Raw genomic sequence first — 56,747 nt, 5'->3', positions numbered from 1 at the left:
GCCTCGGTGAAAGGGACAGACCGAGTCGTCTGTATCGCAGGCAAGCCAGCTCCCACATTGGATCTTCACATCACCTACTTTCGGGGTTTGATCCGGGCGGTGGGTTCGGCCACCAAGGGGTCATCCGGCCAGTAATGCTTGGGGTATCTTCCTTTCAAATCCTTCTTCACTTCGGCATAGGTACTGCGCCAGAAGTTCGCCAGGTCCTGCGTCACCTGCACCGGCCGACGTGCCGGGGACAGCAGGTGCAGCTTGACCACTTGGCGCCCACCGGCAATGCGCGGCGTGTCCGCCAGCCCGAACAATTCCTGCAGGCGCACCGCCAGAATCGGCGGCTGTTCGCTGTAGTCCAAGCGCACCGACGAACCCGATGGCACTTTCACATGCTGTGGCGCCAGCTCGTCCAGGCGTTGGGGCAGCGGCCAGGGCAGCAGGTTGTGCAGGAAGCTGGAAATATCCAAATTAGAAAAATGGCTCAGGCGCGAGACTTTGCCCAGGTAAGGCATCAGCCAATGTTCCAAATCGGCCAGCAAGGCTTTGTCGCTGATATCCGGCCATTCGCTGGTTTTACCCGCATCCAGCTGGCGCAGCAGCATGACGCGCGCCTGCCACTGGCGCAGTTCGGGCGTCCACGGCAGCAGCTCCAGGCCTTTGCGGCGCACTAGGTTCACCAACGCCTGGCTGCGCGCGGACTCATCCAGGCCGGTCAGCGGTTCACGGCTTAGTACCAACTCACCGACTTTGCGCTGGCGTTCGGCCCGCAATACGCCTTCGCGTTCATCCCAGTCCAGTTGGTCGACGTTGCGCACTTGCTCGGCCAGCACGCTGTCGAACAGCGCCGGGTCAAAATCCGCCGCGAGGTAGATGCGCTCTTCGCGCTGGCCCTGGCGGCTGCCAAGGTCGGCGATCACCAGCCAAGGTTGTTTCATCAGGCTGTCGGCCTCGGCGAACAGCGCGGCGCGGCCATTGGCCAGGCGATATTCGGCGCCACCGGGGCGGCGTTGCTGAGCGACGCGGTCCGGATAAGCCAACGCCAACAAGACGCCGAGCCAACGCGGGTGGTCAGGGTCGGCCACAGCTTGAGTCGGCTGGCCGCGCAAGTAGCCCCGGTACTGACGGGCCAGTTGCTTGGCCCGCTGCACGCCGCCCTGGGTGCCACGCGCGCGTTCTTCGCCCGACATCAATGCCAGGCGGCTGTGCAAATCCGCGCCGCCGCCGCGCAAGATATCGCGCTCCCCCAATAAGGCCGCCACATCACAAGCGGTCGCGGCCAGCCCCAGGTCCTGGCCGCGCAGCAACAAGTGGGCGATGCGCGGGTGAGCGGGCAACTCCGCCATTTTCTGGCCATGGGCAGTGAGTGTGTCGTCGTTTAACGCGCCGAGGCGCACCAGCAAATCCTGGGCCTGGGCATATGCGGCGGTCGGCGGCACATCCAGCCACACCAGTTGCGTGGGCGTCACGCCCCAGCGCGCCAGTTGCAAGGCGAGGCCCGCCAGGTCGGCGGCGAGAATTTCCGCGCTGCCATAGGCGGCCAAACCTTCGTGCTGATCTTCAGACCACAGGCGATAACACACGCCCGGCTCCAGGCGCCCTGCCCGGCCGGCACGCTGGGTGGCACTGGCGCGGGAGATGCGTTGGGTGTCGAGGCGGGTCATGCCGCTGCCGGGGTCGAAACGCGGCACCCGCGCCAGCCCGGCGTCGATCACCACGCGCACGCCATTGATGGTCAGGCTGGTCTCGGCAATGTTGGTGGCCAGCACCACTTTGCGCTTGCCGACCGGCGCCGGGTCGATGGCGGCGCGCTGGGCGTTGAGGTCGAGTTCGCCATGCAGCGGGCACAACAGCACATCAGGGCGATCACCCAAGGCGTCGGCCAGCTGTTGATTGACCCGGCGAATCTCGGCCTGCCCCGGCAGAAACACCAGAATACTGCCCGTTTGGTCCTGCACCGCGTCGAGGACGGTCTGCACCACGCGCGGCTCGATAAATTCACCGGCCTGGTACGGCCGCCCCCAGCGCATCTGCACCGGGAACATGCGCCCTTCGCTGCGCAGGATCGGCGCATCGTTCAGCAAGCCGGCCAGGCGCTCGCCTTCGAGGGTGGCGGACATCAGCAGGATTTTCAGCGGTTGCTCGTCGCGAAACAGCTCGCGGCCGTTGAGGCTCAGGGCCAGTGCCAGGTCGGCGTCGAGGCTGCGTTCGTGGAACTCGTCAAAAATCAGCAAACCCACGCCGTCCAGTGCCGGATCGTCCTGCAGCCGGCGCGTGAGAATGCCTTCGGTGACCACTTCGATGCGGGTGTTGGGGCCGACTTTGCTGTCCAAGCGGATGCGGTAGCCGACGGTCTCACCGACTTTTTCACCCAGCTCACTGGCCAGGCGTTCGGCTGCCGCACGCGCGGCGAGGCGCCGAGGTTCGAGCATCAGGATGGTTTGCCCGGCCAGCCAAGGCTCATTCAATAAAGCCAACGGTACGCGGGTGGTTTTACCGGCACCGGGCGGCGCTTCCAGCACGGCCTCATGGCGATTCGCCAAGGCGTCACGCAGGGCGGGTAAAACATCATCAATCGGCAACGAATTCATACTGGCTCCAAAGCAGAGCGGCGAGTATAACGGCGAACGTTCGTCCTTAATTGGAATGCAGGCAAATGTGAGAGCTGGCTTGCCAGCTCCCACATTAGAGCGGCGTGGCTCGACAGAATTGTCATATAGTTTCGTATCAACCGTGTTCAGGAGCATTTTATGCGTATCGCTTCCCGTGTTATCGGCGGTGTCCTCGCCGTCACCCTGCTGAGCCAACTGACGGCCTGCGGCTCGATTTTCTACCCGGACCGGCGTGGCCAGATCGACGGCAAGATCGACCCGGCCATTGCCGTGCTCGACGCCGTAGGCCTGCTGTTTTATGTAATCCCGGGCCTGATCGCCTTTGGCGTGGACTTCGCCACCGGCGCCATCTACTTCGAACCGGGCAAGACCGCCCAAGTCGCACCCGAGAAGCTGCATGAAGCCATTGGCGCCGACGGCAAAGTCGACAACGCCAAGCTGCAATCCATCATTGAAAAAGAAACCGGCCGCAAGCTACCGCTGGACGATCCGCGCATGATCCAGTTCAAGGGCAGCGTGCAACAGCTCGCGTCCCTGGGCCTGCAACCTGCCGCTTAAGGATTCGTATGACCAGCAGCCCCGAACACGCCAGGCTCCTGCGCCTGGCCACCCGCGCCTCGGTGGGCGTGGCCTGTGCGCTGATTATCACCAAGGCCATCGCCTGGTGGTTCAGTGGCTCGGTGAGCATGCTCGCCGGGTTGACCGACTCGCTGCTCGATGGCATTACGTCGCTGCTGAACTTGCTGGCGGTGCATTACGCACTGCGCCCGGCCGATGACGATCACCGTTATGGGCATGGCAAGGCCGAATCGCTGTCGGGCATGGCCCAGGCGTTGTTTATCGCCGGCAGTGCAGTGTTGATTGCATTCCAGGCGTACCAGCGCTTGCTGCACCCGGAGCCGGTCGGTGCGCCGTGGCTGAGCATTGGCGTCATCGTTTTTTCGCTGGTGATGACCGTGGCGCTGCTGATGCTGCAACACCGGGTGATCCGCGAAACCGGCTCCAATGCCGTGCGCGCCGACTCACTGCACTATCGCTCCGACTTGATGCTCAACGGCAGCATTCTGGTGGCACTGGTGTTGGCAGGGTTCGGCTTTCATCAGGTGGATGCGTGGTTCGGCCTCGGCATTGCCGCGTATATCCTGTGGAGCGCGATCCAGATCGCCCGCGAGAGCTTTGCCGTGTTGATGGATGAAGAACTGCCGCCGGATGTCAGCCAGCACATGCTGGAATTGGCGCGCAGTGTGCCGGGCGTGCTGGGCGCGCATGATTTGCGCACGCGCATTTCCGGCAGCCACTGGTTTGTGCAGTTGCACCTGGAGTTGCCGGGGGAATTGACCCTGTCAGTGGCCCACGGCATCAGCGACCAGGCCGCCGATGCCATTCACAAGGCTTACCCACGCGCCGAAGTGCTGGTGCACGCCGACCCGCGGGAAGTGGTCACGGGTAACAAGGCCTAGTACTGCACCTGATAGCCGCGACTGGTCAGGCAGTTGCCCTGGGCCTGGCGGTAGGTTTGCACCACCGCCGGGTCCGGGGCATAAGTGACGGTGCGTGGGTCGAAACCGCTTTGCTGCACTGCCCAGCGATAACAGTCGTAGCCGTCCTGCTGTACCTGGGCCGGTGACTGGCCGTTGGCCGGGTAGGCCACCACGTCATAACCGTTGCCCTGCGGCGCGGGTTGCGGCGCCGGTACTTCGGTAGGCGGCTGCACCACGACGTATTGCTGGGTAGCGTTTTCATAGGTGTAGTAGGAACCCGCCGCGAGGAAGAACAGCGCGCTGCCCACCCACACTTCACGGGCGTAGTCCGGCAGGTATTGCACACGGATCCCGTAGGGCGGCGTCACCACCACATAGCGCGGGCCTTGCGGGCGATACCAGTAGCCGCCGGAGAAGAAGTAATCCTGGCCACGGTAAGGCACACGGTAATTGCGGTCCGGGAAGCGGTCGACGGTGTAACCGGGACGATATTGCGGGCCTGGCCCCCAGCCGTTGCCATGCCCATTGGGGCGACCCGGCCAGCGGTTGTCGTTCGGGTGACCATTATTGAAGCCGCCGCCCGGACGCGGGCCTGGGCCATTGCCGGTCTGCCAGTGCTGGTTGCCATCGTTACGGCGCGGGATGTCCTGATAGTAGCCCTGGCGGGGTTCCTGGGTTTGGCGCACGGTGTCCGGGCGGCCCTGGATCGGCAGGTTGTTCGCAGGCTGCGGTGCCGGCCGCGGTTGCTCGGCATTTTGCGGGCGGCCTTGCCACTGCCCACCGCCGTGCTGCTGTTGCTCGGCGCGATCAACATGCGGGTTCTGTGGGCGCGGCTGGTTGTTTTCCGGACGCGGTTGAGTGTTCTGTGGGCGCGGTTGAGTGTTCTGTGGGCGCGGTTGATTATTTTGTGGTCGCGCCTGTTCATTGCCGCGCCCGCCTTCCGGGCCTCTTTCATGCTGACCACCGCCTTCATAGCGCGGGTCATCGGCCATTACTTGTGTGCCGACGCTCACCATCAGCAAACCTACACCTGCCATACGCCAGATGCGCTTCATGCTATTCCTCACTGCGGATTAGGGCCTGGAATGTCCGGCCTTACTGCATGAGACTGGAAAAGCCTCACCCGGTTCTGAGACAGGTTATCAGTCACGAGAAGTATTTTTTGAGCTAAAAGCGCAGACAAAGAAAAAGGGGCGACCCGTCGGCCGCCCCTTGAGAATTTCGTCCTGGCTCAACGCTTTTGACGTTGGCTCACCTCACGCCGTCTTGTGGACAGTGTGCAGCCTGGAGGCCGGCTCAACCCTGCTGGGGCGGCGGCCGCAGCAGGCCTGATTGGGCCAACTGCAGTGGACTGTTGTCCAGGCGGTGATTCTGTTGATAAAGATACAGGCCAACGTCCGACAGATGATTGCGAAGATTGCGTCAATAAACAGTGCTTGCGCAATTTTTAACCCTTCATAGATAATTCACCGCAATAGTTACGACAAAGGCCAACCCAATGAGCAAGCTTGACCGATACGACCTGAGTATTTTGGCTGAATTGCAGCGCGACGCGAGGATCTCCAACCAGGAGTTGGCCGAACGCATCGGCCTGTCGCCGTCGCCGTGCTCACGCCGGGTCAAGCAGTTGGAAGACGACGGCTACATCTCACGCCAGGTTGCACTGCTCGACCGCAAGATGCTGGGCCTGAGCCTTACAGCCTATGTGCTGATCGGCATGGACCGTCACACGCCGGAGCGTTTCGAGAATTTCGAAGCAGCGATCCGCACCCTGCCGCAAGTGCTGGAATGCAGTTTAGTCACCGGGATGGATGCGGACTATCAGTTGAAAGTGGTGGTGCCGGACATGGACCACTACCAGAAATTGCTGCTGGGGCATTTGACCCGGATTGAAGGCGTAACCAGCGTAAGGTCGAGCTTTGTGCTCAACCAGGTGCTCAACAGCACCGAGCTGCCGTTGACGCACCTGCGTACCTGACCTCAAGCACACTGGTGATCCCCTGTGGGAGCTGGCTTGCCTGCGATAGCGGTGTGTCAGCTAAGGATATGCCACTGATCTACCGCTATCGCAGGCAAGCCAGCTCCCACATCGACCGCGTTACGACGCAGGTCAATGTTGTGCCTGAAGCCCTGCTTTATACTTCCCGCCTGCCCTGTCGGAAAAAATCCCCATGAACAACATCGACCCCGCCCTCTTTGAAGAATGGATGATGACCGGCCTGGTCACCATCCTGATCATCTTCATGGGCTTTATCGTCTGGGACCTGGCGAAAAAATCCAAGGCCGGACGCTTTGGGTCGTTCATCCTGTTTTTTGTGCTGGGCCTGGGCGTGGCCGCGTTCATCATCAAGAGCGTGGTGATCGGCCTGATCGAGTCCGGCGCTTTATAAACGCGCCGGCACTGCCTTCCATTGGCCCTGGTCCAGGCCATCAATCGACCAGTCACCAATACGCACGCGCACCAGGCGCAAGGTGGGCAAGCCCACCGCAGCGGTCATGCGCCGGACCTGGCGGTTACGCCCCTCACGAATGACCAGCTCCAGCCAGTGCGTCGGCACGCTTTTGCGAAAGCGCACCGGCGGGTTGCGCGGCCACAGTTCGGGCTCGTCCAACTGCCGCGCTTCGGCGGGCAAGGTCATGCCGTCATTAAGCTCCACACCGTCACGCAGGCGCTGCAGCTGCTCTTCGGTGGGCTCACCCTCAACTTGCACCCAGTAGGTTTTCGCCAGCTTGTGCTTGGGGTCGGCAATGCGCGCCTGTAACTGGCCATCGTTGGTCAGCAGCAACAGCCCCTCACTGTCACGGTCCAGGCGACCGGCCGGGTAGATGCCGGGGATATCGATAAAATCCTTGAGGGTCGCGCGCCCACCTTCGTCGCTGAACTGGGTCAGCACATCGAAGGGCTTGTTGAACAGGATCAACTTCGGCTCGGCCGGTGGCGCCTTGGCGACACGCCGCGTTGCGGAGTACGGGGGTTTCACGCCAGGGCGGCGCGAATCGGGGCGGGCAGGACGGGACATGGCAAAGGAACATCTAACGGTCAGGACCGACAATGCTAGTGGCCTGACCGCTAAATGACCATCCCAACCGCTTAGCGGAACGGCGGCTCGTCGAAACTGCGCAGTTTGCGCGAGTGCAGCGAGTTGAGTTCGGTGCGCAACAAATCCACCGCCTCGATGCCGATTTTCAAGTGCTGGCTGACCGCACGCTCATAAAACGCGTTGGCCGAACCCGGCAGCTTGATCTCGCTGTGCAGCGGCTTGTCCGACACGCACAGCAAAGTGCCGTACGGAACCCGCAAACGGTAGCCTTGGGCCGCGATGGTGCCGCTTTCCATGTCCACCGCCACAGCGCGGGACAGGTTGATCAGTGGGCGCTCTTGCGCCCAGCGCAGTTCCCAGTTGCGGTCGTCGTAGGTCAGCACGGTGCCGGTGCGCAGGCGCTTTTTCAGCTCTTCGCCTTTCTCGCCGGTGACATTGGCAGCGGCTTGCTGCAAGGCCATCTGCACTTCGGCCAGCGCCGGGATCGGGATATTCGGCGGCACGACGCGGTCGAGAATCCCGTCGCGGCGCATATAGGCGTGAGCCAATACGTAGTCGCCGATGGTCTGGGATTGGCGCAGGCCACCGCAGTGGCCGATCATCAGCCAGCAATGCGGGCGCAGCACGGCCAGGTGGTCGGTGATGTTTTTGGCGTTGGACGGGCCAACGCCGATGTTCACCAGCGTCACACCGTGGCCGTCGGCGGCCTGCAAGTGATAGGCCGGCATCTGGTAGCGATGCCAGACCACGCCTGCGGCAATGGCCGACGCTTCACCGTGGTCCATGCTCTTGTCGATGATCACGTTACCCGGCAGCACCATGCGAATAAACCGCGGGTCGCTGCGCAGTTGCTCCAGGCCATGCAGGATGAACTGGTCAACATAGCGGTGGTAGTTGGTCAGCAGGATCCATGGCTGCACATGGCGCCAGTCGCTGCCGGTGTAGTGCACCAGCCGGCGCAGGGAAAAGTCCACGCGCGCCGCATCGAACAACGCCAGCGGCAGCGGGTCGGTGTTTTCCCAGTCGTAGAGGCCATCGGCAATGCCGTCGGTGGCGGCAGACAAGTCGGTGCTGGGGAATACACGGGCGAGGGTCGCGGCAGTAACGCCGGAGCCAGCCAGTTCATCACCCTGCTCCACCACATACGGGTAGGGAATATTCTGCTGGCTGACGCCGACTTCCACCGTCACGGTGAAGTCGTGCATCAATGGCACCAGTTGCTCCAGCAGGTACTTACGGAACGCCGCCGGATGGGTGACGGTGACACTGTAGGTTCCCGGCAATTGCACCTTGGCGTATGCGCGGGTGGTCTGTGGGACTTCGCCGTGGCAGTGGTAGGTCAGGCGCAGTTCCGGGTAGCGGAACTGCGCACGTTGTTCGGCGTCAGGCTCGACGCGGTCCTTGAGGTATTGCTTGAGGGCTTGGTTAAGCGCGCCAGTGGCACGCTCATGCAGAGCCGCCAGCCGGTCCACGGCTTCTTCAGCGGTTTGAACGACAACAAAAGCTTCGGTCACGGTAAGCATCCTGTGTTCTGACTTGCAGGCCTTTATCTTGCCTGTATCCCGGCCTCACTGAAACACCGGGTTTGGAATGCTTTGAAAGGTGGGAGCTGGCTTGCCTGCGATGGCGGTGTACCAGCCAGCAAATGCAGGACTGACACACCGCCATCGCAGGCAAGCCAGCTCCCACAGTTTGACCCTGTGTTGTCAGGGGGTTGGAGTCGAGCGGGTAACGATCGCCGCCACGTCCACCCCGCGCGGCAAGGTGCCGTACACGCGGCCGGACGACGCCCCCAGGCGGCTGGCGATAAACCCGTCACTGACCAGCGCATTCCCGGCCTCCAGCAACAGCTTGGCCTGCAACGCCACGGCAATGTCCTCGGTCAACTGCCGCGCGCGGTACTGGATGTCCTGAGTGTCCATAAACGCCGACTTCAGTTGCTCGATATGCCGCGCCAGTTGCTTATCGCCATGCCCATCGCCCAGTTCGACAAACAATGCCTCCAGCACGCCCGGTTCTTTGGACAATGCCCGCAGCACGTCCAAGCACTGCACATTGCCGGAACCTTCCCACGTCGAATTCACCGGCGCCTCACGGTAAAGACGCGGCAGGATACTGTCCTCGACATAACCGGCGCCGCCCATGCATTCGGCGGCCTCATTGATCATGGCCGGTGCGCGCTTGCAGATCCAATACTTGCCCACCGCCGTCACCAGCCGGGCGAATTTGGCTTCCTGTTCGTTATCCAGATGGTCCAGCGCCCGCCCCATGCGCATGCTCAAGGCCAGGGAGGCTTCGCTCTCCAGCGCCAGGTCGGCCAGCACGTTTTGCATCAACGGTTGTTCACTGAGCACGCGGCCGCCGACTGAGCGATGGGCGCAATGGTGGCTGGCCTGGGTCAACGCCTGGCGCATCAAGGCGCTGGAGCCGACCATGCAGTCGAAACGGGTCATGGCGACCATTTCGATAATGGTCGGCACGCCCCGGCCTTCTTCGCCAACCATCCAGGCCAGGGCGCCACGAAACTCCACTTCGCTGGAGGCGTTGGAGCAATTGCCGAGTTTGTTTTTCAGGCGCTGGATGTAGAACTGGTTGCGGGTGTCATCCGGGCGATGCCTTGGCAGCAGGAAACACGTCAGGCCTTTGTCAGTCTGCGCCAAGGTGAGGAACGCATCGCACATTGGCGCCGAGCAGAACCACTTGTGCCCTACCAGCTCATAGGCTTGGCCGGGGCCGCCGGCGCCCACGGGATAGGCACGGGTGGTGTTGGCGCGCACGTCGGTGCCGCCTTGCTTTTCGGTCATGGCCATGCCGATGGTGGCGCCGGCTTTGTGGGCGATGCCGACGTTGCGTGGGTCGTATTCGGTGTTGAGGATTTTCGGCAACCAGGTCTTCGCCAGGTCCGGTTGCAGGCGCAGGGCCGGGACGCAGGCGAAGGTCATGGTCAACGGGCAACCGCTGCCGGCTTCGGCCTGGCTGTGCAGGTAGGTCATGGCGGCGCGGGCCACATGGGCACCGGGCTGCGGATGCGCCCACGGCAGCGATGGCAGGCCATGCTCGACGGCGGTGCGCATCAGTTCATGATAGGCCGGATGAAATTCCACCAGGTCGATGCGATGGCCGTAGCGGTCATGGCTGTTGAACACCGGCTTGTTCTGATTCGCCAGGAACCCGGCCGCCATCAGCGGCCCACCGGCCAGCGCGCCGTACGCATCAATACGCGCCTGCGCCCAGCCGGCGCCAAAGCGGCGCGACCATTCTTGCAGGGGCAGGTCGATACGATAAAGGTTGGTGCCGTCCAGGGACGGCGGCTGGTTGGTGACGTCGTGGGTTTCGGCAAATTGATGCAGGTTCATGACGGGCCTCCTGGAAAATAGGCCACGTGCGGTTGAGGCCTGAATTTCAGTTAAGCACCGTCATCGGGCTTAAAAAAGTGGCATACCCGCCTATTGTTCGGCGCTTTCGCCCTCTAACGGGCACAACAGGTGCCGCTCCAGCACCGTTTGCAACGCCTCGAAACGTACGGGTTTGCTGAGGCGTTCGGTGATGCCGACCCCATGACAACGCTCTCGATCCGGGGCGTGCAGCGAGGTGCTCAGGGCAATTACCGGCAGCTCGCCGCAGCCGGGTAGCGCACGAATCTGACAGCACAACGAGAAGCCGCCCTCGGGTATATCCAGCAGCACCGCATCAAAGGTTTGGTCCTGAAAAAGCGCCAAGGCGGCCGGGCCGTTATCCACGGTTTTCACCCGATAACCCAGCTTGAGCAACATGCCGCGTACCGCCAATTGGCCGACACTGTTGTCGTCCACCAACAGCACCGTACATTCCTGGGGCGCTCGTTGAGCGTGGGGTTTGTGCGTTGCCGGCTTTGGCTCGGGCGGCACCGGGTTGACGCTCATGTCCAACTGGAAGCGGCTGCCCTTGCGGGGCTCGGAATGATGGGTCAGGCGCCCGCCGAGCAGTTCGATCAACTGCCGACAAATCGCCAGGCCGATGCCCAGGCCGCCGTATTCGCGCGTCATCGAACCGTCGACCTGGAAGAAGCGCTGATACAGCGTGGCCTCATCGAGGAAAGCGAAGCCGATGCCGCTGTCGGTCACAATGAAGCTCAGGCGCAGTTCGCCGTCACTGTGCGGCACACCCACCACGCGCAAGCGCACCGCACCTTCGTGGGTGAACTTGAAGGCATTGTCGAGCAGGCAATCCAGGCATTGAGTGAGTTTGCCGGCATCGCCAATCACCCGGTCCGGCAGTTCATCGGCCACGTCGATAGAAAACTCCAGGCCTTTGCTGTGCGCGCTGGCGGTGAATTGCTGGCGCAAGGTGTCGAGCGTGCCCCGCAGGCTGAAGACCTGGGGATGGGCGGTGAGGCGCCCGGCCTGCAATTCGGTAAGGGTGAGAATGCCGTTGACCATGCGCATCATGTCCCGCGCAGAACCGGCGGCGGTTTGCTGGTACTGGGTAAGGTCGTCATCCAGCGGCACGGTCTGCATCAGCTCCAACGAGCCGATCACGCCATTCATTGGGGTACGAAGTTCGTGGGTCAGCGTGGCGAGGAATTCATCTTTGAGGCGGTTACTGCGCGCCAATTGCTGGTTGAGCACTTCAAGCTTCTGGCTGGCGTCGAACAGGATCTGCGCCTGCTGCTCACGCATGCCGTTGATGCGGTCCGCCAGGGCCAGGGACAACAGCGCCACTTCGATGGCCGAGCCGAGCTGGCTGGCGTACATGGTGAGGAACATATTGGGCAGGTAGCCCAACACCATCAGGGTGTTGACCACCCCGCCCAGCAGGAACGCCGACCAGGCGATGATGAAGTAACGCGCCATGCGCTGGCCGCAATACCAGGCCTTGATGGCGGCCACAAAGATGGTCACGGTAAACACCAGCGCCAAACCTGTGGCCAAACGCAGGGCCACGGCGTAGCTGGTCAGCAGCGCCAGCACCATGACCAACGCGCCAGCCGCTGCCAATGCCAGCAAAACCCGGTCAAGCCAGCGGCTGTGCTGCGCGGTGTGCAGGAAACTGCGCGCGAACAAGCTCCCGAACAACGCCGCCGAACCGATCAGGAAAGGTACCGCCGCATTCGCCCACCACGGATTGTTCGGCCAGAAATATTCCACCGCCACGCCGTTGACCGAGAGCTGGTAGAGGCCGAACGAAGCGATATAGAGGATGTAAAAGAGGTAACTGGTGTCGCGCACGCTCAAGTAGATGAACAGGTTGTAGACCAGCATCCCCAGTAACACGCCGTAGATCGCCCCCAATACATACAGGCGCAGCGGCTGTTGCTCCAGGTAGGCGGTGGCAGACCATAGCGTCAGCGGTGCCTGGATCGAGCCTTGGCTTTGCAGGCGCAGGTACACGGTTTGCTGCTGGTCAGGCACGAAATTGAGCTTGAACAGGTAGTTGGCCTGGCGCACTTCACGGCTGGAAAACGCCAGGGTGCTGCCCGTGCGGGTAGTCAGGCGGTAATTGCCGGTGCTGTCGCGCTGGTACAGGTCGAGTTGGTTAAGCGGCGGGTACGCCAACTCCAGAAACCAGGTGCGCGGGGCGCGAGGATCAGTGGCGGTGTAATGCAGGTCGACCTTGAGCCAGAACACCGAGCGTGAATAGCCGGCGTTGAGGGTGGCTTTGTCATGGGGTTTGAACTGGGCGGCGAAGGCGGGAGTGCTGACATCGGCGATGGTGAGGGCGTCGGTTGGGTCTTCGAACACTTGCATGACGCGGCCCAGCGGCAGGCTTCGAGTATCCGGGTTGAACTCGATGGCGCTGGCGAGCATCGGCAGCCCGCACAATAAAAAGATCAGCAAATAGCGCATAGAGCCCCAGCGTGGCCTGTCCGGTTATGTCAAAAGTCCCCCATTCCTTTTGAGTAGACGTATACCGGCGATACATTAAGTTGTTTGGATCCACTCTAGCATAGCCGCTAGAGGCCATTGGACACCATTGAAATAATTTTTTGAAAGGCTCTAGAACGGGCATCTCAAGCGCTTTCCGAATAAAAAACCAGCCAAGCCAAACCATAAACATAAGCGGGAAATTCGCCTCTCGCCCAACAGCCACGCCAAAAGCGTTTGGTGGTAAGCTCGCGCACCATGAATATCTACAGCTCTCGCCCCGTTGTCCTCTGTCTCTCCGGCCACGACCCCAGTGGTGGCGCCGGCTTGCAGGCAGATATCGAAGCCCTGCTTGCACAAGGCTGTCATGCGGCCCCGGCCGTCACTGCCTTGACCGTGCAGAACACTGTCAATGTCAGCGATTTTCGCGTGCTCGACCGCGAGTGGGTACTGGCCCAGGCCAATGCCGTGCTGAGCGACTCCGAAGTGGCGGCGGTGAAGCTCGGTATGCTCGGTTCCACCGCGATGGTCGACACCGTGGTCGAACTGCTGCAGGCGCACCCGCACCTGCCGGTGGTCTGCGACCCGGTGCTGCGCGCCGGTGGCGGCGGCAGCCTGGGCAAGGACGAAGTCGGTTATGCCATGCGTGAGCGGCTGTTGCCACTGTCGCTGATCGCTACGCCGAACTTGCCCGAAGCGCGCATCCTCGCCGAATTGCCCGAGGGCACGGCGGACGAATGCGCCGAGAAGCTGCTGCCGTTTGTAAAGCATCTGCTGATCACCGGCGGCCACGGCGACGAGCATGAAGTGCACAACCGCCTGTACAGCCGCGACGGCACGCGCCAGACCTTTACCTGCCAGCGCCTGCCCGGCAGCTATCACGGCTCGGGGTGCACGCTTGCCAGCGCCTTGGCCGGCCGGATCGCACAGGGCGAAGGCTTGGCCAGCGCGGTGCAATCGGCGCTCAACTACACTTGGCGCACCCTGCGTGACGCCGAACAACTCGGCCAGGGCCAGTTTGTGCCGCGCCGTCTGCCGCTGGATTTCTGCTCTTAACCGCACAAGAGGCCTGCTCGATGAAACTACGTGGCCTTTACGCCATTACCGACAGCCAACTGTTGGCCGGCAAATTCCTCGCCTACGTCGAAGCAGCACTGGACGGTGGCGTAACCCTGTTGCAGTACCGCGACAAAAGCAGCGACGAAGCCCGGCGCCTGCGTGAAGCCGAGAAACTGCGCGAGCTGTGCTCACGCTACAAGACCCAGTTGATCATCAACGATGACGCCGAATTGGCCGCGCGCCTGGGCGTCGGCGTACACCTGGGCCAAACCGACGGCCCACTGACCCCGGCCCGCGCACTGCTCGGCTCCAAAGCCATCATCGGCGCCACCTGCCACAGCCAGATCGAACTGGCCGAGCAGGCCGCCAAGGAAGGCGCGAGCTACGTCGCCTTCGGCCGCTTTTTCAATTCCAACACCAAGCCCGGCGCGCCGGCCGCCACGCTCGACATGCTGGCCCAGGCCCGCACGCGTCTGCAGTTGCCGATCTGCGTGATCGGTGGCGTCACCCTGGAGAACGCCGCCCCCCTGGTGGCCCACGGTGCCGACCTGCTCGCCGTGGTACACGGCCTGTTCGGTGCCGACAGCACCCAGGAAGTCACGCGCCGCGCCCGCGCCTTCAACGACCTTCTTAAAGTTTAAGTGTAGAGAGCCCGATCATGTCCCGTTCCGAAACCCTGTTTGCCAATGCCCAGAAACACATCCCCGGCGGTGTGAACTCCCCCGTGCGTGCGTTCAAGAGCGTCGGCGGTACACCGTTGTTCTTCAAGCATGCCGAAGGCGCCTACGTCACCGACGAAGATGACAAGCGCTACGTTGACTACGTAGGTTCCTGGGGGCCGATGATCCTCGGCCACAGCCACCCGGACGTGCTCGACGCGGTGCGTCAGCAGCTGCAACACGGCCTGTCCTATGGTGCGCCGACCGCCATGGAAACCGAGATGGCGGATCTGGTGTGCTCAATCGTGCCATCGATGGAAATGGTGCGCATGGTCAGCTCCGGCACCGAAGCCACCATGAGCGCAATCCGCCTGGCCCGTGGTTTCACCGGCCGCGACAGCATCATCAAGTTCGAAGGCTGCTACCACGGCCACTCCGACAGCCTGCTGGTAAAAGCCGGTTCCGGCCTGCTGACCCAAGGCGTGCCAAGCTCGGCGGGTGTGCCGGCCGCGTTTGCCAAACACACCCTGACCCTGCCGTTCAACGACATCGCTGCCGTTGAGCAGATGCTCAGCGAAGTCGGCCAGGACGTGGCGTGCATCATCGTCGAGCCGGTAGCCGGCAACATGAACTGCGTGCCACCGGCACCGGGATTTCTGGAAGGTTTGCGCGAGCAGTGCGACAAGCACGGCGTGGTGCTGATTTTCGACGAAGTGATGACCGGCTTCCGCGTAGCCCTCGGCGGCGCCCAGGCTTACTACGGCGTCACGCCGGACCTGAGCACCTTCGGCAAGATCATCGGTGGCGGCATGCCCGTGGGCTGCTTCGGCGGCAAGCGCGAAATCATGCAGCACATCGCGCCGCTTGGCCCGGTGTATCAGGCGGGCACCTTGTCAGGTAACCCATTGGCCATGGCGGCCGGCCTGACCACCCTGCGCCTGATCAGCCGCCCGGGTTTCCACGCCGAGCTGACCGACTACACCACACGCCTGCTCGATGGCCTGCAACAGCGCGCCGATGCGGCGGGTATCCCGTTCGTGACCACACAAGCAGGTGGCATGTTCGGCCTGTATTTCAGCGGCGCCGACGATATCGTTACCTTTGATGACGTGATGGGCAGCGATGCCGACCTGTTCAAGCGCTTCTTCCACTTGATGCTCGAAGGCGGCGTTTACCTGGCACCGAGCGCTTTTGAAGCGGGTTTCACCTCGATCGCCCATGGCGAAGCCGAGTTGAAACTGACCCTGGATGCTGCCGAGCGCGCTTTCGCAGCCCTGAAGTAAGCCCTGATATAAGGGACACACACATCTGACGTTGCCCCTCGCAGCGTCAGATTTGCTACTTTGCTTACAGAGATTTCCTGCATTTTTCGAGAAATCACCTGCAATCCGGCAGATAACTTGCCTACGCAGCAGAAAAACGAGTAAAGACTTTGTAAGCAGGGGCCTGCTTATTTCATAATGCGCGCTTATTGGACCCCCGAGGGTCCGCGTGCCCCGTCAGAGGTAAGTCGATTCCCATGAAACGCACCGGCCGCACCCTGGTTCTGGGCTGCCTGTTGCTCCTTCAGCCGCTGCTGGCACATGCCCAGGCAGGCGGCAACTCGTTGTTAATCCCAGCGATGGGTCGTTGCACCCTCAATACCCAGCCAGACAGCCAGGCCGAAGCCCTGAGCGCGTGCCAGAAACAGGCCGACGGTGGGGATGCGCAGGCGCAATACGAGTTGGGCGAGTACTTCCACGACGACAAAAACCCGGCCCGCGACCTCAACAAAGCCCTGAGCTACTTCGAAAAGGCTTCGTTGCAGGGCCACGCCCAGGCGCAATTCCAACTGGGTAACATGTTCTTCAAAGGCGAAGGTGTGCCGGCCAATAACGTCCAGGCCTACATCGTGCTGAAAATGGCAGCGGTCAACGGTGCCGAAGACGCGCTGGACACGGCCGACGAAGTCGCCGAGCACATGCAGCGTGATGAACTGGAAGTGGCCACCCAGGTGCTGGGCCAGATTTTCCGCAATTACCTGCAGGAATTGCAGAGTGCCGATGGGCGTTCACCCTTCTCGCCCCTGCCCTGATTTCAGCTAAGCCCCCCTACCGCTATCGCAGGCAAGCCAGCTCCCACAAGGAAATGCATTCCAAATGTGGGAGCTGGCTTGCCTGCGATAGCTTGACTCGGTCTAACGCCTTACTTCTCAGGCATCGGCATCGGAAACGGCATCACATTGCTGGTGCCGCGCGCCTCGCTGATCTTCGGCGTGCCCAGGCGCTCGACTTCATCGATGCGCACAATCGAATGCATTGGCACAAAGCTGCGCACCACGCCTTCAAACTGCGCCTTGAGTTTTTCTTCGCCCGGGTCGACGACCAATTGGGTGCGCTCGCCAAAGACGAACTCTTCCACTTCCAGGAAGCCCCACAGATCACTTTGATAGATCTGCTTGGCGTACATTTCGAACACCTGGCCCTGGTTGAGGAAAATCACCTTGTAGATTGGAGCTTCACGTTTGGTCATGGTGGGCGAACAACACATCGGGGATATAAAAGAGGGCGCGAACTATAGCATGGCACCCGATGCACAGCGCTAGGAACCAATGGGCATGCCCCCTATAATGCGCGGTTCTTTACCACCAGTTGACGATTCCCATGGCCAAGAAGCTTTACATCGAAACCCACGGTTGCCAGATGAACGAGTACGACAGCTCGCGCATGGTCGATCTGCTGGGCGAACACCAGGCCCTGGAAGTCACCGCCCGCGCCGAAGATGCCGACGTAATCCTGCTCAATACCTGCTCGATCCGCGAGCGTGCCCAGGACCGTGTGTACTCCCAGCTGGGCCGCTGGCGTGAATTGAAACTGGCCAACCCGGAGATGGTGATCGCCGTCGGCGGCTGCGTGGCCAGCCAGGAAGGCGCCGCGATCCGCGACCGCGCCCCCTATGTCGACGTGGTTTTCGGCCCGCAAACCCTGCACCGCCTGCCGGAAATGATCGACGCCGCACGCATCACCAAGCTGCCGCAGGTGGACGTGTCGTTCCCCGAAATCGAAAAATTCGACCATTTGCCCGAACCGCGCATCGACGGGCCGAGTGCCTATGTGTCGGTCATGGAAGGCTGCAGCAAGTACTGCACCTTCTGCGTGGTGCCCTACACCCGTGGCGAAGAAGTCAGCCGGCCGTTTGACGACGTGCTGTCGGAAATTATCCACTTGGCCGAAAACGGCGTGCGCGAAGTGACCTTGCTGGGCCAGAACGTCAACGGCTATCGCGGCCAGACCCACGACGGGCGCCTGGCCGACCTCGCGGAGTTGATCCGCGTGGTGGCAGCGGTGGACGGCATCGAGCGTATTCGCTACACCACCTCGCACCCGCTGGAGTTCTCCGACAGCCTGATCCAGGCGCACGCCGAGGTGCCGGAGCTGGTCAAGCACCTGCATTTGCCGGTGCAGTCGGGTTCGGACCGCATTCTGGCGGCCATGAAGCGCAACCACACCGCCCTGGAGTACAAATCCAAGCTGCGTAAATTGCGCGCCGCCGTGCCGGGCATCTGCATCAGTTCGGACTTCATCGTCGGCTTCCCTGGCGAGACCGAGAAAGATTTCGAGCAGACCATGAAGCTGATCGAAGACGTCGGCTTCGACTTCTCGTATTCGTTCGTCTACAGCCAGCGTCCAGGCACGCCGGCAGCGGACTTGGCGGATGACACGCCGGAATCGCTGAAAAAAGAGCGCTTGAACGCGCTGCAACATCGCCTGAACCAGCAAGGTTTCGAGATCAGCCGACAAATGGTCGGTTCGATCCAGCGCATCCTGGTCACCGACTACTCGAAAAAAGACCCGGGCGAATTGCAAGGGCGTACCGAGAACAACCGGATCGTCAACTTCCGCTGCGACAACCCGACTCTGATCGGCCAGTTTGCCGATGTGCACATCGATGCGGCGCAACCGCACTCGCTGCGTGGGTCGCTGATCAACTGACCTCAAGACATAGGAGGATCAAATGTGGGAGCTGGCTTACCAGCTCCCACAGTGGATCTTCATGGTTCTTGAGATTGAGCCAGCCTATATAAGTGCTTTCGCACGCCGAGCGCTGGCGTTATCCTCTCTTTCACCTAAACAGCCAAAGGGCGGCTAAAAGCAACCTTGAACGCACCCATAGCAGAACCCCATCGTTTCCTCCTCGAGCCGTTTGAGGCTCGCCGTTTCGCCAACCTGTGCGGACAGTTCGACGAGCACCTGCGCCTGATCGAACAACGCCTGAGCATCGAGATCCGCAACCGCGGCAATCAGTTCGAGCTTATTGGTGAACCCCAGCACACCACGTCTGCAGAAAACCTGCTGCGCCGCCTCTACCGCGAAACCAAGGGTAGTGAGCTGTCGCCGGAGACCGTGCACCTGTATCTGCAGGAATCCGCCGTGGAAGACTTGGCCAACAACCCGGTGGCCGAAGCCAGCGTGGCCCTGCGCACCAAAAAAGGCATGATTCGCCCACGCGGCTTGAATCAGCAGCGCTACGTCAAGGAAATCCTCGGTAACGATATCAACTTCGGCATCGGCCCCGCCGGTACCGGCAAGACCTACCTGGCCGTGGCCTGTGCGGTCGACGCCCTGGAGCGCGAGCAAGTGCGGCGCATCCTGCTGGTGCGCCCGGCGGTCGAGGCTGGCGAGAAGCTTGGCTTCCTGCCCGGCGACCTGGCCCAGAAGATCGACCCGTACCTGCGCCCGCTCTACGACGCGCTGTACGAGATGCTCGGCTTTGAATACGTGGCCAAGTTGATTGAGCGCCAGGTGATCGAGATCGCCCCGCTGGCCTACATGCGTGGTCGCACCTTGAACAACAGCTTCATCATCCTCGACGAAAGCCAGAACACCACGGTCGAACAGATGAAAATGTTCCTCACCCGTATCGGTTTCGGCTCCACCGCCGTGATCACCGGCGACGTCACCCAGGTCGACCTGCCCAAGGGCACCAAGTCCGGCCTGGCCCAGGTGATCGACGTGCTCAAGGACGTGCCAGGTATCAGCTTCACGCATTTCATGCCCAAAGACGTGGTTCGTCATCCGCTGGTGCAGCGCATTGTCGAGGCCTACGAGCGCTTTGAGCACCGCGATGACGTACCCGCCAAGGACGTGCGCCACGATGCTTGAGCTAGACCTGCAACTGGCCACCGAAGCGCCCGCCCCCAGCGAAGCGCAGTTCCGTCAATGGTGCGCCCTGGCCCTGCGCCAGCGCACCGCCGACTCGGAACTGACCATCCGCCTGGTGGACGAGCCCGAAGGCCGTGAACTGAATCACACCTGGCGCCAAAAGGATTACGCGACCAACGTGCTGTCCTTTCCCGCCGACGTGCCGGATGAGTTACTGGATATCCCGTTACTGGGCGACCTGGTGATCTGCGTCGAAGTGGTGGAGCGCGAGGCGAAGGAACAAGGCAAGGAACTTGAGGCCCACTGGGCCCATCTAGTCATCCACGGCTGCTTGCATCTCTTGGGTTACGACCATATAGACGATGACGAAGCCTGCGAAATGGAAACACTGGAACAAACGTTGCTTGCTGAACTGGGTCACCCTGATCCGTATGCAGACGACGAAAACTGAAACTACACATAACTGACACAACAAAGGATTTAGAGTAATCGCTATGAGCGAAGACCGATCGAGCAACGGGCAGAAGTCATGGCTGGGTAAACTGACCCAGGCTTTTGCCCACGAGCCGAAAAACCGCCAGGAGCTGCTGGAGCTGCTGCGCGAGGCCCATCAGAACAAGTTGCTGGACAGCGAAGCGCTGGCCATCGTCGAAGGCGCCATCCAGGTGGCTGACCTGCAGGTTCGGGACATCATGGTCCCGCGTTCGCAGATGATCAGCATCAAGGCGACCCAGACCCCACGGGAATTCCTCCCGGCCGTGATCGACTCGGCGCACTCGCGCTACCCGGTGATCGGTGAAAGCCATGACGACGTCATGGGCGTCCTGCTGGCCAAGGACCTGCTGCCGCTGATCCTCAAGGAGAACGGCGACAGCTTCAACATCAAGGACCTGCTGCGCCCGGCCACCTTCGTGCCTGAATCCAAGCGCCTGAATGTGCTGCTGCGCGAGTTCCGCGCCAACCACAATCACATGGCCATTGTGATCGACGAATACGGCGGCGTGGCTGGTCTTGTGACCATCGAAGACGTGCTCGAGCAAATCGTCGGCGACATCGAAGACGAGCACGACGTCGAAGAAGACAGCTACATCAAGCCGCTGCCCAGCGGTGATTTCCTGATCAAGGCGCTCACGCCGATCGAGAACTTCAACGAGTTCTTCGACAGCGAATTCTCCGACGATGAATTCGACACCGTGGGCGGCTTGGTGATGAGTGCGTTCGGGCACCTGCCAAAACGTAACGAAACCACCGAGATTGGCGCTTATCGCTTTCGCATTCTGAATGCGGATAGCCGTCGTATCCACTTGATCCGCCTGACTCCGATTGCCCGCTAAGGAAGGGGTGGGGCATCAGCTATTTCCTGTGTCGCGTTGCCCCTGAGAGCGGGCCAGGCAAGGCGCAGGCCGCAGGGAATGGCGTTCCCTTTTCAAGGCCTGCAACGCAGCATGGCCCGCTCTCAGGGGCAACCCGAAGGGCCGGGCCTGCTGCGGCACAGGGCTGCGTTACTCGTCGTTCATTTGGAAAAACCAAACCACACTCCTCGCGCCTTGCCCTGTGCCGCAGCAGGCCCGGCGCGACACAGGAAATAGCTGATGACCCACCCCTACATGCGCCGTCTGATTGCACCCGGCTGGCCCGGTAACCTGCTGGCCGTGGTGGCCGGCGCCATCACTACTCTGGCGCTGGCGCCCTTCGATCTGTGGCCATTTGCGCTACTGGCCGTCGGGCTGTTCTATGTGGGACTGCGCGAGCTGACGCCACGTCAGGCTCTGGGCCGTGGCTGGTGTTTCGGTTTTGGCCTGTTTGGCGCCGGCACCAGTTGGATCTACTACAGCATCCACCACTTCGGCGGCGCTTCGGTGTTGCTGGCCGGCTTTTTGATGCTGCTGTTTACCGCCGCGATTGCCTGGTTCTTCGCCCTGCCCGCTTGGCTGTGGGCACGCTGGCTGCGTCGCAATGAGGCGCCGCTGGCCGATGCGCTGACCTTTGCGGCGCTGTGGGTTGGCCAGGAAGCGTTTCGTGGTTGGTTCCTGACCGGTTTCCCTTGGTTGTACTCCGGTTACAGCCAACTCGATGGCCCGCTCACCGGCCTTGCGCCACTGGGCGGCATGTGGCTGATCTCCTTTGCCCTGGCGCTGACGGCGGCCGTGCTGTGCAACCTGCCGCGCCTGCTGGCAAGCAAGCGCAACGGCTTCATCGGCGCAGGCTTGGTGTTGTTGGTTGCACCCTGGGCCATCGGCCTGGCGCTCAAGCATCACGCCTGGACCTCGCCCTCGGGCGCCCCACTGACGGTGGCGGCGATCCAGGGCAATGTCGAACAGAGCATGAAATGGGACCCCGCGCAGATCGATGCGCAGTTGGCGCTGTACCGCGACATGAGTTTCAGCTCCAAGCCGGTAGACCTGCTGGTATGGCCGGAAACCGCGGTGCCGGTGCTCAAAGAGTCAGTCGAAGGCTACCTGGGCATGATGGGCAAGTTTGCCGCCGACCGGCACTCCGCGCTGATCACCGGCGTACCGATTCGCCAGGAAGTGCACCACCAGAAGCGCTACTTCAACGGCATCACGGTGGTGGGTGAAGGTGATGGCACTTACCTCAAGCAAAAACTGGTGCCTTTTGGTGAATACGTGCCGTTGCAAGACATGCTGCGCGGGCTGATCGCCTTCTTCGATTTGCCAATGTCGGACTTCGCCCGCGGCCCGTCCGATCAGGCGATGCTGCAGGCCAAGGGCTATCAGATTGCGCCGTTCATTTGCTATGAAGTGGTGTACCCGGAATTCGCCGCAGGCCTGTCGGCCCAGAGCGATTTGCTGCTGACCATCAGCAACGACACCTGGTTCGGCCGCTCCATCGGCCCGCTGCAACACCTGCAAATGGCGCAGATGCGTGCATTGGAGGCTGGCCGTTGGATGATCCGCGCCACTAACAATGGGGTGACAGGTTTGATCAACCCATTTGGGCAGATTACCGCGCAGATCCCGCAGTTCGAGCGTGGGATTCTCTACGGCGAAGTGGTGCCGATGCACAACCTGACGCCGTACCTGCAATGGCGCTCGTGGCCGTTGATCATTGTGTGCCTGGGCTTGTTCGGCTGGGCGCTGCTGGCGGGCCGGATGTCTAAAACCGTCTAACGAACGGCATAAAACCAATGTGGGAGCTGGCTTGTGTGGGAGCGGGCTTGCTCGCGAAAGCGGTGTGTCAGTCAACATATCGTCAACTGACACACCGCTTTCGCGAGCAAGCCCGCTCCCACATGAACCGCTTTCCACATTTGAAATTGCGGCGTTATCGGTAAAACACCCGATACCCCACCTGCCCCACCGCCTCATTGATCAACTGCCCGCTGCGCCACACTGACACAAACTCGGGCATCCAGCCGCCCAGCGGTCGCGCATTGTCTACGCCCAAAAAGCCCACCGGCCCTGGCACTACCGTAAAACCGGCCTTCTCGAAGCTCCATACCGCACGCGGCATATGCCAGGCCTGGGTCACCACCACCACGCGCTTGATGCCTTGCGGCAACAGGATTTCGGCGCTCATCTGCGCGTTTTCCCAGGTGGTGCGGCTGCGCTCTTCTTTCCAACGCACGGTGACGCCAAAGTCATCCTGCATCGACACCGCCATCAGCTCAGCCTCACTGGGTGGCGTGCCGTAGTGCAAGCCGCCGCTGGTCAGCACCGGCAAGCCGGAGGCCTTGGCCAGACGCGCAGCATAACGCTGGCGCTCAAGCCCAGTACCGGTGGGTTGATCGGAACCCCACGCGGGGTCACCGCGCTCACGCCCCGACCCCAGCACCACAATCGCGTCAGCGCGCTGGGCCAGCGTCGCCCATTCTTCACGGGCCAACGGCGGCTCGGTCTCCAGGGCATGCGCGCCCCATTGCACCATCACCGGCAGGCTGATCAACCACAGCCCCCCGAACCCCACGGCAAAGCAGCATCCGGCCAGGCGCGGGCGACTTTTACGCAACCACCAGGCAAGCGCCAGCAGCAGCAAAAAGAGGCCGGGCGGCAAGAGCAATTGTTTAATGAAATAACGAAAAGGCATCGGGCATCTCCAAAGATGCCCGAAGCCTAGATGCAACGGGGTTTAGCGACAATCTTTACCAACCTGTTTCGAGAACGACTCAAAGGATAACGCGGTGCTCCACGTTTACCGTGCGACCCGACGCTTATCGGGACCGCGACCAGCAGACACATCTTTCAGCCAGATCACCTTGGCCGAACGCAAAGGCTCTTGGGCGGGCGGGGCAGCCCGTTCCTGAGAGGCACGGTGGTGATTCAATTCCAGGTAGCACTTGATCAATTCAAGTTCAGCCTGGCTCAAGCCTCGCAACTCCAGCTCCAGAGGCCGCTCATCACGCAATCGGCCTGCGGTTCTTGCGGCATCCAATGCCCGACCCAAACGGTCGATCAGTCCTTCATACAATTGCGGTTTCATTAAAGTTCGCTGCGATTCAACCATCCCCTCACCTCATTGAAGATAAGACTCACTCCCCAATAAACAGCGTAGTCCCCATGGCTGCGCCTGCCTCGCGCCGCGACAGACGGCCCTCGCCGCGCAATCAGGGTTTCCCTCGATAGAGTGGGGTCATGTATGCTACGGCGCTTCCTGTAACTCCACTTCCCGCAGGGTTTGGGCACGGACGCGCCGCTTTTTGGTGTCGATCAACCTGAATGTTGTACCGAAGAGGATTAGGCCACCCCTATTCAGTTCAAAAGTAGCCATGCACGAACAATATCAGCCCCGTGAAATAGAAAATGCCGCCCAAACCTTCTGGGACGAGCAAAAGTCCTTTGAAGTCAGTGAACAGCCAGGCAAGGAGACTTACTACTGCCTATCGATGTTCCCTTACCCCAGCGGCAAGCTACACATGGGGCACGTGCGTAACTACACCATCGGCGACGTAATTTCCCGCTACCAGCGCATGCTCGGCAAAAACGTCCTGCAACCTATGGGTTGGGACGCCTTCGGCATGCCGGCGGAAAACGCCGCGATGAAAAACAACGTGGCGCCCGCCAAGTGGACCTACGAAAACATCGCCTACATGAAAACCCAGCTGCGCAGCCTGGGCCTGGCGGTGGACTGGTCCCGCGAAGTGACCACCTGCAAGCCCGATTACTACCGCTGGGAACAGTGGCTGTTCACGCGCCTGTTCGAAAAAGGCGTGATCTACCGTAAAAACGGCACCGTGAACTGGGACCCGATCGACCAGACCGTACTGGCCAACGAGCAGGTCATCGACGGTCGCGGCTGGCGTTCCGGCGCGGTGATCGAAAAGCGCCAGATCCCGATGTACTACTTCAAGATCACGGCCTACGCCGATGAACTCTTGTCGAGCCTGGACGACATGCCGGGCTGGCCTGAGCAGGTCAAGACCATGCAGCGCAACTGGATCGGCAAATCCAAGGGCATGGAAGTGCAGTTCCCGTACAACGTCGACTCGATCGGCGAAACGGGCGCACTCAAAGTCTTCACCACCCGCCCCGATACCCTGATGGGCGCGACTTACGTCGCCGTGGCCGCCGAGCACCCGCTGGCCACCCAGGCTGCACAGAACAACCCAGAGCTTTCGGCGTTCATCGCTGAATGCAAAGGCGGCAGCGTGGCCGAAGCCGACGTTGCCACCCAAGAGAAAAAAGGCCTGCCAACCGGCCTGTTCGTCGAGCACCCACTGACGGGCGAAAAACTGCCGGTGTGGGTCGCCAACTACGTGCTGATGCACTACGGCGATGGCGCAGTCATGGCTGTGCCGGCCCACGACGAGCGCGATTTCGAGTTCGCCACCAAGTACAGCCTGCCGATCAAGTCGGTCGTGCGTACCAGCTCGGGTGATACCAACCCGGCCCCGTGGCAAGACGCCTACGGCGAACACGGTACGCTGATCAACTCCGGTGAGTTCGATGGCCTGGACTTCCAGGGTGCCTTCGACGCCATCGAAGTTGCCTTGATCAAAAAGAACCTCGGTGCCTCGCGCACCCAGTTCCGCCTGCGCGACTGGGGTATCAGCCGCCAGCGCTACTGGGGCTGCCCGATCCCGATCATCCACTGCGAAACCTGCGGTGACGTGCCGGTGCCGGAAGACCAGTTGCCGGTGGTACTGCCCGAAGACGTGGTGCCGGATGGCGCCGGTTCGCCATTGGCGCGCATGCCTGAGTTCTACGAGTGCACGTGCCCTAAATGCGGCGCACCTGCCAAGCGTGAAACCGACACCATGGACACCTTCGTCGAGTCCTCGTGGTACTACGCCCGCTACGCCTCGCCACACTATGAAGGCGGCCTGGTAGAAAAATCCGCAGCCGACCACTGGTTGCCGGTGGATCAATACATCGGCGGCATCGAACACGCGATTCTTCACCTGCTCTACGCGCGCTTCTTCCACAAGCTGATGCGCGACGAAGGCCTGGTGAGCTCCGATGAGCCGTTCAAGAACCTGCTGACCCAAGGCATGGTGATCGCCGAGACTTACTATCGCCGCGAAGCCAATGGCGCCTACACCTGGTTCAACCCGGCGGACGTCGAGCTTGAGCGTGACAGCAAAGCCAAGGTCATCAGCGCCACGCTGAAATCCGACGGCCTGCCGGTGGAAATCGGTGGCACCGAGAAGATGGCCAAGTCCAAGAACAACGGCGTCGACCCACAGTCGATGATCGATCAGTTCGGCGCCGATACCTGCCGCCTGTTCATGATGTTCGCCTCGCCGCCCGACATGAGCGCCGAATGGTCCGACTCCGGCGTTGAAGGCTCGCACCGCTTCCTCAAGCGCGTCTGGCGCCTGGCGCACGCCCATGTCAGCCAGGGTTTACCGGGCAAACTGGACGTGGCGTCGTTGAGCGATGAGCAAAAAGCCATTCGCCGCAGCACCCACCTGGCCATCCGCCAGGCCAGCCAGGACGTGGGCCAGAACCACAAGTTCAACACCGCCATCGCTCAGGTGATGACACTGATGAACGTGCTGGAAAAAGCCCCGCAAGCCACCGAACAGGACCGCGCGCTGGTACAGGAAGGCCTGGAAGCTGTGGTGCTGCTGCTGGCGCCAATCACGCCGCACATCAGCCATGAACTGTGGAGCCGCCTGGGCCACAGCGACGCGGTCATCGATGCGCGCTGGCCGGTGCAGGATGACAGCGCGCTGGTACAGGACACATTGCAACTGGTTATCCAGGTTAACGGTAAACTGCGTGGCCAGATCGACATGCCTGCCAGCGCCAGCCGTGAAGACGTGGAAGCCGCAGCGCGCATCAACGAAAACGTGCTGCGCTTTACCGAAGGCCTGACGATCCGCAAAGTGATCGTAGTGCCGGGCAAACTGGTCAACATCGTCGCCAGCTAATCGGATCGGGCGCAGGGCTTGAGCCCTGCGCCGAACTAAACCTTTAAGGCCTCGATAAGGCCCACATGGTTTCAAGGGGAGCAACAAAATGATCAAACGCAATTTGCTGGTGATGGGCCTCGCTGTGCTGCTGAGCGCTTGCGGCTTCCAGCTGCGTGGCACCGCCACCAATGAACTGAGCATCAAGGAACTGGACGTCAGCGCACGCAACGCCTACGGCGAGACCGTGACCCAGCTGCGCCAGGCCCTGGAAAGCAGCGGTGTACGCGTCGGTTCCGGCGCGACTTACAAACTGAATCTGGTGGACGAGAAAGAAACCCAGCGTAACCTCAGCTACGCCAGTGCCGGCCGTGCGTCGGACATTGAGCTGAACACCCTGGTCGTCTATGAACTGCAAGGCCGCGACCACCTGCCATTGATGGGTGACAAGGTTGAAGTGCAGAAAGTCGTGAGCCACGACGGTAACAACCTGGTGGGCTCGGACTCCGAGATCATCCAGGTTCGCAAGGAAATGCGTCGTGAGGTGATCCAGCGTCTGATGATTCGTCTGCAACAGCTGACGCCAGAGAAACTGGCCGCCTTGCAACTGACCGCCGACAACAAGGCCAAGGCTGACGCCGATGCCCTGAAAGCTGCGCAAGAATACGAAGACAACACACCGAAACAATCGCCTGCCGAAGTCCCTGTCGAGTAAGCCAGACGGGGCGCCCCTGGCGCCCCGTTCGCCCCGCCTATGAAACTTGCCCCCGCCCAACTCGCCAAACACCTGCAAGGTGGCCTCGCGCCTGTCTACATTGTCAGCGGTGATGACCCGCTACTGTGCCAGGAAGCGGCCGACGCGATTCGCACCGCCGCACGCCAGCAAGGCTTCGATGAACGCCAGGTGTTCAGCGCCGACGCCAGTTTCGACTGGGGCACGCTGCTGCAAGCCGGTGCGAGCATGTCGTTGTTCGCCGAGAAACGCCTACTGGAACTGCGCCTGCCTTCAGGCAAGCCGGGTGACAAGGGCGCGGCGGCGTTGATGGAATACTGCTCACGCCCCGCTGAGGACACGGTGCTGCTGATCAGCTTGCCCAAGCTTGATGGCAGTGCGCAGAAAACCAAGTGGGGCAAGGCGCTGGTAGAAGGCCCGCAAACCCAGTTCATCCAGATCTGGCCAGTGGACAGCAACCAGTTGCCGCAATGGATACGTCAGCGCCTGTCGCAATCAGGGCTGTCGGCAACGCAAGATGCCGTCGAGCTCATCGCCGCCAGGGTCGAGGGCAACCTGCTTGCCGCCGCCCAGGAAATCGAAAAGCTCAAGCTGATGGCCGAAGACGGGCAGATCACCGTCGAAACCGTCCAGGGCGCAGTCGCTGATAGCGCGCGCTTTGATGTGTTCGGGTTGGTGGACGCGATTCTCAATGGCGAACCCGCCCACGCCCTGCGCATGCTCGAAGGCTTGCGCGGTGAAGGTGTGGAACCGCCGGTGATTCTGTGGGCGCTGGCTCGAGAGTTGCGAGTGCTGGCCAATATTGCCCTGCAATACAGCCAAGGCACGCCGCTGGACAAATGCTTCAGCCAGGCCAGGCCGCCGGTGTGGGACAAGCGCAAACCACTGATGAGCAAAGCCCTGCAACGCCACTCGGCGCAACGCTGGGCGCAGCTGTTGTTGGAAGCGCAACGCATCGACGCGCAGATCAAAGGCCAGGCGGCAGGTTCGCCGTGGATGAGCCTGAGCCGTTTGTCACTGTTGATGTCTGGCCAACGCCTGACACTCCCCGCCGAATAACCCCACTGTCCCTTGTGGGAGCTGGCTTGCCTGCGATAGCGGTGTGTCAGCCACTACATTTTTGCTGATGGACCGCTATCGCAGGCAAGCCAGCTCCCACATTGACCGTGCCCACTTGAATAGGTGAAACCACCTACACATCGCAGGGCTTTACAGCCGCGCCACTTCGGCAGATGATTTGCACCGCTTCACCCCACCTCAAGCCCCCACCTCGAGAGAGTACCGACCATGAGCAAAAAGCCATCCAAGCATGGCCCCAACAAAGCCAAATCCATCATCGCCCAGCCACTGTTCCGCAGCCGTCAGGAACGCGCCGGCAAGGGCAAAGGCAGCTACCGCCGCGAAGCCTTCCAGTCTAATAGCTGGGAGGCTTCTTACTTTCTGGCTGCCTGAAGGCAAGCGCCCCTCCGGCATGATAAGGTCTGTACTTGATTTGTAATCCCTGGACCTGTGCATGCCCTCTAGCCTTTCCCGTCGTTGGCACCTTCGCCAATTGATTGCTGCCTCCAGCCTCATTCTGCTTGTCGCCTGCGCCGAGAAACCCACCGCCGCGGACGCGCAACCCCTGCCAAAGCTCCAGACCGTGCCTGCCGTCGCGCCTGCCGTGGTCCCCCCTTTGGCCGTGGACAATCTTGATATCCAGCCGACCCAGACCTTTGCCGAATGGCAGGCTGGCTTTCGTGCGCAAGCCCTGAGCGCGGGGATCACACCCGCCGTCTTCGATAACGCCTTTGCTGGCGTGACGCCCGACATGGCGGTGATTCGCGCCGATCGCAGCCAACCGGAATTTTCCCGCCCGGTGTGGGAATACCTCGACGGTGCCCTGTCGCCAGTACGCGTGCGTAATGGCCAAGCGTTGCTGATCAAATACGCCGATATCCTGCAGCGCATCGAAGAGCGTTATGGCGTTGATCGCCAGGCGCTGGTTTCGGTGTGGGGCATGGAAAGCAACTTTGGCCAGTTCCAGGGCAATAACTCGGTGATCCGTTCGCTCGCGACCCTGGCCTATGAAGGCCGCCGCCCGGCATTCGCCCAGGCGCAACTGCTGGCGGCGTTGCAGATCATCCAGCATGGCGATATCTCTGCCGACCAGATGAAAGGTTCGTGGGCCGGGGCCATGGGCCAGACCCAGTTCATCCCGACCACCTACAACACCCATGCCGTGGATTTCGATGGCGACGGTCGCCGCGATATCTGGAACAGCCCGGGCGACGCCCTGGCCTCCACTGCGCACTACCTGCAAAGCTCCGGCTGGCAACGCGGCCAGCCGTGGGGCTTTGAGGTGAAACAACTGCCGACGAACTTCGATTACGCCCTGGCCGACGGCGGCATACGCAAGACCGTTGGCGAGTGGATGAGACTCGGTATCCAGCTGCCACCTGGCGCGAGCATGCCACCGAACGTCGAGCACCTGTCAGCTGCCCTGCTGCTGCCGGCCGGCTACCGTGGCCCAGCGTTCCTGGTGCTGGATAACTTCCGCGCGATCCTCAAGTACAACAACTCGTCGTCCTACGCGCTGGCCGTAGGCCTGTTGTCGGAGCGGTTTGCTGGCGGCGGAGTGATTCGTGGCGATTGGCCCAAGGATGAGCTGCCGCTGAGTCGCTCCCAGCGTATCGACCTGCAGACGGTGCTGAGTGCCAAGGGCTATGACGCGGGCAACCCGGACGGGATTATCGGCGCCAACACGCGCAAGGCGATCCGGGCGGCGCAGCAGTCGTTGGGTTGGCCTGCGGATGGGTTTCCGACGGTGAAGCTGCTGGAGTCGTTGCAGAGCCGCTGAGACCACGATCGTTCCCACGCTCCGCGTGGGAATGCCGCCTTGGACGCTCTGCGTCTGCTCTTGAGGGGGTGACGCGGAGCGTCACGGGATGCATTCCCACGCAGAGCGTGGGAACGATCGACGCTCAGGGCTTGAACACTACATCCTGCTCCAACACCAACTGCTGCTCCCCCGCATCCAGACGCACCAGCGCGCCCATCGGCAGCGTCAGGTTCGGATCGCAGTGCCCGCTGCGCCAGCCGGACAACACCGGAATGCACAGCGGCTCGAAGGTCTGCTTGAGCAGCCGCTCCAACGCCGCCTTATCCACCCCCGATACATCCCCGACCAACACGCCGGCCACCTGAGCCAGTTTGCCCGCCAGGCGCAAGTGCGTCAGCAGCCGGTCAATTCGGTAGAGTGGCTCGTTGACGTCTTCGATAAACAGAATGATGCCTTCGGCGTCGATCTCAAACGCCGTGCCCATTACCGCGGCAATCATCGACAGGTTGCCGCCGAGCAAACGCCCGCAGGCGACACCCGGCTCAATCGTGGTCAGTGGGTAAGCAACCGGGTGTGCCAGCACGCTGCACTCGCTCAGTTGCCCACGCAACATGCTGAACAACGACGACTCGGTGGGCTGCTGCTTGTCACCGAGCAGATCGGCATTGAGCATCGGCCCGTGAAAGGTCACAAAACCCGCGTAGCGGTTGATGGCCAGGTGCAACGCGGTGATGTCGCTGTACCCCACAAATGGCTTGGGGTTGGCTCTAATCAGGTCAAAATCGAGCCGATCCAATAGTCGCGGGGTGCCATAGCCGCCACGCAGGCAGAAGATGGCATCGATTTCGGGATCGGCAAACGCCGCATGCAAATCGCGCAGGCGCACCTCGTCGCTGCCGGCCAGGTAGCCATCGCGCTCATACACACCGGGGAATATGCGCAGCTCATGGCCACGGGCGCGCATCCACTGGCCGGCTTTTTCAACATCCAGTGCGGCAGGGCCGGCGGGGGCAATCAGGCCAATTACGCCTTCGGTGCGCAGGGCAGGCACGGCAGCCGCGAGTTGAGTCGTCATCCATGGTTCTCCGTGGTTGGATACCCAGGCACTCTAGCCAGTGATGGTTGCAAACAGAAGGGAGAAAAGGAGGGAAACTCTGTAGGAGCAGTTCGGCTGCTCCTACAGAGGGGAAACGCTTACGAAACCAGGCTCGCCTTGACCAGCTTGGCTTGCTCATCGGCGTGGTACGAGGAACGTACCAGCGGGCCCGAAGCCACGTTCTTGAAGCCCATCTTGTAACCTTCCTCGGCGAACCAGGCGAAGGTGTCCGGGTGCACAAAACGCTGCACCGGCAAGTGGCTGCGCGACGGTTGCAGGTACTGGCCCAGGGTCAGCATGTCGATGTCGTGTTCGCGCATGCGCTTCATGACTTCGATGACTTCTTCGTCGGTCTCGCCCAGGCCCAGCATCAGCCCGGATTTGGTCGGGATGTGCGGCATCATCTGCTTGAATTTTTGCAGCAGGGTCAGCGACCACTGGTAGTCCGAACCTGGGCGCGCAGCTTTGTACAAACGTGGCACGGTTTCCAGGTTGTGGTTGAACACATCCGGTGGCTCGGCCGCGGTGATTTCCAGCGCGACGTCCATGCGGCCACGGTAGTCCGGCACCAGGGTTTCGAGCATCACGTTCGGCGACAGCTTGCGGATCTCGCGGATGCAGTCGGCAAAGTGCTGGGCACCGCCGTCACGCAGGTCGTCGCGGTCTACGGAGGTGATGACCACGTATTTGAGTTTCAGGTCGGCAATGGCAATAGCCAGGCTTTCCGGCTCGTTGACGTCCAATGGCTTCGGCCGGCCGTGGCCAACGTCGCAGAACGGGCAACGACGGGTGCAGATGTCACCCATGATCATGAAGGTGGCGGTGCCGCCGGAGAAGCATTCGCCCAGGTTCGGGCAGGAAGCTTCTTCGCACACGCTGTGCAGTTTGTGTTTGCGCAGCAGGGCCTTGATACGGTCGACTTCCGGCGAAACCGGGATGCGCACGCGGATCCAGTCAGGCTTCTTCGGCAGTTCGGTGGTCGGGATGATTTTCACCGGGATGCGTGCAACCTTCTCGGCGCCGCGCAGCTTGACGCCGGCTTCGACCTTGGCACGCGGGGCCGGGGCCGGACGCTCGGTGATGTCCAGCGTCGGGATCATGGTTTGCACTGCATCAGTAGTCATAATCAGTCGATTCCGCCCGTAAGGGTCGTCTGCTCAGCATAGTCGAGGTGTTTGACGAGCTGCGCACGCAGCCGGGCACTTACCTCGGCAAATTTAATCGGTGTGGCGTGGTCGCTCAGTTGAGTCATCGCCAGCCCGGCGTAACCGCACGGGTTGATGCGCCGAAACGGCGCCAGGTCCATGTCCACATTCAGGGCCAGGCCATGAAAGGAACAACCATGGCGAATGCGCAAACCGAGGGAGGCGATTTTCGCGCCGTCCACGTATACACCGGGTGCATCGGGCTTGGCCGCGGCAGTCACGCCGTAACTGGCCAACAGCTCGATCAGGCAAGCCTCCATGCGGCTTACCAGGTCACGCACGCCAAAACCCAGCTTGCGCACGTCCAGCAGCAAATAGGCCACCAGCTGACCAGGGCCATGGTAAGTCACTTGGCCACCTCGGTCGACCTGCACCACCGGAATATCACCCGGCAGCAGCAGATGCTCAGCCTTGCCGGCCTGGCCCTGGGTAAAGACCGGCGGGTGTTCTACCAGCCAGATTTCATCCGGGGCCGAGGTGCCGCGCTCGTTGGTGAAGCGCTGCATGGCATGCCAGACCGGCTCATAGGCCATCTGGCCGAGCTCGCGAAAGCCCAAAACCTGTGACATCACAACACCATGTGCACGAAGCCGGTGGCCCGCAGTTCACTGTTGATGTCGTAGAGCTGGTCTTGACCGGTTGCCACGATGTGCAACTGGATCGTGGTGTACTTACCGTTGGAACTCAAACGCTCGTCCACCCGGTTGTCGTTGATCGTCGCGTGTTTACGCACGATCTCGAGAATCTTGTCTTTGTTGCCCACACCGGTATCGCTGATCACCTTGACGGGATAGTCCACGTTGGGGAATTCGATCTTTGGCGCCTTTACTTCTACTTCTTTATCGGTCATGGCAGAACAGCCTCGTAAGCGCTAAGCCGTGGCGACGGGCAAAGCCCCGCGCTGGATCAACGCGGGGCTTTGCAGGTGCGCACAATCAGTTGAACAAGCCGTAGAAGAATAGACGGATGCTATCCCACACGCGGCGGAAGATACCACCTTCGTCAACGGCGTCCAGTGCGATCAGGTCGGCGCTATGCACCACCTTGTCATCGAGCTTCACTTCGACTTTACCGATCACGTCACCCTTGGCGATTGGAGCGACCAATTGCGGGTTCATGGTCATGCTGGCCGCGAGCTTTTTCAGCTGGCCTTTAGGCATGGTCAGGGTCAGGTCATCGGCCAGGCCGGCCTTGACTTGGTGGGTCGCGCCTTTCCATACCGGGGCTTGGGCCAGCTCGGCCCCCTTCTGGTAGAAGGTCTGGGTTTCGAAGAAGCGGAAGCCGTAAGTCAGCAGTTTTTGCGTCTCGGCCGCACGGGCCTGCTCGCTGTTGGTGCCGAATACCACGGCGATCAGGCGCTGGCCGTCACGTACGGCGGACGACACCATGCAGTAGCCGGCTTCGTCGGTGTGGCCGGTTTTCAGACCGTCGACGGTCTTGTCACGCCACAGCAGCAGGTTACGGTTAGGCTGCTTGATGTTGTTCCAGAAGAATTCCTTCTGGGAGTAGATCGCGTAGTGCACCGGGTCGACACGGATGATCGCACGAGCCAGCACGGCCATGTCGTGAGCCGACGAGTAGTGCTCCGGGTTCGGCAGGCCGGTCGGGTTCATGAAGTGGCTGTTGGTCATGCCCAGGTCGCCGGCGGTCTTGTTCATCAAGTCGGCGAACGCGTCTTCGCTGCCGGCGATGTGCTCGGACAGGGCCACGCTGGCGTCGTTACCGGACTGGATGATGATGCCGTGCAGCAGGTCGCTGACGGTAACCTGCGAACCGACCTTGATGAACATCCGCGAACCGCCGGTGCGCCATGCGTTTTCGCTGACGGTAACCGGGTCATTCTCGCCGATCTGGCCGCGACGGATTTCCAGGGTCGCGATGTAGGCTGTCATCAGCTTGGTCAGGCTGGCCGGGGGCAGGCGCTGGTCACCGTTGTTCTCGACCAGCACGTTGCCGCTGGCGGCATCCATGAGGACCCAGGCCTTGGCGGCCAATTGCGGGGAAGCTGGCACCATTTCAACCGCCCAGGCGGCCGGGGTGATGATCAGCGAAAGAAGCAGGCACGTGCGTTTGGCTAAGGTGGTGATGTTCATCCGTCTCTCGAAATTGCTTATGGAAACTTGCCCTCGCGGGCAAAACTATTCAGACAGCCCGCTGCCAGACTGTCGCGTGTTCGGTTGCCCGCTCACCCCTTGCCCCTGGGTTTTTATTGTTCAACGAGCCAACAACCTCGGTTCAGGCGAACCTGAACCATCAATCCTTTTACTTATTCAGCCGTGACGACACTGGGTTGCCCCAGGTTGGCCAGGCGCACACTGTTCTGCACGTGCGCCACTTCACTTGGCGAACCAATCGGGCCCATGCGCACACGGTGCAGGGTTTGCTGGTTACGCACGATGGAGCTGATAAACACTGGCGCGCTGACCATGCCGCTGAGCTTGGACCTTAACAGTTCTGCCGCATCCGGGTTGGCGAAAGCGCCGACCTGCAGGTACTGGCCGCCGACTGTAGATGCGCCTGGCGCTGCATGGGGCACCACGACCGTATCGGGTGCGTGCTGCGCCGGTGGCGGTGTCCACTGCTCGATCTTGCCCGCCGAGGCGGTCACTTGCGGTTGCGGGGTTTGCGGCTCGTTGAGCATCAATGGCGCCGGTTTGCCACGCTGAGCCCAATACTGCGCCGGGTCGATACCTTCGACTTTCACACGCGCGGTGCCAGTTTCGGCATAACCGAGTTTCTTCGCGGCGGCGTAGGACAAGTCGATGATCCGGTCCGAATAGAACGGCCCACGGTCGTTGACCCGCAGGATCACCGTACGGTTGTTGTCCAGGTTGGTCACGCGTACATAGCTGGGCAGCGGCAAGGTCTTGTGGGCCGCGCTCATGCCGTACAGGTCATACACTTCGCCGTTGGCGGTGTTCTGGCCATGGAATTTGGTGCCGTACCAGGACGCCGTGCCCGTTTGCGAGTAGGTCTTGGATTCCTGCAGCGGGAAGTAATTCTTGCCCAGCACGGTATACGGGTTGGCTTTATAAGGCCCGGTGTGCAGGGTCGGCGTGGCATCCGGGATCTTTGATACGTCGACATCCCACCACGGCGCGCCGTCTTTGTGCGCGCGGTTGATGTCCAGGCCCGGCTGGGCGCGAACGACAGCGCCGCCCTTCGGCGCCGGAGCACGGCTGGTAGTGGAGGAGCAACTGACAACCAGCAAGGACAACGCGGCGAACGCCACCAGCTTGAGCGGTTTTTGGAACGGCGATACCCGCATTACTTGTTGCCCCGTGCTTGGACCAGCATGTCTGACAGCTGATGCACGGCCATGGCGTACATCACACTGCGGTTATAACGCGTGATTGCGTAAAAATTCTTCAGGCCCATCCAGTATTCCGGACCGTTTGCGCCTTCGAGGCGGAACGCCGTCACCGGCATATCATCGCGTGGCGCATTCTGACTCGACCAGCCCAGCGCTCGCAACTCCCCGACGGTCTTGACCGGCTCAATACCTTGGGTCAAACCTTCGTCGGCGCGCTCGCCGGTGACATCGGCGCGGATCACCACCGGTTCGCCGGCCACCCAGCCATGGCGCTTGAAGTAGCTGGCCACGCTGCCGATGGCATCGTCCGGGTTGCTCCAGATATTGATGTGGCCGTCGCCGTCGAAATCCACCGCATACGCCCGGAAACTGCTCGGCATGAACTGCGGCAGGCCCATCGCACCAGCGTAGGAGCCTTTGAGGGTCAACGGGTCGACCTGCTCTTCACGGGCCAACAGCAGGAACTCACGCAGCTCCTTGCGGAAAAACTCGGCACGTGGCGGGTAATCGAAGCCCAGGGTCGACAAGGCGTCGATCACCCGGTAACTGCCGGTGTTGCGCCCGTAGAAGGTTTCGATGCCGATGATGGCGACGATCACCTGGGCCGGCACGCCGTATTCCTGCTCGGCGCGGGCCAGCACCGCTTCGTGCTGGCGCCAGAAGTCCACGCCCCGCGCCACACGGGCGTCGGTGAGGAACATCGGGCGGTAGTCTTTCCACTGTTTAACGCGCTCGGCGGGACGCGAGATCGCGTCGAGGATCGCCTGCTTGCGCTGGGCTTCACGGAACACGCCCATCAGTTGTTCACCGGCAAAACCGTAGTCGCGGGTCATTTCACCGACAAATTCGGCGACCTGGGGTGAACCATCGTAGTCACCGGCCTGCACCTCTTGCGTCGCGCCCAGCAGCCCAATCAGGCCCATCCAGGACGCGTGCCGAGTCGCCCAGCCGCGCATTACTTGCATTGACATCTTCACCTTATTCAAACCTGCGCGATCCACTTGCGATGCGTGTGAATCGACATCAAAACCCCAAACGCTGACATCAATGTCACCAGCGAAGTTCCGCCGTAGCTAATGAACGGCAACGGCACCCCAACCACCGGCAACAGGCCACTGACCATACCGATGTTGACGAAAACGTAAACAAAAAAAGTCATGGTCAGGCTGCCGGCGAGCAATTTGCCAAACAGCGTCTGCGCCTGGGCGGTAATCACCAGGCCGCGACCAATCAGCAGCAAATAGATCAGCAACAGCGCGCAAATGCCCACCAGGCCGAATTCTTCGCCCATTACCGCAATAATGAAGTCGGTGTGGCTTTCGGGCAAAAAGTCCAGGTGTGACTGGGTGCCCAGCAACCAACCTTTGCCAAATACGCCGCCGGAACCAATCGCCGCCTTGGACTGGATAATGTTCCAGCCAGTGCCCAGCGGGTCACTTTCCGGATCCAGGAAGGTCAGGATCCGCTGCTTCTGGTAGTCATGCATAAAGAAGAACCACATGGCCACCGCCACCGGGATCGCCGCCGCCAGCACGCTGAGGATCCAGCGCCAGCGCAGGCCGCCCATGAACAACACGAACGCCCCGCCCGCCAGGATCAGCAGCGAGGTGCCGAGGTCGGGCTGGCGCACAATCAAAATGAACGGCACGCCGATCAATATCAGGCTGATGCCCACGTGCTTGAGCTGCGGCGGCAAGGTGCGCTTGGACAAATACCAGGCGATGGTCGCCGGCATCAGGATCTTCATGAATTCCGACGGTTGGAAGCGAATCACCCCCGGAATGTTGATCCAGCGGGTCGCGCCCATGGCGTTGTGGCCCATTACGTCCACCACCACCAGCAGCAAAACACCGGCGACATACCCCAGCGGCACCCAGCGCGCCATGAAACGTGGCTCCAGCTGGGCGATAACCACCATCGACAACAGACCCAGGCCGAACGACGACGCCTGTTTGATCAGTAGGTCCCAGTTCTTGCCGCTGGCCGAATACAGCACGAACAGGCTGCCGGCCGCCAAGGTCAACAGCAGGATCAGCAACGGGCCATCAATGTGCAGGCGCTGCAGCAACGTCGCACGCCGACGCATCACATCCTCACTGGAGAGGATGCGGTCAAAATTACTCTTCACGGGCCGTAACCTCGGTGCTTGAAGGGGGGCCACCATATTCGGATTTGAGTCTGCCGTCGTCGGCCAACAGCCAAGCGTCCATGATCTGACGCACCACAGGCGCCGCGACGCCAGAGCCGGACTCGCCGTTCTCGACCATCACCGCCACCACGATTTTCGGGTCGTCGGCCGGCGCAAAGCCGACAAACAAGGCGTGGTCGCGGTGACGCTCCTGAACCTTGGAGCGGTCGTATTTCTCACCCTGCTTGATCGCGACCACTTGGGCCGTACCGCTTTTGCCGGCAATGCGGTATTGCGCGCCCGCCGCGGCCTTGCGCGCCGTGCCACGCGCACCGTGCATCACTTGCTGCATGCCGTGGTTGACCTTGGCCCAGTCGGACGGGTCGCGCAGCACGATGTCCGGAATCGGGTTTTCATCCACAGGCTTCTGGCCTTCGATGGTCTTGGCCAAGTGCGGGCGGTTCCACACGCCTTTGTTGGCCACCAGCGCGGTGGCCTGGGCCAGTTGCAGCGGTGTGGCCTGCATGTAGCCCTGACCGATGCCGAGGATCAGGGTTTCGCCCGGGAACCATGCCTGACGACGGGTCGCGCGTTTCCACTCCCGCGACGGCATCAAGCCAGGGGACTCTTCGAACATATCCAGGGAGACTTTCTGACCGAGGCCGAACTTGCCCATATAGGCAGACAGCCGATCAATCCCCAGCTTGTGGGCCAGGTCATAAAAATAGGTGTCGTTGGAGCGCATGATTGCGGTGTCCAAGTCGACATAGCCGTCACCGGTGCGGTTCCAGTTACGGTATTTGTGATCGTAGTTGGGCAGCATGTAGTAGCCAGGGTCGTACACGCGGCTCGATGCCGTGACCACACCCGAATCCAGACCGGCAATCGCCACCGCCGGCTTGATGGTCGAACCCGGCGGGTACAGCCCGCGCAGCACACGGTTGAACAACGGCCGGTCGATGGAATCACGCAACTCGGCATAGGCCTTGAAGCTGATACCGGTCACAAACAGGTTCGGGTCGAAACTCGGCTGGCTGACCATCGCCAGCACTTCGCCGGTGGCCGGGTTGAGCGCGACGACGGCGCCACGACGACCGCCCAGGGCCATCTCCGCCGCTTCCTGCAATTTGATGTCCAGGCTCAGCACAATGTCTTTGCCAGGGATCGGGTCGGTGCGCTTGAGCACACGCAGCACGCGGCCACGGGCGTTGGTCTCAACTTCTTCGTAACCCACCTGGCCGTGCAGCTCCGGCTCGTAGAAGCGCTCGATGCCGGTTTTGCCAATATGGTGGGTGCCGCTGTAATTCACCGGATCGAGGCTTTTCAGCTCTTTCTCGTTGATGCGCCCCATGTAGCCGACGGAGTGCGCAAAGTGTGCCCCTTGCGGGTAATGCCGCACCAACTGCGCCACCACTTCCACACCTGGCAAACGGAACTGGTTCACCGCAATGCGCGCGATCTGCTCTTCGTTGAGCTCGAACAGAATCGGCACCGGCTCGAACGGCCGACGCCCCTGCTTCATGCGTTTTTCGAAGATCACGCGGTCTTCCGGCGTCAGTTGCAGTACCTCGACGATTACGTCGAGGACCTGCTGCCAGTCGCCGGAACGCTCGCGGGTCATGCTCAGGCTGAAGCTGGGCCGGTTGTCCGCCACCACCACGCCATTGCGGTCGAAAATCAGCCCGCGGGTCGGCGGGATCGGCTGCACATGCACCCGGTTGTTTTCCGACAACGTGGAGTGATAGTCGTACTGGATCACCTGCAGGTAATACAGGCGCGCAATCAGCACCGCAATCAAGCCCACCACCAAAAAAGCGCCAAACACCACGCGCGAACGTACCAGACGTGCGTCTTTCTCGTGGTCCTTGATGCGGATCGGCTGGGTCATCGGCAATGGCGCAGATTATTTGTGGTAAGGGTGCCCGGACAGAACTGTCCAGGCGCGATACAGCTGTTCACCGATCAGAATCCTTACCAACGGGTGCGGCAACGTGAGTGCCGACAGCGACCAGCGCTGGTCCGCCCGCGCGCAGACTTCCGGCGCCAGCCCTTCCGGGCCGCCGACCATGAAGTTGACGGTACGCGAGTCCAGGCGCCAGCGATCCAGCTCCACCGCCAACTGCTCGGTGCTCCAGGGCTTGCCGTGCACCTCGAGGGTGACGATGCGCTCGTTGGGGCCGACCTTGGCCAGCATGGCTTCGCCTTCCTGACGGATAAAGCGCGCCACATCGGCATTCTTGCCCCGGGTGTTGAGCGGTATTTCCACCAGCTCCAGCGACAGCTCAGCGGGCAGACGCTTGGCATACTCGTGCCAGCCTTCTTCCACCCACTTGGGCATGCGTGAACCGACAGCGATCAGACGCAGGCGCACAGCCGTTCCTTATTCCTGGTCTTTGTTGAGCTTGTCGAAGTGCGCATGGCCCACTTCCGGGCTGTGGTGCTTGCCATCAGCCGCACGGCTCTGCTCGGCGCCTTTCCACAGACGCTCCAGGTCGTAGAACTGGCGGGCGTTGCTGGTCATCATGTGAACGATCACGTCGTCCATGTCCAGCAGTACCCAGTCGCTGTCGCCCTTGCCTTCTTCACCCAGTGGCTTGACGCCTTGGGCTTTGACGGCTTCGCGAACCTTGTCGAGCATCGCGCCGATCTGGCGGTTGGAAGTACCGGTAGCAATGATCATGAAGTCGGTGATGCTTTGCTTGTCGCGCACGTCCAGCACCTGGATGTCCTGGGCTTTAACGTCTTCCAGGGCCGCCACGGCGACTTTTACCAGCTCTTCGCCAGCCAGCTCAGGGCCGGTGTGCGCTTCTACTGGCAGCGGGGCGCTTTTGAAAGTGCCTTTGCGCTTAACTTTGCTTACGTCTTTGTTCGTCATATAAAACTCGTTTTGCTCGTATGTTCGGGCGCCCGCTGCACGAATGTTCGTGCGATCAAGCGCGCCTTTTCAGTTCGACGCACGGTAAAGCCCGTGCGCATCGATGTAGGCCAGGACCGCGTCAGGCACCAGGAAACGTACCGACTTCCCGCTGGCCAGCAGTTGACGGATCTGGGTGGCGGACACCGCAAGCGGGGTCTGCCAGACGAATGCAATATTCCCGTTCGGCCCGGTCAGGGCCAAGGGGTCACTTACCGACCGCGCGGCCAGCAGGTTGCGCAAGGCATCCGGCGGTTCGCTGTCGGCATCCGGGCGTTGCAAAACCAGGATGTGGCAATGCTGGAGGAGTTCCTCCCAGCGATGCCAAGAGGGCAGGCCGCAAAATGCGTCCCAGCCCAAAAGCAGAAACAACTGGTCATCTGCGGCCAACTCGGCGCGCATCAGTTCCAGGGTGTCGACAGTGTAGGACGGTTTATCGCGTTTGAGTTCGCGGTCGTCCACCACCAGCGGCGGTATACCTTCTACAGCCAGGCGCACCATCTCCAGGCGTTGCTGCGCAGACACCTGCGGCATATCGCGATGGGGTGGCCGCGCGTTAGGCATCACGCGTAACTCATCCAGCGCGAGGGCATCCGCGACTTCCAGGGCACTGCGCAAATGGCCAATGTGCACGGGGTCGAAGGTGCCACCGAGCAGCCCGATGCGTTTACCCATCAAGTGCGCACATGACCGTCGCCGAACACCACGTACTTCTCGCTGGTCAGACCTTCCAGGCCAACCGGGCCGCGTGCGTGGAGCTTGTCGGTGGAAATGCCGATCTCCGCCCCCAGGCCATACTCGAAGCCGTCGGCAAAACGCGTCGAGGCGTTGATCATCACCGAGGCGGAATCCACTTCGGTGAGGAAACGCCGGGCATCGCTGAAATGCTCGGAAACAATAGCGTCGGTGTGCTTGGAGCCGTATTTATTGATGTGTTCGATGGCCTGGTCCAGGCCATCAACGATGCGGATCGACAGGATCGGCGCCGTGTACTCGGTGTACCAGTCGTCTTCAGTCGCTTCGATCACGTCCGCGCCCAGCAGTGCACGGGTGCGTTCGCAGCCACGCAGTTCCACGCCCTTGTCACGGTAGATGGCAGCCAGCGGCGGCAACACGCGCTCGGCAATGCCAGCGTGTACCAGCAGGGTTTCCATGGTATTGCATGGCGCGTAGCGGTGGGTCTTGGCGTTGTCGGCGATGCGGATCGCCTTGTCGAGGTCGGCCGCGATGTCGATGTACACATGGCACACGCCGTCCAGGTGCTTGATTACCGGCACCTTGGCATCACGGCTGACGCGTTCGATCAGGCTCTTGCCACCACGCGGCACGATCACGTCGACGAATTCCGGCATGGTGATCAACGCGCCTACGGCGGCGCGGTCGGTGGTTTCCACCACCTGCACCACTTCGGCCGGCAGCTCGGCCACGGCCAGGCCTTGCTGGATGCACACAGCAATGGCGCGGTTGGAATGAATGGCCTCGGAACCGCCACGCAGGATGGTGGCGTTGCCCGACTTGAGGCACAGGCTCGCGGCGTCGATGGTCACGTTCGGGCGCGACTCATATATGATGCCGATCACGCCCAGCGGCACGCGCATCTTGCCGACCTGAATGCCGGAGGGCAGGTAGCGCATATCGCGGATTTCACCGATGGGGTCAGGCAGCTTGGCCACCTGACGCAGGCCTTCGATCATGTCGTCGATACGTGCCGGGGTCAGCGCCAGACGGTCCAGCAGGGCCGGTTCCAGGCCATTGGCGCGGCCGTTGGCCAGGTCCAGTTCGTTGGCGGCGGCCAGCTCGGAGCGCGAAGCATCCAGAGCATCGGCGGCGGCCAGCAAGGCGCGGTTCTTCTGCGCAGTGCTCGCACGGGCGATCAACCGCGAGGCCTGCCGGGCAGCGCGACCCAGGCGGGTCATGTAGTCAAGAACGGACTCAGTCATGGTCAGGGAGTCTTGGCAAAGAGGAAAGCGGCAGATTATAGCTGTGACGCCGCCCGACTGACAGCGGTGAGGGGCGGATGGTCGAAATGAACTGTAAAAACTTGGGGTTCAGCGGTAATTAAGGTGGGAGTTGTTATTATTCGGTCACATTTAGCCGTATTAACCTTTGCCGCCATGTCCAGTTTTGCCCCCCAGCCCCCCGCCAGCGCCCTGCCCGATAGCTTCTTCGACCGTGACGCGCAAATACTTGCGCGCGAATTGCTCGGCAAAGTCATCCGCCACCGCGTCGGTGAAACCTGGCTTTCGGCGCGAATTATCGAAACCGAAGCCTATTACGTGGCCGAAAAAGGCAGCCATGCCTCACTCGGTTACACAGAAAAGCGTAAGGCTTTGTTTCTGGATGGTGGGCACATCTACATGTACTACGCCCGTGGCGGCGATTCACTGAACTTCAGCGCTCACGGCCCCGGCAATGCGGTGCTGATCAAATCGGCTTATCCGTGGGTCGATGAGCTGTCCGGCCCGGCGAGCCTGGCGCAGATGCTGCTCAACAACCCGGACGCCAATGGCCACCCACGCCCCTCGCAAAAACTTTGCGCCGGCCAAACGCTGCTGTGCAAAGCCCTGGGCCTGAAAGTGCCGATGTGGGACGCCAAGCGCTTCGATCAGGAACTGCTGTTTGTTGAAGACGTGGGCCAAACCCCGACGCAAATCATCCAGACCACCCGCCTGGGCATCCCCAGCGGGCGCGATGAACACCTGATGTACCGCTTCGTGGATGCGGGTTATGCACCGTATTGCACCCGGAACCCGCTGCGCCGGGGCCAGGTCGAAGGCCGTGATTATTTTTTGATTTGAACAGACAGAAGCAGCCCAGCAGATCGAATGTGGGAGCTGGCTTGCCTGCGATAGCGGTTGAACATTCACTCTCGAGGTGACTGACACACCGCCATCGCAGGCAAGCCAGCTCCCACAGTTGATCGCCACTGCCGACATAAATGGAGTGAAGTTTTATGGGCCAATGGCTCGATAGCATTACTGGCTGGCTCACACTGAACCCCGAATGGCTGGCGGTGGCGGTATTTATCGTCGCGTGCGTTGAATGCCTGGCCATCGCCGGTCTGATCGTGCCAGGCACCGTCTTGCTGTTTGCCATTGCGGCCCTGGCCGGCAGCGGTGCGCTGTCGTTGAGTGAAACCTTGCTGCTGGGCTTTCTCGGCGGCTTGCTGGGCGACGGCGTTTCCTACTACCTGGGCCGACACTTCCATCAGAACATCCGCCGCCTGCCCGGTTTACGCCACCATCCGGAATGGATGAACGGCGCCGAAACCTACTTCCACAAGTACGGCATCGCCAGCCTGCTGGTCGGGCGTTTCATCGGCCCGCTGCGCCCCATGCTGCCGATGGTGGCGGGCATGTGCGACATGCCGTTCCCAAGGTTTGCCGCCGTCAGCGTGGTGGCCGCGGCCGGTTGGTCGGTGGCCTACCTGCTGCCGGGCTGGGCCACCGGCGCCGCCTTCCGCCTGCCGCTGCCGGAAGGTTTCTGGCTGGAAGCCGGGATTGTGGCCGGGTGTATCGCGGTGTTGCTGGGGCTGAGCTTGAACAGCAGCCTGCGCGGTCATCGTCGCGCCACTGTGTGGGTAGGCTGCGCCAGCCTGACCTTGTTGATTGCCCTGTTTATCGGCTATCCCCACCTCAACCACTTCGACCAGGGCCTCAGTGCTTTGGTCCAGGAGCATCGCAGCCCGTGGCTGGACGAAGTGATGGTGCGGATTACCCAACTGGGTGAATTCAGGAAGATGTTTATCGCCAGCGCGATTTTCACTGGCCTGCTGCTGGTGGCGCGGCAATGGCGGCATGCCGTGTTCGTCGGTGCTACGTTGGCGGGGGCGGCGGTGATCAACACGGGCACCAAGCTGTTTTTCGCCCGTGGCCGCCCGGAAATCCTCACAGAACCACTGACCAGTTTCAGCATGCCCAGCGGCCACGCCTCCGGCGCCTTTGCGTTCTTTCTCGCACTGGCGGTGCTGGCAGGGCGCGGGCAACCCACGCGCCTGCGCCTGACCTGGATGTTGCTGGGCTGTATTCCCGCCGCCTTTATTGCGCTGTCACGGGTTTACCTGGGCGCGCATTGGCCCACGGACATACTGGCCGGCACGCTGCTGGCGATGACGGTGTGCGCCTTCAGCCTGGCCGTCATCCAGTATCGAAGCCCGCTGCCGGCCATGCCGCAGAAAACCTGGTGGCTGCTGCTCCCGGTGCTGGTGGCGGTGCTGAGCTTTATCGCCCTCACCGGCACACCCCACGCCCTGTTGCGCTACGCCTACTGAGTGAACAGTTCGCCCTGCAACTCGTCGAGCAGCATCTGGATCGCATCCAGGCGCTGCTGTGGGTCATCGAGTTGCAGCAGGTCGATCTTGTCGGCCTCGGTGAACGGCAGCAGATACGCCAGCTGATTGCCCAAGGCTTGCTGGCCCTCGGCATGCGCGTCCATATCCAGCGAAGCCACCATCGGGTGCTCGGCCAGGGCCTGGAGCAACGCCAGCAGGTCGGCGTCCTCTTCTTCCAAAGGCTGGTCGGGCAGTTCCTCGAGCCATTGCACCTCGGCCACCAGCAACTGATCCTTCTGCACGCCGGCGTCGCGCACGCGGAAGCGGCGGCCACCTTCGACGCGAATCCCCAGCAGGCCGTTGTCCTGCTGTTTAAAATCGCGGATCAGCGCTTCACAACCGATCAGCGCGTAGCCGTCCGGGGCCATGCCGACTTCCTTGCCGTCGAGGATGCACACCACACCAAAGCTTTCGCCCTTTTTCATGCAGCGGCTGATCATGTCCAGGTAGCGCGCCTCGAACAGTTGCAAGTCGAGGGTGCAGCCAGGGAACAGCACGGTATTGAGCGGGAACAGCGCCAGACTCATAAAGGTTTCCTTAAACCTGGTTTAAACGATCACCGACACGGCCAACGGCAGGAAAACCGCCGTGCCCACGCCCATCAGACTCATGGCCAACGCCGCGAAGGCGCCGCACTCTTCACTTTCCTGCAAGGCCACCGAGGTGCCGACGGCGTGGGCGGTCATGCCCAGCGCCATGCCACGCGCCTCGGGGCTGTGCACACCGAGGCGCGACAGGTACGCCGGGCCGATCATCGCGCCGATCACCCCGGTGATCAGCACAAACACCGCCGCCAGCGCAGCCACACCACCGATCTGCTCAGCCACCAGCATGGCAATCGGCGAGGTCACCGACTTGGGCGCCATGGTCATCAGCATCATATGTTCGGCGCCGAACCACCAGCCCAGCAGCACACACAAGCCGGTGGCCACCACGCCGCCTATCACCAGCGTAGTAAAAATCGGCCAGAACAATTGACGAATCCGTCGCAGGTTCAAGAACAGCGGCACCGCCAAAGCCACCGTCGCCGGGCCGAGCAGGATGCCCATGATCTCGGTGCTCTTGCGGTACTCGACGTAGGTCAGGCCGCAACTGAGCAGCACGCCGATCACCAGCAGCATCGACACCAGCACCGGTTGCAGGAAGACCCAGCGGGTTTTCTCGAATGCCGCCAGCACCAGTTGATAGGCGCCGAGGGTGATGCCGATGCCGAACAACGGATGATGAATAACCGCAGCCCACGCGCCCTGCCAGTCGCCGATCATTGATCGCGCTCCTTGCGCTTGACCATGCGCTGCATCAGCACGCCGACAAAACCCATGGCGATCACCAGCGACAAAACGAGCGCGCCGATGATGGCCCAGAAATCGGCGGCAATGTCCTTGGCGTAGACCATCACGCCCACCGCCGGCGGCACCAGCAGCAACGGCAAGTAACGTAACAGGCTGCTGGCAGCCAGGCTCAGGGGCTCGCCGACTTCACCGCGCCAGATCAAAAAACCCAGCATCAGCAGCAAGCCAATAATCGGCCCCGGCAGCACCGGCAACAGCAAATGGTTGATCGCGGTGCCGATCAATTGAAACAGCACCAGCCAGGTCAGGCCCCGTAACAGCATCGCTCTCTCCCCTCTAAAGCTGGGACGCATTATAAGCACGCCCGCCATATGCTTCGGCATTCGCCAAAAGCATGGTGGGTTGACCGGGTGGGTTGCCCATGATGATCTACATTGGTTCTCTGTAACTCATAAAAAACAGAATCGATGAACCAAGGAGAGTCGCAATGCCCTATGTACCTGTAGCGCAGCTCAAAGATTATGTCGGCAAGGAACTGGGACGCTCCGAATGGCTCACCATCGACCAGGCGCGTATCAACCTGTTCGCAGAAGCCACTGGCGATCATCAGTTCATCCACGTCGACCCGGTCAAGGCCGCCAAGACCCCGTTCGGCAGCACCATCGCCCACGGTTTCCTGTCGCTGTCGTTGATGCCCAAGCTCATGGAAGACATCCTGATCATGCCCGAAGGCCTGAAGATGGCGGTCAACTATGGGCTGGACAGCGTGCGTTTTATCCAGCCGGTAAAGGTTAATTCCAAAGTCCGCCTGAACGTCACCCTCACCGACGTGACCGAGAAAAAACCTGGCCAATGGCTATTTAAGGCCACCGCCACCCTGGAAATCGAAGGCCAGGAAAAACCTGCTTACATCGCCGAGTCGCTGTCACTCTGCTTCGTGTAAGGCCGGGCCTGTGGCGAGGCAATAAACCTTGCCACAGTGTATGTAAATTTATGTATGAATCTCGCAGCTGCGGCATACTCGGCGCTCAATTATCCGGATCCCGCTATGCGCCCACTCGCTCCCCTTGCCCTTGCCCTGTTGCTCACCGCTTGCGGAGACGGCGAATCGCTGTTGCCGCCCGATGCGCGCCTGCCCGACGGCGGCCGTTACCGGGGTGATGTGGTCAACGGTTTGCTGCAAGGCCAGGGCCGCGTGGACTACCCCAATGGCAGTTGGTACGCCGGCCAGTTCGACAAAGGCCAGTGGCACGGCCAGGGCGAATGGCATGGCAGCAATGGCGAGGTCTATAAAGGCCAGTTCCAGCAAGGCCTGTTCGATGGCCAAGGCAGCCTGACCACGGCGGGCAGCAGCTACGTCGGCGGTTTCAAGAACGGGCGACGCAACGGCGAAGGCACCCTCAAAGAGGGGCAGATGACCTATCGCGGCGAATTCAAAAACGATCAATATTCCGGCCTTGGCCGCCTGGAATTGGCCGACGGCAGCCAGTACCAGGGCCAGTTCGTGCACGGCAAACCCAATGGCGAAGGCCAGCGCAACGACGACAGTGGCAACCAGTTCAGTGGTCGTTTTGTCGATGGCCAGCTTGAAGGCAATGGCACCTTCAACAGTGCCGACGGCGATATCTATGTCGGCCAGTTCAAACAGAACCAGCTCAACGGCAAGGGCCGTTATGAAAACGCCGACGGCGACGTGTGGATCGGCCAGTTCAAGGAAGGCGCGCTCAGCGGCAAAGGCGAGTTGATCGGTGTGGACGGCAGCCACTACGTGGGCCAGTTCAGCGAATGGCGCTTCAGCGGCGAAGGCCGTCTGAACCTCACCGACGGCAGTTTCTATGTCGGCGGTTTCGACAGCGACAGCTACCAGGGCAAAGGCACCCTGGTACTCACCGACGGCACCGTGCAGGCCGGCACTTGGGTCAACGGCATGCGCGTGCGCGATGCCGACGGCAAGTTGCTGCCCGACCCACTGGAGGTCGGCATACTGGCCCAGGGCCGCTTGCTCGATGCCGCCCTTGCCGCCGTGCCACCCTCCACGCCTGCCGTCGAGCTGTACACCCTGGTATTGGCCGGCGATGGCAAACAAAGCGTGTTCCTGCGCGAAGCCGATTACGTCAGCAACATGCTCGCCACGCGCTTCGGTGCGCGCGGGCAGATTCGTCTGGTCAACCACCGCGACCACATCGCCGACCGCCCGCTGGCCACCCGCGAAAGCCTGCGCCGCGCTGTGCAAACCCTGGCCGAACGCACCGGGCCGCAAGACCTGGTGTTTATCTACATGACCAGCCACGGCACCCACGAACATGAACTGGTACTCGACCAGCCGCGCATGGAGCTGGCCGACCTGCCCGCCGACGAGCTGGCCGCCGTGCTTGCGCCGCTCAAGGACCGCGACAAGATCATCGTGATTTCCGCCTGCTACTCCGGTGGGTTTATCCCGGCCCTGAAGGACGAGCACACGCTGATCATGACCGCCTCGCGCGCGGATCGCGTGTCTTTCGGTTGCTCCGAGGAAGCGGACTTCACCTACTTCGGCGACGCCCTGTTCGCCCAGGCCTTCAACCAGACCGACGATTTGCAACAAGCCTTCAAACTGGCGCAGCTGCACGTGGCCGAGCGTGAACAGGCGGACAACTTCGAAGCCTCTGAACCGCAGATCTGGGCGCCCAAAGGCGTGATCGCCCACTGGCAATTGTTACGTAAACAGCAGGCACGAAAGGCGCTCGAAAGCGTCTCAATGAATAGCAAGGAAGCCAAAGGCAACTAAGCTGTAACGTGTAACAAGGGGGAAACACCATGTACCTGACACCTCAGCATATCCTGCTCGCCGGCGCCTCCGGCCTGACCGGCGAACACCTGCTCGACCGCCTGCTCAACGAACCCACGGTGACCCGCGTACTGGCACCTAGCCGCAAGCCGTTGGCCGAACACCCACACCTGGAAAACCCGGTGGGTGACCCGGCGGTGTTCCTGCCGCAACTGAGCGGCCAGGTTGATATCGCCTTCTGCTGCCTGGGCACCACGATTAAAAAAGCCGGTTCAGAAGAAGCCTTCCGTGCGGTCGACCTGGACATGGTGGTGGCCTTCGCCAAGCGCGCACGGGAGATGGGCGCTCGGCACCTGATCGTGATCAGCGCGATTGGCGCCGACCCGAAGTCCTCGATTTTCTACAACCGCGTCAAAGGCGAAATGGAGCAAGCGCTCAAGGCTCAGGACTGGCCGCAACTGACCATCGTGCGGCCTTCGTTGCTGCTGGGGGAACGCTTGGAATCGCGCCTGGCCGAGAAAATCGCCGGGCCGTTATCGCGGTTGATTCCGGGCAAATACCACGGTATCGAAGTCTGCGAACTGGCCCGCGCCATGTGGCGCCTGGCGCTGGAAGAGCAGGATGGCGTGCGGGTGGTGGAGTCGGATGAGTTGCGCAAGCTCGGCAAATGATCTAGCAGCGCCTGTGCGGGCCCCATCGCAGGCAAGCCAGCTCCCACCTTTGGAAGGCATTCCCCTGTGGGAGCCGGGCTTGCCCGCGATGGGGCCCGCACACTCAACGCAACACTAAAGCCCGCCCGTTGCGTTAAACCCCACACCCAACACCGTCAATAACGACAGCGGCAACAGCAAGGTATCGAGCACCGCACTGGCCGGCAGGTCGATATGCGGATAGCTCGGCGCCTCAGCGCCAAATCGATCCTTGGCGCAACAGCCGCCATTGATCGCATACACATCCAGCCGCGTGCCGGCATACACCACCGGCGCCCCGGGTTGCGCGGCATCCAGCGTGCGCGCCGTGGCGCAGCCTGTCAGTTGCAGCGCCAACATTACCAGCAGCGCCTTATTCATCGCTGCTCAAATGGTGCTCGCCCCAACGTGGCAGCATGTCCTGGGGAATGTTCAGCAGGTTGAGAATGCGCGCCACTACAAAGTCCACCAGGTCATCGATGGTTTGCGGCTGGTGATAAAACCCTGGCGAGGCCGGCAAGATGGTCACGCCCATGTTCGACAGCTTGAGCATGTGCTCCAGGTGAATACTCGAATACGGCGCCTCGCGCGGCACCAGGATCAACTGGCGGCGCTCCTTCAAGGTCACGTCAGCCGCCCGCTCGATCAGATTGTTGCAGGCGCCCGTGGCAATCGCCGACAAGGTGCCGGTGGAGCACGGCACTACCACCATCGCCGCCGGCGCACCGGAGCCGGACGCTACCGGCGACATCCAGTCTTCTTTACCGTACACCTTGATCTGCCCGGCAGCCGCGCCGGTGTACTCGGTGAGGAAGGCTTGCATCATCTGCACCTTGGCCGGCAGTTGCACATCCGTCTCGGTGGCCAGCACCAGTTGCGCGGCCTTGGAAATCAGGAAGTGCACCTCGCGGTCTTCGCGCACCAGGCAGTCCAGCAAGCGCAGGCCGTAAGGCGCACCGGACGCGCCGGTCATCGCCAGGGTAATGCGTTCCGGGCCACTCATTTGAGCGCCTCGGCCAGCTTGCCGTGCAGGCCACCGAAACCGCCGTTGCTCATGACCACCACATGGGTGCCGGGCTTGGCTTGATGTTTGACGTGTTCGATGATCGCTTCAATGGAGTCGCACACGATGGAAGGCACCGTGCACAGCGCCGCAATCGCCGGCAGGTCCCAGCCGAGGTTAGTCGGGGCGTACCAAACCACCTGGTCGGCGTCGTTGACGCTTTCCGGCAAACCATCGCGGTGCGCGCCGAGTTTCATGGAATTGGAGCGCGGCTCAATAATGGCAATGATATTGGCATCACCGACGCGCTTGCGCAGGCCATCCAGCGTGGTCGCAATGGCTGTTGGGTGGTGGGCAAAGTCGTCGTAGATGGTAATCCCGTTCACATCTGCGACTTTTTCCATACGGCGTTTCACGCTCTTGAACGCGCTCAAGGCGGCGATGCCCATGGAAGGCACCACGCCCACATGCCGTGCGGCCGCCAGGGTGACCAAGGCATTGGCGACGTTATGTTGACCGGTCATGTCCCATTCGACGACGCCTTGGGCCTCACCCTCGAACAGCACTTCAAAGCGCGAGCCGTCTTCGCTGAGCAACTTGACCTGCCACTGCCCGCCCGCGCCGGTGGTTTGCACCGGCGTCCAGCAGCCCATGTCGATCACGCGCTGCAGGGCCGGCTCGGTGGTCGGGTGGATCACCAGGCCTTCGCTGGGGATGGTGCGCACCAAATGGTGGAACTGGCGCTCAATGGCGGCCAGATCAGGGAAAATGTCCGCGTGGTCGAACTCAAGATTGTTGAGGATCGCGGTGCGCGGGCGGTAATGGACGAACTTGGAGCGCTTGTCGAAGAAGGCGCTGTCGTATTCATCGGCCTCAATCACAAAAAACGGCGTATCGCCCAAACGCGCCGACACCGAGAAGTTCTGCGGCACACCGCCGATCAGGAAACCCGGGCTCATGCCCGCATGCTCAAGCACCCAGGCCAGCATGCTGCTGGTGGTGGTCTTGCCATGGGTGCCCGCCACAGCAAGAACCCAGCGGCCTTGCAGCACATGGTCGGCCAGCCATTGCGGGCCGGAGACATAGGGCAAGCCCTTGTTGAGTACATATTCGACCGCCGGGTTACCACGTGACATGGCGTTACCGATCACCACCAGATCCGGGACCGGGTCGAACTGTGAGGGGTCGTAACCTTGGGTCAGCTCAATACCCTGGGCCTGAAGCTGCGTGCTCATGGGCGGATAAACGTTGGCGTCGGAGCCAGTAACGTGATGGCCCAACTCTTTGGCCAGGACCGCCATCGAACCCATGAATGTGCCGCAGATACCCAGAATATGAATGTGCATAGTTGACCTCGTAAACATCGAGGCAGGTTAGCGCAGGGAGTAGGAAATCGCACCTTTTAAACGGTCAGCGGGCGAGCGAAATGCGTCTGGCATTTCGCTCGATAGTGCCATCCTCAAGCGATGGCGGGTGCTTGAGTGTTGCGCTGACTGGCTTTCAAAGCAGCGAGCAAACGCAGGTTTTCATAGGCCTCGTCCATGCGCTTGAACTTCTTGTCGATCAGGTCAAGACGCCCTTCTACATCGGCAGGTATGGGTTCGCCGGGTTTATATGGTTTAAAAATAATTCCGTTCTGCCGAGTGATCTTCTTCAATTGTTGCTCAGAGAACCTGAGTATCTTTTCCAGGTTGCTTAAGCGTGCGTCGTTATCGGTTGGCCAACGTTCACTCTTGGTAAATACACGGTTGTTCTCGCCCAACAGAATCATGACGGTGGAGCCCATGCCCAACAGCTTTATCTCGAAATCATCCAGGCGCTGGTCAATCGTGCCTGCCGAATCGGCTGTCGAATCGGGCGTCGAATCAACGTGCTCGGCAGCGTCACCTTTTTTGGGCGGGCTGCTGGCGCCGGGCAAAAACGGTGGCGGCAATACACCAGGGGCGTAAGAAGACTTGATCCGCTCTCCGGCGGCCACGGAGCCTGCATAGGCTGCTACGTTGATCGGCGCGCTGACCATCCCGGTGATACCGGCACTGATAGCCGCATCACGAGCAACGCGCAGGGCGCTTGGCCCGGTATCAATCACACCGGCCTTGACCAGTCTGTCGGCATCAAAAACTCGCTTGGCAGCCTCCGCCACACTGATAGGCGCCTGCTTGCGCAAATTGGCCATCATCAACTCGTCATTGGCCTTGATTTTATTGATCTGCATGACAGTGCTCCCCGCGTCCTTGAACCCACCGCCCTGGGGCTTGGGTGCAGGCCCGGGCTTGCTCGGCGGCGCGGGTTTAGGATCTGGTTTCGGCTTGGGCGGCACTGGCGGACGCGGGCGCGGTGGTAGCGGCGGCGGCACAGGAGCAGGTGGTGGAGATGGAGGCCTCGGCCCCCTTCCACCTCCCCACTTGAGGTTTTTGCTCTCGATGGCCCCCTTGGTTTGCGACAAAGGCCAATCAGCAGGATCAGCTTTATACGACTCGAGCTGCGCAGCAGGCTGGTCGACGGATACAGGGTGTGAAGCAATGAAAGTGGCCATTGAAGGAATAATGTTCATAGTGTTCACCAGCGTGATTGTTATTGTATGAAAACACTCTAAGCAGTTGCCCTGAATGAGTGGGCACCCCACCCAGTACAGTTCCAGCCAGAGCCTGCCAACACGCCCTGTAAGACAAAGCCCTCTCACGGATGAAGCACAGCGTTAAACTCGACACTTTAAGCGTTCCCACCTACCTTGCTGTTCGAGCTATCTTTTTAGACTTGCACAGCCGCTCAGGCCGGCGCTGCAGCGCACTTTCGTACGCGATGAACGTGTTCATCCCGGCCCAGCACTTCTCTATGCCAATCAATCAGCGCCGATAGCGCTATGCGCAAGATCAGCAGAAACCGGAAGCACTCACATAAGCACGCCATAAAAAATTACTTCACCCGCAAGAAAAGCCCGCACTCTTCAATCAGAGTGCAGGTCAATCAGAGTGCAGGCGTTCAGCGCAGCGTCGACCTCGTTCCCGCCAATCGCCTGACCCGTGACACGCGCCGGCCTACTAGTTGGCACTGCCCGATACTTTCCCCTTTAAGACACCGAACAGTGCCGTCAGGGCCGCCAGCCTGGAATCGATGACAGCTGTGCGGGTCTTTATATCGTCGCTATCACCGCCCGAGGTAGCAGGTTGAAACTTAACGCCGTACTTTTGTGCATCCTTAACCAGTTCGGGCTCACAATAGTCGAGTATTGCATCGAGAGAATCCAAACGTTCCTCATCGGTTTGCGCTGCCCATTTGTCCGATGGCCCAACATGCCCTTCGCCCCGCAGATTGGCTAAGGTATTGGCCACTTGAAATACACTTGTCTGCTTACGATCGACGAGCTTTCCTTCATCAACGGGGGCGCCCTCAGCAATGGTGACACCCTCAGCAGCGGTGGCACCCTCAGCAACGGGGGTTGCACTGAGGTGAGGTTTAATAGTTTCATTGATAGTTCCGATGGTCACAAAAGCAACTATCGTAACTGGCAAAGTAATCGATGAAGTCACCAGTGCATTTTTATACGCCTTACCCAGCTCAAACTTGGACTCCGCCCCTGAGGCTTTGCTTAAATCCGCTGCATTTTCCTCAAGCGCTCGAGAAGAGAACGGTGGAACCTCTTGCCCATCGACTCGACCCGGTGTGGGCTGAGCGAACAACTTGTCACGGGCTTCAGCATCTTTTTGCGTTTGCCACTTTTTCCTGTTCGCTTCTCTATAGTCAGCCACTTGCGAAGCAGTGGCATTTGTATCAGTGGCCTCCCCCGGCTGTCGTTGGCCACTGGCGTGCCCCGGACCTTCGAGGGATGTCACTTGTTTATCAATGAACCCCTGATCAAAACCGTTATTGCTACCGTCTGCGGGTTTGGCCGCTGCCGCGCCCTCTATCTTGGGAGCATCAGGTGTTCTTACAGGGCTAGGCGGCTCGCTTCTGGTCCATCCGCCACTGAAAAAATTCGAAATTCTTGAGCATACCAATGGCCGTTCAACTGCATTTGCAAATATCATAACGTTCTGCCTAATAATTAGTTTTAATTAGAAAGCCATCCATTTCCTTCAGCCATTAGGTGACACAAATACCTCATACAGTTCCAGGCTATAAAAAAATACGCACCCGCCACTGACCTACAACAACGTCGGCAAAAACGATCCAGGCACACAGGCACAGTGCGTCAGCCGCACGGATACTAAAAATCGCAGCCCGACGACTCAACCAAACGCGAACTTATTAAAAACTCAGACGGGCGCGGCGACTTTTTTCGCTAAGCCGCGCCCGTTAAAACCATTATGGTTTATCCGAAGGCGTCAGTGCATTCAGCACTCCAAACTGTGCTAACTGAGGGCCAAAGGGTGTATTGGTAACAGTACTGTATGCATACCAAGCGCCCTTTTTAAATAGCGCAACTACTGGCCTGCTTACACCGTCCGACTCCACCTGATAGAAGCCCTTGACAATATCACCCTCCTTGTAATTTCCTGTCACCTCATAAAATCTGTAATTCCCTTTCAGTCGAGCAAGCACCTCATCTGAATGTTTGCGTACCGTCTTTAAATCCTTACCTAAGGCGACTATCCCCCGTTTAAAGTTTTTCGGCAGATCAACGATATCGGTAACCCCCACAGAAGCACCGACCCCTGCAAAAAAAGACCGCTTGAGCACCTTGCCTGCTGACTTACCAAGCTTCAAGGCCCTATTCGCGGCACTTGCCCCAGGGAGAAAAAACCCTAAAAAATCGAACCCGATATTAAAAGCTGCTCCGGCAACATTGCCGTCGATCGCATCTTTAATACCATCATAGAAGGGAATAAGCGAAAGGAGAAAATTGTTGACCGCTTGATTAGCCCTGGTGTTCTTTTCAATCCTCGTTTCACCGAAAAGCTTTGTTTTTAAATAATCATAATCCTTGGTAAAAAAATCACCCACCGCGGCACCCAGCGAACCGTTCCGTTGAGAAAAATACGGCGTTCTTGCTTCACCGATTACATCAGGCGAATCACGCTCATTATTGGTGGCAAATTCTGTAAACACATTGTACGTGCCAGGGACTCGTGCCTCGTAACCCGGAGAAAAATACCTGCGATCGTCAAAATTTGGCTGCTCTGCCGGCACTCCCTTTTCCTTAACAATTTTTCCCAGGGCTGGAAAATAACTAAAGTACTCAACCGCCCCATCCCCGCCCTCAACTTTCATAAGCAAGCCTTGCCCCCCTTCCAACTCTTTGAGTTCGTGTGGAGTGGGCTTTCGGGGTTGGCGCCCGGGGTAAAGCTGTAGGTTGTTCGTTTCCTCTGTGCCCAAA

Annotated in this window: 54 protein-coding genes; 23 read left to right on the top strand and 31 right to left on the bottom strand. The window is 60.9% G+C overall.

Annotated features, from left to right (window positions below; all coding sequences use genetic code 11):
- Positions 1-74: 74 nt before the first annotated feature.
- Positions 75-2,582, bottom strand: coding sequence for an ATP-dependent helicase HrpB (gene hrpB, locus GIW28_RS13190; protein ID WP_236446261.1), 2,508 nt, complete (start codon positions 2,580-2,582; stop codon positions 75-77).
- Between the two features lie 159 nt (positions 2,583-2,741).
- On the opposite strand from hrpB, the gene GIW28_RS13185 reads away from it, so the two are divergent.
- Positions 2,742-3,161 (top strand): hypothetical protein, encoded by a 420-nt coding sequence (locus GIW28_RS13185; protein WP_017139354.1) that lies wholly within the window; start codon positions 2,742-2,744, stop codon positions 3,159-3,161.
- Positions 3,162-3,169: 8 nt separating this feature from the next.
- On the top strand, positions 3,170-4,063 hold the full coding sequence (locus GIW28_RS13180) for a cation diffusion facilitator family transporter (RefSeq protein ID WP_017139355.1): 894 nt from the start codon (positions 3,170-3,172) through the stop codon (positions 4,061-4,063).
- Here GIW28_RS13180 and GIW28_RS13175 read toward each other — a convergent pair.
- Entirely contained in the window at positions 4,060-5,139 is a 1,080-nt protein-coding gene (locus GIW28_RS13175) for a DUF6515 family protein (RefSeq protein WP_170038080.1), read from the bottom strand. The genes GIW28_RS13180 and GIW28_RS13175 overlap by 4 nt on opposite strands.
- 443 nt (positions 5,140-5,582) lie before the next feature.
- Between GIW28_RS13175 and GIW28_RS13170 the strand changes: the two genes are divergently transcribed.
- Entirely contained in the window at positions 5,583-6,062 is a 480-nt protein-coding gene (locus tag GIW28_RS13170; protein ID WP_003176264.1) for an Lrp/AsnC family transcriptional regulator, read from the top strand.
- A gap of 202 nt (positions 6,063-6,264) precedes the next feature.
- A complete protein-coding gene (locus tag GIW28_RS13165) occupies positions 6,265-6,474 on the top strand; it encodes a DUF2788 domain-containing protein (RefSeq protein WP_025999909.1) in 210 nt (69 codons plus the stop codon).
- On the opposite strand, the gene GIW28_RS13160 is transcribed toward GIW28_RS13165, so the two are convergent.
- The 4 genes from GIW28_RS13160 to GIW28_RS13145 all read right to left on the bottom strand — a co-directional run bounded on the left by GIW28_RS13160 (position 6,469) and on the right by GIW28_RS13145 (position 12,950).
- The gene (locus tag GIW28_RS13160) at positions 6,469-7,104 is read right to left on the bottom strand and encodes a pseudouridine synthase (protein ID WP_017139357.1); all 636 of its coding nucleotides are present in this window, start codon (positions 7,102-7,104) and stop codon (positions 6,469-6,471) included. The two genes, GIW28_RS13165 and GIW28_RS13160, sit on opposite strands and share 6 nt — an antisense overlap.
- A gap of 71 nt (positions 7,105-7,175) precedes the next feature.
- A complete protein-coding gene (amn, locus tag GIW28_RS13155; protein ID WP_169987367.1) occupies positions 7,176-8,648 on the bottom strand; it encodes an AMP nucleosidase in 1,473 nt (490 codons plus the stop codon).
- Positions 8,649-8,831: 183 nt separating this feature from the next.
- Positions 8,832-10,481 (bottom strand): acyl-CoA dehydrogenase family protein, encoded by a 1,650-nt coding sequence (locus GIW28_RS13150; RefSeq protein ID WP_099547594.1) that lies wholly within the window; start codon positions 10,479-10,481, stop codon positions 8,832-8,834.
- A gap of 90 nt (positions 10,482-10,571) precedes the next feature.
- The gene (locus tag GIW28_RS13145; protein WP_138450947.1) at positions 10,572-12,950 is read right to left on the bottom strand and encodes a hybrid sensor histidine kinase/response regulator; all 2,379 of its coding nucleotides are present in this window, start codon (positions 12,948-12,950) and stop codon (positions 10,572-10,574) included.
- A gap of 276 nt (positions 12,951-13,226) precedes the next feature.
- Here GIW28_RS13145 and GIW28_RS13140 point away from each other — a divergent pair, with 276 nt between their 5' ends.
- The 4 genes from GIW28_RS13140 (at position 13,227) to GIW28_RS13125 (ending at position 16,760) form a co-directional block, all read left to right on the top strand.
- The gene (locus GIW28_RS13140) at positions 13,227-14,024 is read left to right on the top strand and encodes a hydroxymethylpyrimidine/phosphomethylpyrimidine kinase (RefSeq protein WP_056861986.1); all 798 of its coding nucleotides are present in this window, start codon (positions 13,227-13,229) and stop codon (positions 14,022-14,024) included.
- 20 nt (positions 14,025-14,044) lie between these two features.
- Positions 14,045-14,668 (top strand): thiamine phosphate synthase, encoded by a 624-nt coding sequence (gene thiE / locus GIW28_RS13135; RefSeq protein WP_017136070.1) that lies wholly within the window; start codon positions 14,045-14,047, stop codon positions 14,666-14,668.
- A gap of 17 nt (positions 14,669-14,685) precedes the next feature.
- On the top strand, positions 14,686-15,969 hold the full coding sequence (gene hemL, locus GIW28_RS13130; RefSeq protein WP_017136069.1) for a glutamate-1-semialdehyde 2,1-aminomutase: 1,284 nt from the start codon (positions 14,686-14,688) through the stop codon (positions 15,967-15,969).
- 236 nt (positions 15,970-16,205) lie between these two features.
- Positions 16,206-16,760 (top strand): tetratricopeptide repeat protein, encoded by a 555-nt coding sequence (locus GIW28_RS13125; protein ID WP_017136068.1) that lies wholly within the window; start codon positions 16,206-16,208, stop codon positions 16,758-16,760.
- A gap of 110 nt (positions 16,761-16,870) precedes the next feature.
- Here GIW28_RS13125 and GIW28_RS13120 read toward each other — a convergent pair whose 3' ends face one another.
- Positions 16,871-17,197: a DUF1820 family protein gene (locus GIW28_RS13120; protein WP_003194436.1), complete on the bottom strand. Its 327-nt coding sequence runs from the start codon at positions 17,195-17,197 to the stop codon at positions 16,871-16,873.
- Between the two features lie 131 nt (positions 17,198-17,328).
- Between GIW28_RS13120 and miaB the strand changes: the two genes are divergently transcribed.
- The 5 genes from miaB (at position 17,329) to lnt (ending at position 22,958) form a co-directional block, all read left to right on the top strand.
- On the top strand, positions 17,329-18,657 hold the full coding sequence (gene miaB / locus GIW28_RS13115; RefSeq protein WP_099547593.1) for a tRNA (N6-isopentenyl adenosine(37)-C2)-methylthiotransferase MiaB: 1,329 nt from the start codon (positions 17,329-17,331) through the stop codon (positions 18,655-18,657).
- A gap of 165 nt (positions 18,658-18,822) precedes the next feature.
- Entirely contained in the window at positions 18,823-19,827 is a 1,005-nt protein-coding gene (locus tag GIW28_RS13110; RefSeq protein WP_169987387.1) for a PhoH family protein, read from the top strand.
- Positions 19,820-20,278 carry an rRNA maturation RNase YbeY gene (gene ybeY, locus GIW28_RS13105; RefSeq protein ID WP_056861975.1) on the top strand — a complete coding sequence of 153 codons (459 nt, stop codon included), beginning with the start codon at positions 19,820-19,822 and terminating at the stop codon, positions 20,276-20,278. Before GIW28_RS13110 ends, ybeY begins: the two co-directional genes overlap by 8 nt.
- Before the next feature lie 43 nt (positions 20,279-20,321).
- On the top strand, positions 20,322-21,161 hold the full coding sequence (locus GIW28_RS13100; RefSeq protein ID WP_010206772.1) for an HlyC/CorC family transporter: 840 nt from the start codon (positions 20,322-20,324) through the stop codon (positions 21,159-21,161).
- A gap of 273 nt (positions 21,162-21,434) precedes the next feature.
- A complete protein-coding gene (gene lnt, locus GIW28_RS13095; protein ID WP_026013602.1) occupies positions 21,435-22,958 on the top strand; it encodes an apolipoprotein N-acyltransferase in 1,524 nt (507 codons plus the stop codon).
- 154 nt (positions 22,959-23,112) lie between these two features.
- On the opposite strand, the gene GIW28_RS13090 is transcribed toward lnt, so the two are convergent.
- Together GIW28_RS13090 and GIW28_RS13085 are read right to left on the bottom strand one after the other, a co-directional pair.
- Complete coding sequence (locus GIW28_RS13090) at positions 23,113-23,874, bottom strand: YdcF family protein (protein ID WP_099547592.1); 762 nt, start codon at positions 23,872-23,874, stop codon at positions 23,113-23,115.
- 105 nt (positions 23,875-23,979) lie between these two features.
- On the bottom strand, positions 23,980-24,291 hold the full coding sequence (locus GIW28_RS13085) for a hypothetical protein (RefSeq protein ID WP_017136061.1): 312 nt from the start codon (positions 24,289-24,291) through the stop codon (positions 23,980-23,982).
- Positions 24,292-24,553: 262 nt separating this feature from the next.
- Between GIW28_RS13085 and leuS the strand changes: the two genes are divergently transcribed.
- From leuS to GIW28_RS13060, 5 genes are all read left to right on the top strand, one after another.
- Positions 24,554-27,160, top strand: coding sequence for a leucine--tRNA ligase (gene leuS / locus GIW28_RS13080; RefSeq protein ID WP_017136060.1), 2,607 nt, complete (start codon positions 24,554-24,556; stop codon positions 27,158-27,160).
- Positions 27,161-27,248: 88 nt separating this feature from the next.
- Positions 27,249-27,854, top strand: coding sequence for an LPS-assembly lipoprotein LptE (locus GIW28_RS13075; protein ID WP_017136059.1), 606 nt, complete (start codon positions 27,249-27,251; stop codon positions 27,852-27,854).
- Positions 27,855-27,893: 39 nt separating this feature from the next.
- The gene (gene holA, locus GIW28_RS13070) at positions 27,894-28,931 is read left to right on the top strand and encodes a DNA polymerase III subunit delta (protein ID WP_017136058.1); all 1,038 of its coding nucleotides are present in this window, start codon (positions 27,894-27,896) and stop codon (positions 28,929-28,931) included.
- A gap of 228 nt (positions 28,932-29,159) precedes the next feature.
- The gene (gene arfA / locus GIW28_RS13065; RefSeq protein WP_003176285.1) at positions 29,160-29,324 is read left to right on the top strand and encodes an alternative ribosome rescue factor ArfA; all 165 of its coding nucleotides are present in this window, start codon (positions 29,160-29,162) and stop codon (positions 29,322-29,324) included.
- 61 nt (positions 29,325-29,385) lie between these two features.
- The gene (locus GIW28_RS13060) at positions 29,386-30,711 is read left to right on the top strand and encodes a lytic murein transglycosylase (RefSeq protein ID WP_017136057.1); all 1,326 of its coding nucleotides are present in this window, start codon (positions 29,386-29,388) and stop codon (positions 30,709-30,711) included.
- A gap of 124 nt (positions 30,712-30,835) precedes the next feature.
- Here the strand turns inward: GIW28_RS13060 and GIW28_RS13055 are convergent, their stop codons facing one another.
- From GIW28_RS13055 to GIW28_RS12995, 13 genes are all read right to left on the bottom strand, one after another.
- Positions 30,836-31,768, bottom strand: coding sequence for a S66 peptidase family protein (locus GIW28_RS13055; RefSeq protein ID WP_169987389.1), 933 nt, complete (start codon positions 31,766-31,768; stop codon positions 30,836-30,838).
- A gap of 119 nt (positions 31,769-31,887) precedes the next feature.
- On the bottom strand, positions 31,888-32,889 hold the full coding sequence (gene lipA / locus GIW28_RS13050) for a lipoyl synthase (protein WP_057444888.1): 1,002 nt from the start codon (positions 32,887-32,889) through the stop codon (positions 31,888-31,890).
- Between the two features lie 26 nt (positions 32,890-32,915).
- Positions 32,916-33,563 carry a lipoyl(octanoyl) transferase LipB gene (gene lipB, locus GIW28_RS13045; protein ID WP_017136055.1) on the bottom strand — a complete coding sequence of 216 codons (648 nt, stop codon included), beginning with the start codon at positions 33,561-33,563 and terminating at the stop codon, positions 32,916-32,918.
- On the bottom strand, positions 33,563-33,844 hold the full coding sequence (locus tag GIW28_RS13040; protein WP_017136054.1) for a DUF493 domain-containing protein: 282 nt from the start codon (positions 33,842-33,844) through the stop codon (positions 33,563-33,565). Before GIW28_RS13040 ends, lipB begins: the two co-directional genes overlap by 1 nt.
- 85 nt (positions 33,845-33,929) lie before the next feature.
- On the bottom strand, positions 33,930-35,087 hold the full coding sequence (locus tag GIW28_RS13035; RefSeq protein ID WP_017136053.1) for a D-alanyl-D-alanine carboxypeptidase family protein: 1,158 nt from the start codon (positions 35,085-35,087) through the stop codon (positions 33,930-33,932).
- A 173-nt stretch (positions 35,088-35,260) separates the two neighbouring features.
- Entirely contained in the window at positions 35,261-36,262 is a 1,002-nt protein-coding gene (locus GIW28_RS13030; RefSeq protein WP_169987391.1) for a septal ring lytic transglycosylase RlpA family protein, read from the bottom strand.
- Positions 36,262-37,272, bottom strand: a complete 1,011-nt coding sequence (gene mltB, locus GIW28_RS13025) for a lytic murein transglycosylase B (RefSeq protein WP_017136051.1) — start codon at positions 37,270-37,272, stop codon at positions 36,262-36,264. The genes GIW28_RS13030 and mltB overlap by 1 nt, the downstream gene beginning before the upstream one ends.
- A gap of 17 nt (positions 37,273-37,289) precedes the next feature.
- Positions 37,290-38,393 (bottom strand): rod shape-determining protein RodA, encoded by a 1,104-nt coding sequence (gene rodA / locus GIW28_RS13020; protein ID WP_050547734.1) that lies wholly within the window; start codon positions 38,391-38,393, stop codon positions 37,290-37,292.
- Between the two features lie 31 nt (positions 38,394-38,424).
- Positions 38,425-40,323, bottom strand: a complete 1,899-nt coding sequence (gene mrdA, locus GIW28_RS13015; protein WP_017136049.1) for a penicillin-binding protein 2 — start codon at positions 40,321-40,323, stop codon at positions 38,425-38,427.
- Positions 40,324-40,338: 15 nt separating this feature from the next.
- Positions 40,339-40,806: a 23S rRNA (pseudouridine(1915)-N(3))-methyltransferase RlmH gene (gene rlmH, locus GIW28_RS13010; protein WP_003176297.1), complete on the bottom strand. Its 468-nt coding sequence runs from the start codon at positions 40,804-40,806 to the stop codon at positions 40,339-40,341.
- Between the two features lie 9 nt (positions 40,807-40,815).
- Positions 40,816-41,310 (bottom strand): ribosome silencing factor, encoded by a 495-nt coding sequence (rsfS, locus tag GIW28_RS13005; protein ID WP_003215432.1) that lies wholly within the window; start codon positions 41,308-41,310, stop codon positions 40,816-40,818.
- Between the two features lie 69 nt (positions 41,311-41,379).
- Complete coding sequence (nadD, locus tag GIW28_RS13000) at positions 41,380-42,024, bottom strand: nicotinate-nucleotide adenylyltransferase (protein WP_017136048.1); 645 nt, start codon at positions 42,022-42,024, stop codon at positions 41,380-41,382.
- Positions 42,024-43,289, bottom strand: coding sequence for a glutamate-5-semialdehyde dehydrogenase (locus GIW28_RS12995; RefSeq protein WP_099547587.1), 1,266 nt, complete (start codon positions 43,287-43,289; stop codon positions 42,024-42,026). The genes nadD and GIW28_RS12995 overlap by 1 nt, the downstream gene beginning before the upstream one ends.
- 174 nt (positions 43,290-43,463) lie before the next feature.
- Between GIW28_RS12995 and GIW28_RS12990 the strand changes: the two genes are divergently transcribed.
- Both GIW28_RS12990 and GIW28_RS12985 read left to right on the top strand, forming a co-directional pair.
- Positions 43,464-44,147: a DNA-3-methyladenine glycosylase gene (locus GIW28_RS12990; RefSeq protein ID WP_236447301.1), complete on the top strand. Its 684-nt coding sequence runs from the start codon at positions 43,464-43,466 to the stop codon at positions 44,145-44,147.
- Positions 44,148-44,302: 155 nt separating this feature from the next.
- Entirely contained in the window at positions 44,303-45,619 is a 1,317-nt protein-coding gene (locus GIW28_RS12985) for a bifunctional DedA family/phosphatase PAP2 family protein (RefSeq protein WP_236447300.1), read from the top strand.
- On the opposite strand, the gene GIW28_RS12980 is transcribed toward GIW28_RS12985, so the two are convergent.
- The 3 genes from GIW28_RS12980 to GIW28_RS12970 are packed head-to-tail and all read right to left on the bottom strand — an operon-like array spanning position 45,613 to position 47,294.
- Positions 45,613-46,206 (bottom strand): LON peptidase substrate-binding domain-containing protein, encoded by a 594-nt coding sequence (locus GIW28_RS12980; protein WP_017136044.1) that lies wholly within the window; start codon positions 46,204-46,206, stop codon positions 45,613-45,615. The genes GIW28_RS12985 and GIW28_RS12980 overlap by 7 nt on opposite strands.
- Before the next feature lie 21 nt (positions 46,207-46,227).
- Positions 46,228-46,944, bottom strand: a complete 717-nt coding sequence (locus tag GIW28_RS12975; protein WP_017136043.1) for an LrgB family protein — start codon at positions 46,942-46,944, stop codon at positions 46,228-46,230.
- Positions 46,941-47,294, bottom strand: coding sequence for a CidA/LrgA family protein (locus GIW28_RS12970; protein ID WP_017136042.1), 354 nt, complete (start codon positions 47,292-47,294; stop codon positions 46,941-46,943). Before GIW28_RS12970 ends, GIW28_RS12975 begins: the two co-directional genes overlap by 4 nt.
- Positions 47,295-47,458: 164 nt before the next feature.
- On the opposite strand from GIW28_RS12970, the gene GIW28_RS12965 reads away from it, so the two are divergent.
- The 3 genes from GIW28_RS12965 to GIW28_RS12955 all read left to right on the top strand — a co-directional run bounded on the left by GIW28_RS12965 (position 47,459) and on the right by GIW28_RS12955 (position 50,409).
- Complete coding sequence (locus tag GIW28_RS12965) at positions 47,459-47,914, top strand: MaoC family dehydratase (RefSeq protein WP_071485430.1); 456 nt, start codon at positions 47,459-47,461, stop codon at positions 47,912-47,914.
- Between the two features lie 105 nt (positions 47,915-48,019).
- A complete protein-coding gene (locus GIW28_RS12960) occupies positions 48,020-49,738 on the top strand; it encodes a C13 family peptidase (RefSeq protein WP_017136041.1) in 1,719 nt (572 codons plus the stop codon).
- A 29-nt stretch (positions 49,739-49,767) separates the two neighbouring features.
- Positions 49,768-50,409, top strand: coding sequence for an oxidoreductase (locus tag GIW28_RS12955; protein WP_017136040.1), 642 nt, complete (start codon positions 49,768-49,770; stop codon positions 50,407-50,409).
- Between the two features lie 114 nt (positions 50,410-50,523).
- On the opposite strand, the gene GIW28_RS12950 is transcribed toward GIW28_RS12955, so the two are convergent.
- The 6 genes from GIW28_RS12950 to GIW28_RS12925 all read right to left on the bottom strand — a co-directional run.
- Positions 50,524-50,808: a YceK/YidQ family lipoprotein gene (locus tag GIW28_RS12950; protein WP_170038070.1), complete on the bottom strand. Its 285-nt coding sequence runs from the start codon at positions 50,806-50,808 to the stop codon at positions 50,524-50,526.
- Positions 50,801-51,430 (bottom strand): flavin prenyltransferase UbiX, encoded by a 630-nt coding sequence (gene ubiX, locus GIW28_RS12945; RefSeq protein WP_017136038.1) that lies wholly within the window; start codon positions 51,428-51,430, stop codon positions 50,801-50,803. The genes GIW28_RS12950 and ubiX overlap by 8 nt, the downstream gene beginning before the upstream one ends.
- Positions 51,427-52,776 (bottom strand): UDP-N-acetylmuramate:L-alanyl-gamma-D-glutamyl-meso-diaminopimelate ligase, encoded by a 1,350-nt coding sequence (gene mpl, locus GIW28_RS12940; protein WP_017136037.1) that lies wholly within the window; start codon positions 52,774-52,776, stop codon positions 51,427-51,429. The genes ubiX and mpl overlap by 4 nt, the downstream gene beginning before the upstream one ends.
- Positions 52,777-52,889: 113 nt before the next feature.
- Complete coding sequence (locus GIW28_RS12935) at positions 52,890-53,984, bottom strand: hypothetical protein (protein ID WP_236447299.1); 1,095 nt, start codon at positions 53,982-53,984, stop codon at positions 52,890-52,892.
- Positions 53,985-54,471: 487 nt separating this feature from the next.
- On the bottom strand, positions 54,472-55,458 hold the full coding sequence (locus GIW28_RS12930; protein ID WP_236447298.1) for a hypothetical protein: 987 nt from the start codon (positions 55,456-55,458) through the stop codon (positions 54,472-54,474).
- 277 nt (positions 55,459-55,735) lie between these two features.
- The coding region (locus tag GIW28_RS12925) for a hypothetical protein (protein ID WP_236490396.1) at positions 55,736-56,747 on the bottom strand (1,012 nt) is incomplete at its 5' end.

Source organism: Pseudomonas sp. PA-5-4B, from assembly GCF_021606215.1.
GTDB lineage: Bacteria > Pseudomonadota > Gammaproteobacteria > Pseudomonadales > Pseudomonadaceae > Aquipseudomonas > Aquipseudomonas edaphica.
Note: the sequence above shows the minus strand (reverse complement) of the source record. Positions and strands in the feature narration are given on the sequence as shown.

Coding starts and splice junctions, on each gene's coding strand:
- GIW28_RS12950 (WP_170038070.1), bottom strand. CDS start 50,808: ATGAATAAGGCGCTGCTGGTAATGTTGGCGCTGCAACTGACAGGCTGC.
- GIW28_RS13175 (WP_170038080.1), bottom strand. CDS start 5,139: ATGAAGCGCATCTGGCGTATGGCAGGTGTAGGTTTGCTGATGGTGAGC.
- GIW28_RS13055 (WP_169987389.1), bottom strand. CDS start 31,768: ATGACGACTCAACTCGCGGCTGCCGTGCCTGCCCTGCGCACCGAAGGC.
- GIW28_RS12995 (WP_099547587.1), bottom strand. CDS start 43,289: ATGACTGAGTCCGTTCTTGACTACATGACCCGCCTGGGTCGCGCTGCC.
- GIW28_RS12975 (WP_017136043.1), bottom strand. CDS start 46,944: ATGATCGGCGACTGGCAGGGCGCGTGGGCTGCGGTTATTCATCATCCG.
- lipA (WP_057444888.1), bottom strand. CDS start 32,889: ATGATCCCGACGCTGGACATCACCGAGCGTCCGGCCCCGGCCCCGCGT.
- GIW28_RS13120 (WP_003194436.1), bottom strand. CDS start 17,197: ATGACCAAACGTGAAGCTCCAATCTACAAGGTGATTTTCCTCAACCAG.
- GIW28_RS12955 (WP_017136040.1), top strand. CDS start 49,768: ATGTACCTGACACCTCAGCATATCCTGCTCGCCGGCGCCTCCGGCCTG.
- GIW28_RS13075 (WP_017136059.1), top strand. CDS start 27,249: ATGATCAAACGCAATTTGCTGGTGATGGGCCTCGCTGTGCTGCTGAGC.
- rsfS (WP_003215432.1), bottom strand. CDS start 41,310: ATGACGAACAAAGACGTAAGCAAAGTTAAGCGCAAAGGCACTTTCAAA.
- leuS (WP_017136060.1), top strand. CDS start 24,554: ATGCACGAACAATATCAGCCCCGTGAAATAGAAAATGCCGCCCAAACC.
- GIW28_RS12930 (WP_236447298.1), bottom strand. CDS start 55,458: ATGATATTTGCAAATGCAGTTGAACGGCCATTGGTATGCTCAAGAATT.
- GIW28_RS13085 (WP_017136061.1), bottom strand. CDS start 24,291: ATGGTTGAATCGCAGCGAACTTTAATGAAACCGCAATTGTATGAAGGA.
- miaB (WP_099547593.1), top strand. CDS start 17,329: ATGGCCAAGAAGCTTTACATCGAAACCCACGGTTGCCAGATGAACGAG.
- mpl (WP_017136037.1), bottom strand. CDS start 52,776: ATGCACATTCATATTCTGGGTATCTGCGGCACATTCATGGGTTCGATG.
- GIW28_RS12965 (WP_071485430.1), top strand. CDS start 47,459: ATGCCCTATGTACCTGTAGCGCAGCTCAAAGATTATGTCGGCAAGGAA.
- rodA (WP_050547734.1), bottom strand. CDS start 38,393: ATGCGTCGGCGTGCGACGTTGCTGCAGCGCCTGCACATTGATGGCCCG.
- GIW28_RS13035 (WP_017136053.1), bottom strand. CDS start 35,087: ATGAACATCACCACCTTAGCCAAACGCACGTGCCTGCTTCTTTCGCTG.
- arfA (WP_003176285.1), top strand. CDS start 29,160: ATGAGCAAAAAGCCATCCAAGCATGGCCCCAACAAAGCCAAATCCATC.
- GIW28_RS13100 (WP_010206772.1), top strand. CDS start 20,322: ATGAGCGAAGACCGATCGAGCAACGGGCAGAAGTCATGGCTGGGTAAA.
- hemL (WP_017136069.1), top strand. CDS start 14,686: ATGTCCCGTTCCGAAACCCTGTTTGCCAATGCCCAGAAACACATCCCC.
- GIW28_RS13160 (WP_017139357.1), bottom strand. CDS start 7,104: ATGTCCCGTCCTGCCCGCCCCGATTCGCGCCGCCCTGGCGTGAAACCC.
- GIW28_RS13180 (WP_017139355.1), top strand. CDS start 3,170: ATGACCAGCAGCCCCGAACACGCCAGGCTCCTGCGCCTGGCCACCCGC.
- hrpB (WP_236446261.1), bottom strand. CDS start 2,582: ATGAATTCGTTGCCGATTGATGATGTTTTACCCGCCCTGCGTGACGCC.
- GIW28_RS12990 (WP_236447301.1), top strand. CDS start 43,464: ATGTCCAGTTTTGCCCCCCAGCCCCCCGCCAGCGCCCTGCCCGATAGC.
- thiE (WP_017136070.1), top strand. CDS start 14,045: ATGAAACTACGTGGCCTTTACGCCATTACCGACAGCCAACTGTTGGCC.
- GIW28_RS12935 (WP_236447299.1), bottom strand. CDS start 53,984: ATGAACATTATTCCTTCAATGGCCACTTTCATTGCTTCACACCCTGTA.
- GIW28_RS13060 (WP_017136057.1), top strand. CDS start 29,386: ATGCCCTCTAGCCTTTCCCGTCGTTGGCACCTTCGCCAATTGATTGCT.
- mrdA (WP_017136049.1), bottom strand. CDS start 40,323: ATGACCCAGCCGATCCGCATCAAGGACCACGAGAAAGACGCACGTCTG.
- GIW28_RS12970 (WP_017136042.1), bottom strand. CDS start 47,294: ATGCTGTTACGGGGCCTGACCTGGCTGGTGCTGTTTCAATTGATCGGC.
- ybeY (WP_056861975.1), top strand. CDS start 19,820: ATGCTTGAGCTAGACCTGCAACTGGCCACCGAAGCGCCCGCCCCCAGC.
- GIW28_RS13030 (WP_169987391.1), bottom strand. CDS start 36,262: ATGCGGGTATCGCCGTTCCAAAAACCGCTCAAGCTGGTGGCGTTCGCC.
- holA (WP_017136058.1), top strand. CDS start 27,894: ATGAAACTTGCCCCCGCCCAACTCGCCAAACACCTGCAAGGTGGCCTC.
- lnt (WP_026013602.1), top strand. CDS start 21,435: ATGCGCCGTCTGATTGCACCCGGCTGGCCCGGTAACCTGCTGGCCGTG.
- GIW28_RS13040 (WP_017136054.1), bottom strand. CDS start 33,844: ATGACCGATAAAGAAGTAGAAGTAAAGGCGCCAAAGATCGAATTCCCC.
- GIW28_RS13185 (WP_017139354.1), top strand. CDS start 2,742: ATGCGTATCGCTTCCCGTGTTATCGGCGGTGTCCTCGCCGTCACCCTG.
- mltB (WP_017136051.1), bottom strand. CDS start 37,272: ATGCAAGTAATGCGCGGCTGGGCGACTCGGCACGCGTCCTGGATGGGC.
- nadD (WP_017136048.1), bottom strand. CDS start 42,024: ATGGGTAAACGCATCGGGCTGCTCGGTGGCACCTTCGACCCCGTGCAC.
- GIW28_RS12960 (WP_017136041.1), top strand. CDS start 48,020: ATGCGCCCACTCGCTCCCCTTGCCCTTGCCCTGTTGCTCACCGCTTGC.
- GIW28_RS12985 (WP_236447300.1), top strand. CDS start 44,303: ATGGGCCAATGGCTCGATAGCATTACTGGCTGGCTCACACTGAACCCC.
- GIW28_RS13145 (WP_138450947.1), bottom strand. CDS start 12,950: ATGCGCTATTTGCTGATCTTTTTATTGTGCGGGCTGCCGATGCTCGCC.
- GIW28_RS13090 (WP_099547592.1), bottom strand. CDS start 23,874: ATGCCTTTTCGTTATTTCATTAAACAATTGCTCTTGCCGCCCGGCCTC.
- GIW28_RS13125 (WP_017136068.1), top strand. CDS start 16,206: ATGAAACGCACCGGCCGCACCCTGGTTCTGGGCTGCCTGTTGCTCCTT.
- GIW28_RS12980 (WP_017136044.1), bottom strand. CDS start 46,206: ATGAGTCTGGCGCTGTTCCCGCTCAATACCGTGCTGTTCCCTGGCTGC.
- GIW28_RS13150 (WP_099547594.1), bottom strand. CDS start 10,481: ATGAACCTGCATCAATTTGCCGAAACCCACGACGTCACCAACCAGCCG.
- amn (WP_169987367.1), bottom strand. CDS start 8,648: ATGCTTACCGTGACCGAAGCTTTTGTTGTCGTTCAAACCGCTGAAGAA.
- GIW28_RS13140 (WP_056861986.1), top strand. CDS start 13,227: ATGAATATCTACAGCTCTCGCCCCGTTGTCCTCTGTCTCTCCGGCCAC.
- ubiX (WP_017136038.1), bottom strand. CDS start 51,430: ATGAGTGGCCCGGAACGCATTACCCTGGCGATGACCGGCGCGTCCGGT.
- lipB (WP_017136055.1), bottom strand. CDS start 33,563: ATGTCACAGGTTTTGGGCTTTCGCGAGCTCGGCCAGATGGCCTATGAG.
- GIW28_RS13170 (WP_003176264.1), top strand. CDS start 5,583: ATGAGCAAGCTTGACCGATACGACCTGAGTATTTTGGCTGAATTGCAG.